The sequence below is a fragment of the Micromonospora andamanensis genome, from assembly GCF_016863495.1.
GTDB lineage: Bacteria > Actinomycetota > Actinomycetes > Mycobacteriales > Micromonosporaceae > Micromonospora > Micromonospora andamanensis.
Genome location: NZ_BOOZ01000055.1, coordinates 1 through 41,847 on the forward strand (window position 1 = coordinate 1; position 41,847 = coordinate 41,847).

A 41,847-nucleotide genomic window follows, 5' to 3' on the forward strand; every position below is an offset into this window, starting at 1 on the left:
AGGACGCACGCCCGCATAGCCCCGCTCACGCCGCTTCCACGCGATGCCGACCGAGGGTGCTATACCTTGCTCGCCTCTCCGCTGCCCTGCCGGCCATCCCGATGGAGATGGAGGATCCACGGTGACGACCACCGAACCACCGGCAACCCGTGACGTCGTACCCTTCGGCCAGGCCGTGAAGGCGTGGTTCACCATCTCCTTGCAGACCTTTGGCGGCCCGGCCGGGCAGATCGCCGTCATGCAGCGCCACCTGGTCGATGAACGCCGCTGGATCGGGCAGCGCCGGTTTCTGCACGCGCTGAACTACTGCATGCTCCTGCCCGGTCCCGAGGCCCAACAACTCGCGATCTACGTCGGATGGCTACTCAACGGCATCCGGGGTGGATTGGTCGCCGGGACCCTGTTTGTGCTTCCCGGGCTGGTCGCGCTGCTGGCCCTGTCGGCGGTCTACGTCGGCTACGGCGACACCCACGCCGTCACCGCCGTGTTCGCCGGCCTCGCCCCGGCCGTGGTCGTAATCGTCGCTCAGGCGGTGTGGCGGGTCGGCAGCCGAGCCCTCACCAACAAGGTTCTGGTGGGCTTCGCCGTCGTCGCGTTCGTCGCCCTCGCCGCGTTCGGCGTGCCGTTCCCGGTCGTCATCGCGTTCGCCGCGCTCGCCGGTTGGGCCGTGCACCGATGGCGACCGCACCTCGTCACCGCGGGTGGGCACGGCGGCAACGGCACCGACGGCCCGGCGCCGTTGATCCGGGACGACGCCCTGCACCACGACAGCCCGTCCGCCCGGCGGGCCGCCACGATCCTCGCCGTCGGGCTCGTCGCCTGGTTCGCCCCGGTCACGCTGGTCGCCGCCACCACCGGCATCGGCAGCGTCTACACCCAGCAGGGCCTGTTCTTTTCCGGCACGGCGGTGGTCACCTTCGGCGGTGCCTACGCCGTCCTGGCCTACGTAGCCCAACGGGCAGTCGAGGACTACGGCTGGCTCTCCGCCGGAGACATGGTTCGTGGTCTGGCGCTGGCCGAGAGTACCCCCGGACCGCTGATCATGGTGGTGCAGTTCGTCGCGTTCCTTGGCGCCTACCATCACCCGGGAAGCCTCGACCCGTGGGTCGCGGGAGTCGTGGGTTCGCTGCTGACCACCTGGGTCACGTTCGTGCCCTGCTTCCTGTTCATTATGCTCGGCGCCCCCTACGTCGAACGCCTGCGTACCAACCACAGCCTCTCCGCCGCGCTGACCGGCATCACCGCCGCCGTCGTGGGCGTGATCGCCAACCTCGGCCTGTACTTCACGGTCCATACCCTGTTCGTCGACAGCCGCACGGTCACCGGTGGGCCGCTGCGCCTGGAACTGCCGGAGATGGCCACGGTGCGGTGGATACCTCTGGGCATCGCTGTTATCGCCGGTGTGCTGATCTTCCGGTTCAAGTGGTCCGTGCTGCGCGTACTCGGAGTCAGCGCCCTTCTCGGCCTCGCCGCCGGACTGGCCGGCCTACCTATCACCTGACCAGCCACAGAACTGGCCGACCAGGACACCAGCGCGAACGTCGGTGCACACCACCTGGCCAGACCCTGGTCCACGAGCCGCGTCATTCGCGCGGATCGCCGAATGGATAGATCAACTAAAGCGCCAGCCTCGGCGAGGTTGTCCCACAGCTCCAGTGGTCCGCGACCTGCGGTCGTGGCGGCAACCCTGGGTCTTGTCGGTCAGGGCGCGGACCGTAGGTGTCGGTTCGCCCATTCCTCGAAGGTCGTGAGCGGGATGCCGAGTGCGCGAGCGTACTCGGGACGGGCCGGCTGTCCCACAGCCTCCGTGAGTTCGTGCCCGATGATTGCCCAGTCCGGCATGCCCGCGGCGACAGCCTCCTCGGCCGTCATGTCGGGCGCGGTCAGTTCGATGCCCAGGGCGCGGGAGAGGATCTCGGCGATCTCGCTCATCGCCAGGTAGTCGCTGGCCAGTTCCAACTCGACCCGGTCGAAACGCTTTGGTTCGGCGATCGTCGCGGCGGCGGCCCGGCCGATGTCCTCGACCGCGACGAGGGAGAGTCGGGTCTGCGGCTTCAGCACGGTCACCAGGCCGCCCTCGACGCCGCGCGGGAACAGGTACGCCGCCGCGGGCAGCAGGTTCTCCATGAAGAAGCCCGGCTTGAGGAGCGTCCAGTGTGTGAAACCGGCCTCGCGTACCCGGTCCTGGATTCCCGCCTTGGCGGTGTAGTAGGGCTCCATGGGTGCCCAGCGGCCTTCCGCCCAGCCGGGGAACTCGGTGTGCTGCCCGGCGGCGGAGACCGTGGTCTGCACGAACTGCGGTACGCCCGCGGCGATTGCGGCCTCGATCAGGTTCACGCCCTGGCGGTGCTCGCCGGGGAAGTCGAGTCCGCCGTCCTTCATCGGGGGCCTCTGGACCGAGAAGACCGCTCGGGCGCCCTGGGCCGCACTGGTCAGGGAGTCGCAGTCGTCCAGGTCACCGGCACGCAGTTCGGCGCCGAGCGCCTCGATGGTCTTGGCCCGTTCGGTGGCGGGGTCGCGGACCAGCGCCCGGACGGGTACGCCCGCGGCGAGCAGGGTGCGGGCTGTGGCTCCACCCTGCTGTCCGGTGGCACCGACGACCAGGACCGGTGCGGAATCGATGGACACATGGTCTCCTCGTGGCAGGTCAAGCTAAACGGCGGGGAACGCCGTTTACTCCTGGTACGATACGGCGGGCCCCGCCACTTAGCAATCGTGAGGTGCCTCATGCCCGGTCAGCGAGCGGACGCTCGGCGCAACTACGCGCTCCTACTCGCCGTTGCCGAAGAGGAGATTGCCCGGTACGGCGCTGAAGCGTCCATGGAGCAGATCGGCCGCAGGGCAGGGGTGGGATCTGGCACCGTACGTCGGCATTTCCCCAACCGGCATGCGCTGCTGGAGGCGGTCTTCCGCGCCCGGATCGAGACCCTCCGCGACCACGCCCGCGATCTCGCCGACTCGTCCGACGCCCGAACGGCGCTGCTCACCTGGCTGGGCGCCGTCACCGCTTCCACCGCGACCATCCGGGGACTGGCGGTCGCGCTGGCCCGCAGCTGCGCGACCGAACCCGGCGCGGCGCACGCGCACTGCGCCTCCGCGCAACTCACCGAGGCCGGTGACCCACTGGTACGGCGCGCCGCCCAGGACGGCGCGGTGGCGGCCGGCGTGACCATCACGGACCTGCTCACACTGGTCACCGGTCTCGCGCTGGCGACCGAACACCACCCGGACCCGGCCGCCGAGACGGACCGGCTGCTGAACCTGGCGATAGAAGGGATCAGCCCAACGCCCCAGACCCGTTGACAGGGTCGCTCGGGTCGATCCGACCATTGGCCCCTGCGACCGACCGGCCATTCGGGCACTCAGCCTTGATCCACCGACGCCTCCTCACCCGGTCGTGCTTTCCAGTCAGACCGCGTCGACGTACTCATCAACGAAGCCACGGCAGCGGTCAGCTGAGCCGTCCCGGGAGGTTGAGGCGGGGCTTGATCGCGCAGCGGACCTGCATGAGGGACTGTTGGTCGGTGGCAGCGGCCGGTAACACCGCGCGCCGAAGCGTGGGGTGACGGCGGTCATGGGAAGCGGAGTGCGCCTTCCTGTCCGTCGACGCCGAGAATGTCGTCCGGGTTGGGAGTAGGGCAGGACTTCAGCGAGCGCCGCCTCCGCCGTCAGCGCTGCCGACAACCTCCGACTGTTTGGACTCGGGCCGAGCCGGATCCGGCTGACCGGCGCTGAACTGGTGAAACGCTGCGAGGCGAACGTCCCTCCCATTTTTCCCATAGGTTCAGTAGACTTTGCGCATGCACAGGTCCCTATGGCGCCGCCGCGCGCTGGCCACGTTCGGAGCAATCTTGGTCGCTGCCGGGGCGCTCACCGCCTGCGGCGATGCGGAGGACAGTGGGGGCGGTGATGGACCGCTGCGAGTGGGTTACCAGCGCTACGGCAGCCTGAGCCTGCTCAAGGCCCGCAACGAGGCGCCTGGCGTGACCTGGTCGTTGTTCGAGAGCGGACCGGCCCTCACCGAGGCGCTCAAAGCTGGGTCGATCGACATCGGTGAGACCGGGGAGGCTCCGCCGATCTTCGCGGCCGCCGCAAAGATTCCCTTCAAGATCGTGGCGACCTCGGACGAGGTGCCGCAGGGCGAGGCCGTGCTGGTCAAGGAGAGCAGCGGGTTCCGGACGTTCGCCGATCTCAAGGGTAGGACCGTCGCGCTGAACAAGGGCTCCAACGTGCACTGGCTGCTCGTCAAGCTGCTCGAAGCCAACAACATGACCCTGCAGGACATCACGGTCCAGTACCTCAAACCCGCCGAAGGCCGGCCCGCCTTCGACGCCGGGCAGGTCGACGCCTGGATCATCTGGGATCCCTACTTCGCCCTCGCCGAGCAGCCCGGCGTCAAGGTGCTGGCCGACGCGACCGGGCTGGCGAGCAACCGGCAGTACATTCTGGCCGCGCCAGACGCCGTCGAGAAGAAAACAGACCAGGTACGCGACCTGCTGACCCAACTCAACACCACCACCCAGTGGGGCATCGACAACCCCGAGGAACGGGCTCGGGTGCTCGCGCCCGAACTCAAGATCCCCGAAGACGTGGCGAAACGCTCGCTGGACCGCAGCGCCAAGTCGCTGGCCCCAGTATCGCCGGCGATCGGCGACGAGTTGCAGGCGATCGCCGACGGCTTCGCCGAACTGAAGCTGATCCCCGAGCCCATCGACATCAAGGCCCGCGTCGACCCCCAGTTCGCCGGGGCCTTCACATGACGGAGCTGGCCACCCGACCACCGGACACCGTGCCGAAGACCGCGCGACCGGCCGCACGGCCCCACCGTAGGCGATGGCGGCGCCTGACCACCCCCGTCGTGCTCGTCGTGCTCTGGGAGACGTCGTCGCGGGTGGGCGTGCTACCGGAGGAGAAACTCCCCCCGATCAGCGAGGTGGTACGCGCCGGATGGCAGCTTGCCGAGGATGGCACGCTCGCCACCCATCTGCTCGACTCGCTGACCCGGGCCGGTGCCGGCCTGGCCATCGGCGTCGGTCTCGCGCTGGTGCTCGGATCGATCGCGGGTCTGCTGCGGCTCGGCGATGATCTGGTCGACCCGCCGGTGCAGATGGCCCGGATGCTGCCACACCTCGCGCTGGTGCCGCTGCTGATCATCTGGGTCGGTATCGGCGAGTCGCTGAAGGTCACATTGGTGGCCCTGGGCGTGTTCTATCCGATGTACTTCAACCTCTACGCCGGCATCCGTGACATCGACGAGCGGCTGGTCGAGGCGGCACGCACCTGCGGCCTCGGTGCCGTGGCCCGCATCCGACACGTCGTGCTGCCCGGCACACTGCCGTCACTGTTCCTCGGACTGCGCCTGGCGACCGGGGCCGCATGGCTGAGCCTGGTGGTGGGCGAGACGGTCGCCACCCAGAGCGGCATCGGCTTCCTGATGATGGAGGCCCGCGAGTTCAGCCAGACCAACGTCGTCCTCGTCGGCCTGTTCATCTACGCCCTGCTCGGGCTCCTGTCAGATCTGATCTTGCGGGCGGTCGAGAGGAGGACACTGACGTGGCGACGCGGCCTACAGGCGACGTAGTCACCGCCACCGGCGTACGACGTGTCTTCGGGGACACGGTGGTCCTCGACGGCATCGACCTGACGATCGGTTCCGGCGAGGTGGTCGCACTGCTCGGCGGCAGCGGGTCGGGCAAGACCACCCTGCTGCGGATACTCGCCGGCCTCGACCAGCACGCGACCGGCGACTGGCAGGTACGCGGCAACCTGGCGGTGGTCTTCCAGGAGCACCGGCTGCTGCCCTGGAAGCGGGTTGCCGACAACGTGGCGCTCGGTGTGCCCGGCCCCGATGTTCAGCGCCGCACGGCTGCGGCGTTGACCGAGGTCGGCCTGGCCGGCCGGGAGCGGGCCTGGCCTGCCGAGCTCTCAGGCGGCCAGTCCCAGCGTGTCGCGGTGGCCCGGGCCCTGGTCCGCGAGCCGGACCTGTTGCTGCTCGACGAACCGTTCGGTGCGCTGGACGCGCTGACCCGGCTGCGGATGCAGGCACTGTTCGGCCGGTTGCGCGCCGAGCACGGCTTCGCCGCGCTGCTGGTCACCCACGACGTCGAGGAAGCGCTGCTGCTCGCGGACCGCACTCTGGTCCTCGCCGGTGGTCGGGTCGTTGACGACACGCCGGTACCGCTGACTCATCCGCGTGCGCCGGATGACCCTGGTTTCGGCACGCTGCGCCGGCACCTGCTCGACCGCCTCGGCGTACCGGCCGCAGCCTGACGGCCGGTATCGGGTGGTCAGTCCGTGAAGGGCCGGCAGCGGTGGTGCCTGCCCGTTCTCCCGCAACCGCCACGCAGGGCGTGCGCCACCCTTCATCTCAGACGACCAAGGAGTGATCCATCCCTATGAGCGACCGCATCACGGTCACGAAGGACTGCCGGATCGTCGAGCACGGCACCAGCGAGGACGTCATCGCAGCCCCTCGGCATCAGTACCCGCAGTGGTTCTGCACCGCGGTGCCATGGGAGTCGGCATGACGAATGTTCCCGTCCTGTCCTCGGCGCAGGCGATCGCGCTCGCCGCCGAGTTCGCCGCCGACTTCTCCCGGGACGCGGCCGACCGCGACGCGCGACGCGTCCTGCCGCTGGCGGAGGTCGACAGACTCAGCGGGTCCGGGCTGCTGGCCATCACCGTCCCCGCCCGGCACGGCGGGGCCGACCTGCCGGTGGAGACGGTCGTGGAGGTGTTCCGGCTGCTGTCGGCCGGCGACCCCAACATCGGCCAGATCCCGCAGAGCCACTTCGTCTACGTCAATCAGTTGCGACTGCGGGGCACCGACGGCCAGCAGAAGCTCCTCTTCGGCGAGGTGTTGACCGGCGGCCGGTTCGGCAACGCGCAGTCGGAGGCCGACACCCGACACGTCCGCGACATCACCACCACGTTGACGGCTGAGGCCCCCGGGCGGTGGCGGCTCAACGGCCGCAAGTTCTACGCCACCGGCGCTCTGCTGGCGCACCGGATTCCCGTCCTCGCTCACCTCGGGCCGGACGGTCCGCTGCACGTCGCGTGGGTGAGCCGCCACGACGAGGGCGTCGAGGTGATCGACGACTGGAACGCGATGGGCCAGCGCACCACCGCCAGCGGGTCGGTGGTGCTGCGCGACGTGGCAGTACCCGACGACCTCGTCACGCCGTTCGCGCTCACCTTCGACAAGCCGCAGACCTACGGCGCGTTCGCGCAGGTGCTGCACGCGGCGATCGACGCCGGAATCGCCCGGGCGGCACTGCACGACGCGGCGTCGTTCGTGCGGGAGAAGAGCCGACCCTACCCGGACGCGCACGTCGACCGGGCGGCCGACGACCCCCTGGTGGTACGCGCCTTCGGGGAGGTGGAGCTGGCCGTGCGCGGCAGCGAGGCGCTGCTGGCCGAGGCGGCCCGGGCCATCGACCGGGCCAATGCCGACCTGACCGCGCGGTCCGCGACGGCCGCGTCTCTGGCTGTCGCTGCGGCCCGTGCGGCCACCACCCACGCGGCCCTGGAGGCGAGCAGCCGCCTGTTCGAGGTGGCCGGCACCCGGTCCGCCAGCGCCAGCCACAACCTTGACCGGCACTGGCGCAACGCGCGTACCCATACCTTGCACGATCCTGCGGCGTGGAAGCTCCAACACCTCGGTCGCTGGGCCGTCGACGGCACCCCACCCCCCAACCACGGACAGGTGTGAGCTCATGACCGATCTGAAGTTCCATTGGTTCCTACCGACGAACGGCGGCGACGGCCGGCAGATTGTCGGCGGCGGACACGGCACCCCGGCCGACGTGGGCGCCCGGGCAGCCTCTGTCGCCTACCTCGGGCAGATTGCCCGCTCGGCGGAGCAGTTGGGCTTCGAGGCCGCGCTGACCCCCACCGGCGCCTGGTGCGAGGACGCCTGGATCACCACCGCGATGCTGAGCAGCGTGTCGGCGCGGTTGAAGTTTCTCGTCGCGTTCCGGCCCGGCCTCACGTCGCCGTACCTCGCCGCGCAGATGGCCGGCACTTTCCAGAACCTCTCCGGCGGCCGACTGTTGCTCAACGTGGTCACCGGGGGCGAGAGCCACGAGCAGCGGATGTACGGCGACTTCCTCGACAAGGACGCCCGCTACCAGCGCACCGGAGAATTCCTGGAGATCGTCCGCGCGCTGTGGTCGGGCAAGCCCGTTGACGTCGAGGGCACCCACTTCCAGCTCGCCGACGCGGTCCTGACCCAGATTCCCGACCCGGTGCCACGCGTCTACTTCGGCGGCTCGTCACCGGCGGCTCTGGACGTGGCGGCCCGGCACGTCGATGTCTACCTGACCTGGGGTGAACCTCCGGCCGACGTGGCCAAGAAGGTGCGCCGGGTCCGCGAGCTCGCCGAGCGGCAGGGCCGGACCCTCGCCTTCGGTCTGCGGGTGCACACCATCGCCCGCGACACCGCCGAGGAGGCCTGGGCGGAGGCCGACCGGCTGCTGTCCGGCATCTCCGACGATCAGATCCGCCAGGTCCAGGCAGGCCTGCGCCGTAGCGAGTCCGAGGGCCAGCGCCGGATGCTCGCCCTCAACGGCGGCACCAAGGACGGGCTGGAGATCCATCCGAATCTGTGGGCCGGTGTCGGGCTGGTACGCGGCGGCGCCGGCACCGCGCTCGTCGGCGACCATCAGCAGGTCGCCGACCTCATCGAGCAGTACGTCGAGGCGGGGATCAGCGAGTTCGTGCTCTCCGGCTACCCGCATCTGGAGGAGGCGTACCAGTTCGGCGAGGGCGTGCTGCCCGAGCTGTCCCGCCGCGGTCACTGGCAGCACCCGGCGCCCGTCCGGCAGGCGGCACCGGCAGTACCCTTCGGCGCGGCACCGGTCGCGGAGAAGTCGGTGACGCGGTGAACGCCCGGGTCGCGGTCGTGGTCGGTAACCCTCGACCGGCCAGCCGTACCCTCGCCGCGGCGAGGTACGTCGCCCGGCAGCTCGCCGGCCGCGAGCCGGATCTGACCGTCGATCTCGCCACCCTGGGTCCGGCCCTGCTGGACTGGGACGATTCCGGCGTGGCCGCCCTGGTGGCCGAGGTTGGTGCGGCCGATCTCGTGGTGGTGGCGAGCCCGACGTACAAGGGCACCTACACGGGTCTGCTCAAGCTCTTCCTCGACCGGTTCGCTGGCGGGACCGGGCTGCGCGGGCTCGCCGTCCCGCTGCTGGTCGGCGCTGCCCCGCAGCATCACCTGGCCGCGGAGCTCACCCTGCGGCCGGTGCTCACCGAGATCGGCGCGACCGTCCCCGGGCGTGGACTGTTCGTCATCGACCGTGAGCACGACGAACCTGCGGCCTACGCTGACTGGCTGACGGTCACGCGCCCGGTCGTCGCGGCTTTCCTGCGGACCCGCCACCAGGCAACCAGATGACAGCTTGACGCGACGATGCACGCCGGCGACCCCGCTGCGGCTGCGTGCCGTCCGTAGCGGGCTGGTCGACATCCCGCCGCTGGTCGGGTCAGCGCAGCCGGTCCGACCGGCCACCGGCAATTAGACTACTCAATCTATCGGAATAGAAGATATTATCTCGCCTGTGACCAGCGGCCTCTTCAGTTTCCCCAACCCCGTGAACGAGGTGTCCGCCCGGCTCGTCGCCGGTGGGGTGGCCATCCTGTCCACGGTGACGATCGTGCTGGAGCAGCCCTGGCTGACCGTGCTGATCGCGTACGGGTTCGTCGCGAGGGTGCTCGCCGGTCCCAGGCTCAGTCCTCTCGGCCTGCTCGTCACACGGGTGATCACGCCGCGGGTACCGGTGCGGGCCAAGCTCGTCGCCGGACCGCCCAAGCGGTTCGCCCAAGGGATCGGCGCTGTGCTGACCCTGACCGCCGCTGTGCTGGCGCTCGGGTTCGGACAGCACCTCGCGGCATATCTCGTCCTCGGTGCGGTGATCGTGGCGGCGACACTCGAGTCCGTGTTCGCGTTCTGCGTGGGCTGCGCGATCTTCGCGGGGCTCATGCGGACCGGATGGATCCCCGAGGCGGTCTGCGCCGAGTGCAACGACATCTGGAGCCGCGTGCCGGCGGACGGAGCGACTGACGGATCGGAGCGCTCCACGACCACCTCAGCGGGCTGAGGGTCATGGGTCGGCCGCCTGTCCGGCCGGCGGCGCGCCGGGAATCCGTACCGCCCGGAAGCTCGTCGTCCGGCGGAGGGTGAAGCCGATGTGTTCGTAGAGTCGGATAGCGGCGAAGTTGTCGGCGGTGGTGTGTAGGAACGGGGTCTCGCCGCGGGCCCGGATGCCGGCGGCGACCGCGCGGACAAGCCGGGTGGCCAGGCCCTGGCCACGGTGGTTCGGGTCGGTGCAGACGGCGCTGATCTCCGTCCAGCCGGGCGGGTGGAGGCGTTCGCCCGCCATCGCCACCAGTTGCCCGTCGCGGTGGATGCCGAGGTAGGTGCCGAATTCGATGGTGCGCTTGCGGAACGGGCCGGGCGCCGTGCGGGCGACCAGGTCGAGCATCTCCGGTACGTCGGCCGGTCCGAGCGGCACCGCCTCGACGTCGCGCTCGGCGCGCAGCCCGGTGTCGACGAGTTGGACGCCGGGAATCGTGAAGATGACCTGCCAACCCGACGGCGGCGCCGAGGTGACGCCCGGCAGCGCCACCTCGGCGCCAGGGCCGGCCAGTTCGCCCAAGTCGGCCCAGGCGCGTCGGTCCGGCTCAGCACGCAGGGTGGCGAATCCGGCGATGTCCGGGTGGAACCGGGCGGCCCGTCCGCGCACTTCGCCCAGGTGTGCCTGTGGGCCGTTCAGCGCGGCCCACACCGGGTTGTCCAGCACGTGCGTCGTCGCCTTCGGGCCGTACCGTGTCGTCATCACCTGGTTCCTCACGTGCGGGGGAGACCGGGCGGGTTCACCTCGGACGTGGGAATCGCCTCGCTGGACAAGTTCCAGCGCCTGAGCACCTCGGCATACCGGCCATCCCGGATCACGGTGTTCAGTGCCTCGCTGAGGGCGGTCGCGAAGCCGTTGCCCTTCTTGGTCATCGCGGCGATCTGGGCGGGCACCTGTCCACCACCGGGAACGACACCGACCACCTTGGTCTCGCCGCTGACCGCCGCGTGGTAGACCACCGAGGGGTTCGGGCCGAAGTAGGCATCGATCTGGCCGGAGCGGAGCGCGAGCTGGTATTCGGTGGGACGCTGGTAGTACACGATCTTGGCGGCCGGGAGGCCGGCAGCCTTGTTTTGCGCGTCCCAGCGCAGCAGCACCTGCTCCTGGTTGGTGCCGGAACCGACGGAGACGGTCAGCCCGGCGATGTCCGCCGGCTTGTCGATCTTTTCGATAGCGCCGTCCTTCTTCACCTCCCAGCCCAGCGAGTCGACCCGGTAGGAGGCGAAGTCGTAGATGTCTTTGCGCTCCTCCGTGACGGTGATGTTGGAGAAGCCCACCTCGTCCTGACCGGACCGGATCACCAGGAAGAGGTTCTCCCACGAGGTGGGGCGCAGGTCGAGCTCCAGGCCCAGCACGTCGGCGACGAGTTGGGCGATGTCCGGCTCGACGCCGATAAGCGTGCGGTCGTCGTCGGCCCGGAAGGCCAGCGGCGGTGAACCTTCCCCGCTCACACCCACCGCGAGCCTGCCGTCGGCGCGGATCGCCTCGGGCACTTGGACGGCGATGGCGTCGACCTTCGCCGCCCGTATCCGCTTCTGGTCGGGACTTGTGTTGATCTTCTGGGTGGTGCCGTCGGGGGCGTCGACGGCCACCGCGTCGATGTCATCCGGTGTACCGCAGGCGGTCAGCGCGAGCAGGGCGACGAGTGCGGTGGCGGCGAGGCGTCTGGACATGACGGACTCCTTTGCGGGTCAGAGGACCTTGGCGAGGAAGGCCTTGGTGCGTTCGTGACGCGGATGGTCGAGTACCTGTGCTGGCGGGCCCTGCTCGACGATCAGCCCGTCGTCGACGAACACGACGGTGTCGGCCACTTCGCGGGCGAAACCGATCTCGTGGGTAACCACGATCATGGTGGTGCCGCGGAGGGCGAGATCGCGCATGACGTCGAGGACCTCGCCGACGAGTTCGGGATCGAGCGCCGAGGTGGGTTCGTCAAAGAGGACGACCTTCGGCTCCAGCGCCAGCGCCCGGGCGATCGCGACCCGCTGCTGCTGGCCGCCGGAGAGGCGGCGCGGATAGGCGTTGGCCTTATCGGACAGGCCGACCCGCTCCAGCAGCAGCAGCGCCTTTTCGGTCGCCTCCCGGCGTGGTTTTCGCTGGGCGGCGACGGGCGCCTCCACGACGTTCTCCAGCGCGGTCAGGTGCGGGAAGAGGTTGAAGTTCTGGAAGACGAAGCCGATGTGGGTGCGCTGGCGCAGCACCTCACGCTCCTTGAGCTCACGTAGCCGCCCACCGGAGCGCCGGTAACCGATCAACTCGCCGTCGATGCGTACGTAACCCCTGTTGAGCCTCTCCAGGTGGTTGATGCTGCGCAGCAGCGTCGACTTGCCCGAGCCTGACGGCCCGAGGATGACGACAACCTCACCGGCGCGGACCCGTAGGTCGACCCCGCGCAGCACGTCGACGGGCCCGAAGCTCTTGTGGATGCCCTTGATCTCCACCATCGCCGTCGTGGTCACGGGGCCTCTTTTCCGGTCAACTCGGCGTCGAGCCGCTGGCGGTCGGAGCGGCGCCGGCGGCGCTCCGCGTCGAGCTGGGCAGCGGCGGCGCGTACCCGCTGCCACGGCGTGGGCGGCAGCATCCGCACGGCGCCTCGGGCGTAGTAGCGCTCGACGTAGAACTGGGCGATGGAGAGCACGGTGGTGAGCAGCAGGTACCAGATCGCCGCCACGAGCAGCAGCGCGATCACCCGGCCGTTTCGCGCGTAGATGACCTGTACCTGGTAGAAGAGCTCGGGGATGGCCATGATGTAGACCACCGAGGTGCCCTTGACCAGCCCGATGATCTCGTTGCCGGCGGTCGGGATGATAGTTCGCATCGCCTGTGGCAGCAGGATCCGGCGAATCTGCCGGCGGCGAGGGATTCCGAGTGCCGCGGCCGCCTCCAGTTGGCCCTGGTCGACGGAGAGGAAGCCGGCGCGGACGATCTCCGCGCAGTAGGCCGCCTGATGCAACGCCAGGCCCAGCGCGGCAGCGGTCAGTGGCCCGACCAGGTCCTGCGTCCGGAACTCCCAGAACGAGGGCCCGAAGGGGATGCCGAGGGAAATGCGGTCGTACAGCAGGGCGAGGTTGAACCAGAAGAGCAACTGCAGGATCAGGGGTACGGAACGGAACAGCCACACGTACCCCCACGCGAACGCCTGCAGTAGCGGGCTGGGGGACAGCCGCATCAGCGCCAGCACGGTGCCGAGCGCGAATCCGATCAGGATGCCGAGCGCGGTCAGCTGCAGGGTGACGCCGACCGCGCGGAGGATGGTCTCGTAGAACAGGTACTGGCTGACGACATGCCACTCCCACGCCGGATTGGTGACCAACGCGTGCAGCGCCATCGCGAGCAGCACCACCGTGACGCCGCTGGCCACCCACCGCCAGGGATGACGGGCCGGCACCACCCGCAGGCTCGCGACCTCGGAGCCGGGCTCCGCGTCGGCTGTCCCGATCGGGGAGAACCCGCGGGTCGCCGGCTTGCCATCCACCGTCATGTACCTAGTGTTCCTACCGGATAACTAGGAAATCAAGACCCTGGCCGGATCTGGAGCATGATTCGGGGCTCTGGCCGACGGCGCTCGTCTCCCAGCTGCGGCGGAGTGACCGCTGGATGGGCTGCGCCCGATCACCTCACGTGCGGCGAGCGGGCTACGTGCCGGCGGTGTGCCGTCCCAGTGACTGAAATCCCTATTTAGTCCGTAGGTTTTAGGGGTTATCGTGAACGGCATGGTCAGCCAGCGCACCCCGCTCGACGGCACCGCGGTCGCGGTGTCGCGGGGATGCTGTCGTGGCTGGACCGGCGCGCGCGGCTGCTGCCGTTGAACGCGCAATCCTGATCCGCTCCAGCGCTGCACTGCCGGTTCGACGACGTCCGGCCACCTCTGCGCACACCTGCTCGCCCCCGCATCGCGTCGCGCTCACACCTGCCCGGCGCGGGCTCGTCGTACCTCAACAGGAGGACGCCATGACTGTCACTGTCGAACGGGACGTTCCGGTCGATCCCGAAACCTTCCGTGGCCTGCTGCGGCGACAGGCCGCATCGGTCACCGTCATCACCGTTGCGGGCAACCCGCCGGTGGGGTTCACCGCCACCTCGTTCACGTCGGTATCGCTGCGCCCACCGCTCGTGTCGTTCTGCCTGGCCCGATCGTCGTCGAGCTGGCCGACCGTCGCCACAGCGGAGCACGTGGCGGTGCACCTGCTCGGTCAGCACCAGCAGGATGTCGCGCGGACGTTCGCCACCAGCGGCATCGACCGGTTCGCCGCCCATTCCCAGTGGCAGTACGGCCCGCACGGGGTGCCGCTGCTGCACGAGCCGATCGCCTGGTTGTTGTGCCGGGTGCACCAGCGGGTGGTCGCCGGTGACCACGCGATCGTGTTGGCCCAGCCGGTGGCCGGAAGCCACGGCGAGGGCACCCCCCTGCTGTACCACGAGGGGCGGTACGCCGCCCTGAACCCCTCCACGAAGGAGTCGTAGGTGAAGCCGCCAATCATCCTGGACCGTCGGGCGTTGCTGTCCGCCGCCCTCGGCGCGGTCGCACTGGGCGTCACCGCTTGCGCCGGCGATGACACGCCCCAGGCGGCGCTCGCCCTGGGCGCACCGCTGCCCGATTCGGTGCCGAAGGGCACCAAGCTCGTCGTCGGCGACAAGGAACATCAGAAGGCGATCGAGTTCTCCGGCGAGGCGGAGAAGTTCTCGTTCGAGGTGGAGTGGGCCAACATCAGCGGCGGCCCGCAAACCCTGGAGGCGTTCCGGGCCAAGGCCCTCGACATCGGCTCGGTCGCCGACATCCCGCCGATCCACTCCCACTGGACGAACATCCCGACCAAGATCGTCGCTTCGAAGTTTCGGCAGGACCCACTGAACCACCCCATCTACCGTCTCGGCGTCGCACCCGGTGTCACGGTCACCACCATCGCTGACATCCGTGGCAAGAAGGTCGCGTACAGCCCGGGACAGGCACAGGGCGCGCTGGTGCTGCGGGTCCTGCACAAGGCCGGACTGGCCAAGGAGGATGTGAAACTGGTGGAACTGCCGAGCACCGGTGACGTCTACGCCACCGCCCTCGCCAGTCATCAGGTCGACGTCGCCCCGATCGGGGGCGTGCAGGTCAAACGCTACGAGACCAAGTACGGCCGGGACGGCGCCACCACCATCGCCCACGGTCTGCGGGACGATCCAGGTCACCTGTACGTGCCGGCCACCGTCCTCACCGATCCGGGGAAGGCGGCCGCGATCCGCGAGTACGTGCAGGCGTGGGCGCGGGCCTGGCGGTGGCGGGAGGCCAACCCGGACGAGTGGATCGAGCGCTACTACGTCAAGGACCAGGGACTGAGCGCCGAGGACGGCAAGTGGCTGGTCGAGAACGCCGGTGTGGCCGACATCCCGCCGAGCTGGACCGAGGCCATCGCCCGACACCAGGAAACCATCGACCTGCTAGCCAGAGAGACCGGGAACAAGAGGCTCGACGCCGCGGACCTGTACGACAGGCGGTATGAGTCGGTGGCCGCCGAGGCGCTCGCCACGGAGAACCTCAGGTGACGGCCTCGGTTCTCGCCCGCCCCCAGGGCACGACGACCCCGTCCGTCCGCAAACCGGGTCGCCGCCTGAAGCCGGGCCGTCCTATCCCGCTCGGAGCCGCGATCGGCCCGTTCCTGCTCCTGTCGGTGTGGGCGGCCGGCTCGGCGGCCGGCTGGATCGACCCCCGCACCCTGTCGGCACCCTGGACCGTGGTGACGACCACCGGCGACCTGATCGCCGACGGCCGGCTACAGGACAACCTGGCCATCTCGGCCCAGCGGGCCGGCCTGGGGCTCGTCATCGGCACCGTCATCGGCACCGTGCTCGCGGTGGTCGCCGGCCTCAGCCGGTGGGGTGAGGCATTGCTCGACGGCCCCATCCAGATCAAGCGGGCCATCCCGTCACTCGCGCTGCTACCGCTGCTCGTCCTCTGGTTCGGCATCGGCGAGCAGATGAAGGTCATCACCATCACGCTCGGCGTGTTCGTGCCGGTCTACATCCACACCCACAACGGGTTGCGCAGCATCGACAGCCGCTACGTCGAACTGGGCGAGTCGCTGCGGCTGCCGCGGGCGGTCTTCCTCCGCCGGATCGTGCTGCCCGGCGCGCTGCCCGGCTTCCTGCTCGGCATGCGGTTCGCGGTGGTGAACGCGTGGCTCGCTCTGGTGGTCGTCGAACAGATCAACTCGACAAGCGGGATCGGCTACATGATGCAACTGGCCCGTGAGTACGGCCAGACCGATGTGATCATCGTTGGGCTCGTGCTGTACGGCCTTCTCGGGCTGCTGTCCGACGGCGCCGTCCGGCTCGCGCAGAGGAGGGCGTTGTCGTGGCGACGAACCTTGGCGGACTGACGGCCACCGGGACGGTACGGGTCCACCGGCTGGTGCGCGGCTTCGGAAGCCGCGCTGTCCTGGACGGGTTCGACCTGGAGATCGGCGCAGGCGAGTTCGTCGCCCTGCTGGGCCGCAGCGGTTCGGGAAAGAGCACCCTGCTGCGTGCACTCGCCGGCCTGGACAGCGACGTCGACGGCTCAGGCGTGATCGAGGTGCCGGAGAAGTCCTCGGTCGTGTTCCAGGATGCCCGGCTGCTGCCCTGGCAGCGCGTGCTGGACAACGTCGTTCTCGGCCTACGCGGATCCAATGCCCACGAGCGCGGCCGGGCGGCCCTCGCCGAGGTCGGCCTCGCCGGGCGGGAGAATGCCTGGCCGAACGAGTTGTCCGGTGGCGAACAGCAGCGGGTGGCACTGGCCCGGGCCCTGGTGTCCGAGCCGGAACTGCTGCTGGCCGACGAGCCCTTCGGCGCGCTTGACGCGTTGACCCGGCTGCGCATGCACGATCTGCTGCGCGAACTGTACGCCCGGCACCGGCCCACGGTGCTGCTCGTCACGCACGACGTCGACGAGGCCGTCACGCTTGCCGACCGAGTGCTGCTGCTCGACAGCGGACGGATAGCCGTCGACCTCACCATCGATCTCCCGGCGCAGCGCTCGCACCGGCAGCCGCAGTTCCTCGCGTACCGCGAAACGCTGCTGCGAGCCCTCGGCGTCAACCACTCGGAAGGATGACCCATGCTGCACCTCAACGCCTTCCTGATGGGCGTCGGCCATCACGAGGCGGCCTGGCGGCTGCCGGAGAGCAACCCGTTCGCGCAGACCGAGGTCGAGCACTTCAAGCGTCTCGCCCGGATCGCCGAACGCGGCAAGCTCGACTCGCTCTTTCTTGCCGACAGCCCGGTGCTGTGGAACAGCATCGGCCGGCGGCCGGGCGGCACGCTCGAGCCGACAGTGCTCCTCGCCGCGCTCGCTGGCGTGACAAACCACATCGGCCTGATCGCCACCGCCTCGACGACGTACAACGAGCCGTTCAACCTGGCCCGTCGGTTCGCGTCGCTGGACCACATCAGCGGTGGCCGCGCCGGCTGGAACATCGTCACCACGGCGGGCGAGAAGGCGGCCCGCAATTTCAACCTGGACGAGTTGCCCGCCCACCGGGACCGGTATGAGCGGGCTGCGGAGTTCGTCGAGGTGTCGCTCAAGCTCTGGGACAGCTGGGACGATGCCGCGCCGCTCGGTGACAAGGACGCCGGCCGGTGGGGCGACGACGACCTGCTCTACCCACCGGAGCATGTCGGGCGACACTTCCGGGTGGCCGGTCCGCTCAACGTTCCCCGCTCGCCGCAGGGGTACCCGCTGCTGGTGCAGGCCGGGTCGTCGGAGGACGGCAAGGAACTGGCCGCCCGCTACGCCGAGGCCGTCTTCACCGCCCAGCAGACCCTGGGCGAGGCCCAGGAGTTCTACCGCGACCTGAAGCGGCGTACCGAGCAGGCCGGTCGCGACCCGGACACCCTCAAGATCCTGCCGGGCATTGTCCCGGCGATCGGCGCCACCGAGGCCGAGGCCCGCGCGCTGGAGGACGAACTCGACCGGCTGATCAAACCGGAGTACGCCCGCCAGCAACTCGCCACCACGCTGCGGGTCGACCCGGAAGACCTCGACCTGGACAAGGAACTCCCCGCCGACCTGCCCGGCGAGGACCAGATCGAGGGTGCCAAGAGCCGCTACACCCTCATCGTCACACTGGCCCGACGGGAACGGCTGACGGTACGCCAATTGATCGGTCGGCTCGGCGGCGGGCGCGGGCACCGCACCTTCGCCGGCACCCCTGAGCAGGTCGCCGATGCCATCGAGCAGTGGTACCGCAGCGGCGCTGCCGACGGCTTCAACATCATGCCACCGGTGCTGCCGTCCGGGCTGGAGGCCTTCGTCGACCACGTCGTGCCGATCCTGCAACGCCGCGGGCTGTTCCGCACCGAGTACACCGCAACGACCCTGCGCGAGCACTACGGGCTGCCCCGACCGGCCAACCAGTACAGCAAACAGCTCGCCGCCGTCTCGCGTTGAGCCGCAGAAAGGACAAGCTCATGGTTGACTATCGACCCTTCGGACGCACCGGCGTGCGGATCAGCACGCTGACGCTGGGCGCGATGAACTTCGGTCAACGGGGCAACCCGGACCACTCCGACGGCATCCGCATCATCCACCGGGCGCTCGACGAAGGCATCAACTCCATCGATACCGCTGACGTCTACTCGCACGGCGAATCCGAGGAGATCGTCGGCAAGGCCCTCGCCGGCGGACGTCGGGACGACGTTTTTCTCGCCACCAAGTTCCACGGCCAGGTCGGCGACAACCCGCACCACCGGGGCAACTCGCGCCGCTGGATCACCCGCGCCGTGGAGAACAGCCTGCGCAGGCTGAACACCGACTGGATCGACCTTTACCAGGTGCACCGACCGGAGCCCGACACCGACTTCGACGACACCCTCGGCGCGCTCAGCGACCTGGTGCGCCAGGGCAAGGTCCGCTACATCGGCACCTCCACCTTCGAGCCGTCGGCCATCGTGGAAGGCCAGTGGATCGCGCAGCGACGCAACCGCGAGCGGGTGGTCAGCGAGCAGCCGCCGTACTCGATCCTGGCGCGTGGGATCGAACGCGAGGTGCTGCCCGTGGCCCAGCGGTACGGGCTGGCGGTGATTCCGTGGAGTCCACTCGCCGGCGGTTGGCTGTCCGGGCGCTACCACGGTGGGCTGGACGCCCCGATCTCCCGTCGCGCCGACCGGTTCCCGGCCCGGTTCGACCCGACCCTGCCGGCAAACGCCGCCAAGCTGGCCGCCGTCGACCAGCTTGCGGCCCTCGCGGACGAGGCCGGGCTCTCACTCATCCACCTGGCCATCGCGTTCGTCCTGGAACATCCCGCGGTCACCTCGGCGATCATCGGACCGCGCACCCTGGCCCACCTGGAATCGCAGCTCGACGCCGCCAAGGTCACGCTGTCCCGCGACGTGCTGGACCGCATCGACGTCATCGTTCCTCCCGGCACCACCCTGAACCCCGCCGACGCCGGCTATCAGCCGCCGTCGCTGACCGATCCGGGGGTGCGCCGTCGCGGTCCCGGGTCGGCGGCCCTCGTTGGAGGAGCCCAGTGACCAGCCTTTCCCCCACTTCCCGAAGCAGTGAAAGAGTCATGACATTTCTGGCGGGAGGCGCCTGGCGCCGTGCTGTGGCCGGTATCGCAGCCGCCGTGCTTGTCACCGGTCTACCCGCCGCCGCACCGGCTGCCGCCGCCACCAAGAAGGTCGACACCGTTCTGGAGTGGTACGACGTCACTGCGGTCGCCGTCGCAACCGGTACCCGTCCGCAGGTCACGAACAGCCGGGCGTGGGCGATCGGCTGGCTCGCCGCCGCCCGCGCCGTACGCACCGTGCCCATCGGCACCGCACACCACTACCAGGACGCCGCGCTCGCGTCCGCGATCCACACCGCGCTGAGCAGTCTGATACCTGAGGCCGCCCCAACCCTCGACGCGGCCCTACAGGCCACGTTGAGCCGGATCCCCGACGGACGCGCCGAGGAGCGAGGCATCGCCGCCGGCCAGGCGCAAGCGCGGTCATTGCTCACCCAGCGGGCCGGTGACGGTCTCGACCCCGCCTCGGTCAACCCGGCGTACCCAGCGCCCGAACCGGCACCCGGAATCTGGCAACCCACCCCACCGAGCTTCGGAGCCGCCCAGCAGGCCGGAAACCGCTTCGCCACGCCGTTCCTGCTCGACCGGGTCGACCGCTACCGGCCTGCTCCACCGCCCGCGCTGGACTCGGAGCGTTACCGCACGGATCTTGCCGAGGTCCGCGCGTACGGTGCCGCCGACAGCGTGGTACGTACACCGCAACAGACCGACACGGCCACCTTCTGGCTCGGGTCGTCCCTGACTCTCTACACGGGGATCCTCCGCGCCGCACTCGCGCAGTCCACCCGGCCCGTCGCCTGGCGGGCAAGCCTCGTAGCCGTCTTCCACGTGGCGCTCGTCGACACCCAGCTCGCGACCTCCGATGCCAAGTACGCCTATCTACGCTGGCGACCTGTCACCGCCATCCGGGCCGGCGCCGACCCGGACTGGACGCCACTGCACACGACGCCCGCGCACCCGGACTACCCGAGCGGACACAACACCTACTCCGGTGCCGCCGAGCAGGTGCTCACCGCCCTGGTCGGGCCGCGAGCGCGGGAGCCGTACACGATCGGCAGCCCCAGCCAACCCGGCGCCACCCGGACCTACCGCGACTGGCGGCGTCCCACGTTGGAGAACGTCGACGCCCGCGTCTGGTCGGGGATTCACACGCGAACCGCGGACGAGGCCGGCGTCGAACTCGGCCGTGACGTCGCCGCGCACGCCGTCCGCAACGCATCACTGCTGTTCCGCTAGGGCGGTGTCGACGCCCGGGCGGGCGGCCAGCACCACGGGGATTGGTCCGGCGCGCTGTCGCAGCCGGACCAATCCCCGAACCGCCGGTCGTCGTCCGCGCGCGCAGGCCGGTGACGGCCTTCGACACAAGCCCCACAGCGACCGTCGACAGGGCAAGGAGATCCGCTGATGAGCGTCGAGTTCCTCTGGTACATCCCGAACCAGGTCGAGCCGGGGCACCGCGGCGACGACATCGTCGACAACCACAACAGCCTCGACACCCTCACCAAGCAGGCGCAGGCGGTTGAAGACCACGGGTGGGGCGGCGCGCTCATCGGGACCGGTTGGGGGCGGCCCGATACCCTCACGGTCGCCACCGCTTTGGCCGCCCGGACCACGACCTTTCAACCACTGATCGCGATCCGTCCCGGCTACTGGCGCCCGGCGAACTTCGCTTCCGCTGCGGCGACGCTCGACCAGCTCAGCGGTGGACGAGTGCTGATCAACATCGTGTCGGGCAAGGACAACCTGGCAGCGTACGGCGACAGCGACGGCGACCAGGCCGACCGTTACGCCCGTACCAAGGAGTTCATTCAGCTCGTGCGCAAGCTGTGGACCCAGGAGAACGTCACCTACCAGGGCCGGCACTTCAGCGTCGCGGACTCCACCGTGTTGCCCCGACCGGTCGTCCGCGGAAACCGCAAGCACCCGCGGATCTACTTCGGCGGTGCCTCGCCCGCCGCCGAGAAGGTCGCCGCCACCGAGGCCGACGTCCAGCTCTTCTGGGGTGAGCCGCTCGACGGAGTCGCCGAGCGGATCGAGCGGCTCACGCAACTCAGTGACAGCCTCGGGCGCGAGCACGCCCCGCTGGAGTTCGGGCTACGGATCACCACGCTGGTGCGGGACACCACCGAACAGGCATGGGCCGACGCTGAGGCGAAGGTCGCGCAGCTCGCCGACCGGGTGGGGAACATCCACGGCTCTCCGCGCTGGCGGGCTGCCGTGGGCCAGCAGCGGCTGCTCGCCCTCGCCGCCCGGGGCGAGGTGCTCGACAGCAACCTCTACACCACGCCCGGCAGGTTCGGCGGCGGCGGTGCGGGCAGCACCTGGCTGGTGGGCTCGGCCGAGGACGTGGCGGCGTCGCTGCGCAAGTACCAAGGGCTGGGCATCTCCCACTTCGTGCTCTCCGACACGCCCTACCTGCCGGAGATCAAACGCCAGGGTGACCAGCTTCTGCCGCTGCTGCGCGGATGACGAACCGCACGCCGCTTGTGGTTTCCGGCCACCAGCGGCGGCCTGCCCGCGAGTCCGGATCTCAGCCGGGTGCGCCTGGTGCCGGTGCGGTCAGGGCTCGGCGTGCGTAGGCGCGGACGTCGGCGTCGGTGTCCCCGTCGGCGGCGGCCCGGAGCAGCGCGGCGACCTCGGGTCGGGCCGTCCAGTTACCGAGGACCCGCACCGCGGCCCGCCGGACGTCGAGGTTGCCGTCATGCGCCGCGTCGAGCAGCGGCGGCACGGCGACCGAGGCGGGTGCCCCGGCGAGGCCGAGTGCCGCACCCTCGCGCACCTGCCACGTCGGGTCCGTGAGGCCGGCGACCGCCATGGCGGTCAGCGGCTCGGGGCAGCGCAGCGTGGCCGCCGCGCGTAGCGCCGCCGCCCGTACGAGCACCTCCGGGTCGGCGGCCAGCCGCACCACGGCGGGGATCGCGGCCGAATCTGCGAGGTCGCCAAGGGCGTGTGCGACGGCGATGCGTACCTCCCGGGACGGATCCGTGACGGCGGATGCGAGGCTCGCGGTGTCGCGGTGGCGGACCAGGCCACGAACGGCATGAGTGCGTACGCCAGCAGCCTGGTCGACAAGTGCGGCGGTGAAGTCGGCGCGCTGGCCAGCCCCGGTGACCCGCAGCAGTTCCACGACGAGAGTACGGACGGTGACGTCCGGGCTGGCGGTGTACGCGCGCAGCGACTGCCCGATGTCGGCGGGCAGGATGTCGGCGAGTTCCCGCAGGCCGGCAACGGCGGCGGCGCGTACCGCGGGATCGTCGTCGGCGAGCGCGGCAACGAGTGCCGGCGCGGTGCCCTCGGGTGCGGACTCGGTGAGGGTCAGCAACGCGGTGCGCCGTACGTCGGCGTCCGGGTCGCGTAGGTACGGCTCCAGCACTTCAAGGCTGGGCTGCTGCTCGGCGAGGCGGAGCACGGCCAGCACCGCGCCGTCGGAGGTGGGTACGGGAGCCGGCTCGCCGTGGGCAACCGTGTGCTGGTCGGAGCGTCCTGGCCGGTCCGGCTGAACCGCGATGACCTCCTCGACGCCGGCGGCCGGTGGGGTGAACCCTTCAACCGGCACCAGGTACGGCGCGACCTGCCGCTTGCGGAATCGCATGGTGCCCTGTGCGTCCCGGCTGAGGTTGAGGTGGCAGAACCAGTCGTCGTCGTTGCGGTGTGGCAGGTCGGCCCGGTCGTGGTAGAGACCCCATCTGCTCTCCGTCCGGACGAGCGAGGCACGGGCCGCCATCTCGGCACAGTCACGAATGAAGGTCACCTCTACGCAGCGCATCAGCTCGTGCGGCGTCCGCGCACCCAACGCGGCGATCTCGGCGCGCATCCGGTCGAAGGTCTCGACGGCGATGTCGAGCTTGGCCGCGGTCTTCGGCGGGGCCAGGTAGTCGTTGACCATCCGGCGCAACTTGTACTCGACCTGCGGCTGCGGTAGCCCGTCGGGGTTGGCGAGGGGACGGTAGACAAGCGCGTGGGCCTCGGCGACCTGATCGGCCGGGAGGCTGGCCGGCGTGACGAACGAGCCGGCGGCATGGGTTCCGGCCAGATCACCGAAGACGAATGCGCCGATCATGTAATTGTGTGGCACGCAGGCGAGATCGCCGGCGGCGTAGAGACCCGGGACGGTGGTGGCGCCGTGCTCGTCCACCCATACGCCGGAGGCAGAATGCCCGCCGCATAGTCCGATCTCGGAAATGTGCATCTCGACGTCGTGGCTGCGGTAGTCGTGGCCGCGGCCGGCGTGGAAGGTGCCCCGGGTGGGACGTTCGGTGCTGTGCAGGATGCCTTCGAGCGCGGAGATGGTCTCCTCGGGCAGGTGGGTGAGCTTCAGGTAGATGGGGCCACGTGCGGAGGCGATCTCACGGGCGACCTCGGCCATCATCTGCCCGGACCAGTAGTCACAGTCGACGAACCGTTCGCCACGGTTGTTGACCTGGTAGCCGCCGAAGGGGTTCGCCACGTATGCGCAGGCGGGTCCGTTGTAGTCCTTGATCAGAGGGTTGATCTGGAAGCATTCAATGCCGGACAGCTCGGCGCCGGCGTGGTAGGCCATGGCGTAGCCGTCACCGGCGTTTGTCGGGTTCTCGTAGGTGCCGTAGAGGTAGCCGCTCGCCGGCAGTCCCAGGCGGCCACACGCTCCGGTGGCCAGGACCACCGCGCCGGCGGTCACGGTGACGAATTCGCCAGTGCGGGTGTGCAGGCCGGCTACTCCGACAGCGCGGCCCGCGTCGGTGAGCACCCGCACCGGCATGACCCGGTTCTCGATGCGCACCCGCTGCCGCATGGAGCGTTCCCGCAGCACCCGGTAGAGGACCTTCTTGATGTCCCGGCCCTCGGGCATGGGCAGTACGTAGCTGCCGGAACGGTGCACCTGGCGGACCGCGTACTGGCCGTGGGCGTCCTTCTCGAACTTCACGCCGTAGCGTTCCAGCCGGCGGATCATGTCGTGGCCGCGACTGGCGGTCTGGTAGATGGTGCGCTGGTTGACGATGCCGTCGTTGGCGCGGGTGATCTCGGCGACGTACTCCTCGGGTGTGGCGCTGCCAGGGATCACCGCGTTGTTGACCCCGTCCATGCCCATGGCGAGCGCCCCGGAGTGGCGTACGTGAGCCTTCTCCAGGACCAGGACCCGTGCGCCGGCTTCGGCAGCGGAGATCGCGGCCATCGTGCCGGCCGTGCCGCCGCCCACGACGAGCACGTCACAGCTCAGTTCCAGGCGGTCGGTAACAGACGGAACCTGCATGGTTCTACCTCCCGGGCGGTGATTACGGCGATGGGTCCGTCACCTGAGCAGGTACGGCATGTTGACGGTCACCGCGGAGGTGGGACAGCGTGCGGCACAGGGTCCGCAGTACCAGCACTCGTCGACGTGCATGTACGCCTTGTTGGTGGCGGGATCGATGGCCAGTGAGTCCAGCGGGCAGATGTCGACGCACAATGTGCAGCCGTCGATGCACCGGCTGGCGTCGATCGTCACCGGAACATCGAGGCGTTGCGGGACCAGCGGCATGGCCTACTCCTCGGGTGGAATGGTTGGGGCGCGACGGATCGGGCCGTGCATGGTGATGCGGTCGCCGCGGAACCGGATCCACTCCAGGTCGACCGGACGACCGTCGGCGAGGTGAGTCAGGCGTTCGACCATCAGCAGCGCAGCCCGGTCGGCGACGTCGAGCAGGGCGGCTGTGTGCGGGTCGGCGTTCACCGCTTCGAACGAGAGGTCGGCGGTGCCCAGCGGTTCTCCGGTGAGCTGCTCGATGAGGCCGAAGATGTCGCGGTGGTTCAGGTCGGCGACCAGCAGCGGCTCGCCGATGTCCCGGGGCAGGTAGGTCAGATCCAGCGACAGGGGAGCGCCGGCGAGATGCCGGACACGCTCGATGTAGACGACCTGGTCTCCCTCGGGCAGCCGGAGCCGATGGGCGACCGCGGACGGTGCCTGGATGACGGCGACCGCACGTACCTCGTTGCGGATCTCGCCATGCTCGTGCAGGGTCTCGGCCAGACCCATGAGCCGGTGCAGCCCGTGGGGATACTTGCCGGTCACCACTGTGGTGCCGATGCCCGGGACCCGCTCCACAAGCCCTTCGGCGACCAGCAGGGCGAGCGCCTCGCGGACGGTGTTCCGCGAGACGGCGAACTCCCGGCAGAGTTGTTCCTCCCGGGGCAGCGCGGTGTTGCCGAATGAGCCGGTGAGTGCCTGGTGACGTAGGACATCGGCGACCTGTCTGGCCTGATCCGCCCGGCGTCGACGCACGTCGAGCAGGACGGGGCCCGGCGGTGACTGCGCGGCGTTCAAACGCCCCTCCTCGGCCGTGCGGTAACTGCTTCCAGAACCTACTAAGAAGATAGAAATAGACGGAAGATGTGACGGGTTCCGCCACCGGGGGGTTCCCGGCTGTGGTGGGTGAGCTGCGCCGACGGCCGCCCCGGGTGGGTGCTGCGCCACCACGGGGGTCCGCATGTCGGGACACGGGTGCCGGGCATGTGTCACCCCGGGGGTTCCACGCAGGATTCGAGAGGGCCAAAGGGCTCCTGACCGATGGGAAATATATGTGATACGGGCCACGGTGGTGCTGACCGGATGCCGCCCTGGCCTCTACTGTCGCCACATGAACCGGAGCACGCGCCTCATCCGGCGTCGCTTCGTCGACTTCCTCCGGGTGTGCACCTGCGCCTGTTGAGGTCGACGATGCCGTCCCCCGTCGCGGCACCGCCCCCGACAGCAGGCGTTCTTTGTGATCGTGTCGCCCGCTCGACTGGCCGTGGGGTGGCCATCGGCGGCAGCGTGTGCCGCGCCGAAGAAGTCGCCATTGTGCGCCGATGTGTCGCCTGACCGGCGATGTGTCGTGCCCGTGGGTGCCCGGCGTCGGCACCCCGATGCCGGGCACTCATGACCCTCAATGAAGCCTTGATCTCCTGTCGAGTAGATAGGAAAATCGATGAGTCGGGTCGGTCATGAGCAGTGAACCGTCGCGCACCCGGCCACACTCACGGCGGTGTGCCCAGCTGACGGTGCCCGTACCGGTCCACCTCGCCAGCTAGCCCAAGGAGCGCCCGATGACCGTCGACACCGATTCGTTCGTGCGGGAGTGGCAGGACTGGCACCGCCGCCACGAGGCGACGCTTGCGGATCCGCACGGCTTCCTCGCGGTGACCGGACTGCATTGGCTCGGCCCGGCACCTCAGCGATTCCGGGATGCCCCCGGAGCGTGGCATGTCGACGACGACGGTGGTGTGGTTGTCGTGCTCGTCCCAGGCGAGGAGATCATTGTCGACGGTCGGCGGGTGACCGGCCGGCACGCCTTCGAACCGATCGCGGAACGGGCCTCGGTCGTCGTCGGCGTCGACGGCGGCGTGGTGGAGGTCGCTCACCGTGGCGGGCATGAAATCCTCCGGCCCCGCTGGCCCGACCACTCGCTCCGTACCGCGTACCGGGGCACTCCGGCGTACCCGCCCACCCTCAGGTGGGTCCTCGCCGGCCGGTACGTGCCTTTCGACGTGCCCCGAGCCACCACGGTGGCCGCCGCCGTCGAAGGTCTTGAGCATATCTACGACGCGACAGGCCGGATTGACTTCGAGGTCGACGGGCTTCCGCTGAGCCTGACCGCGTTCACCGGCGCGACGCCGGGCGGGCTGTCGGTCCTGTTCACCGACACCACCGCCGGAGTGACCACCTACCCGGCGGTCCGCTGCCTCACCGTGGACGCGCCCGGCGACCGAGGTGAGGTGACGCTCGACTTCAACCGGGCCAGCAATCTGCCCTGCGCCTACACCGACTTCGCGACCTGTCCGCTACCGCCTGCCGAGAACCGGCTGCCGGTGGCTGTCGAGGCCGGCGAGAAGATCCCGTACGAGCGGCTCGCGACCTCCCGGTCGTAGCCTGCGCTCAGCTGCCCCCGCGGAGGAACGCCATGAACCAGCCCGCCGACAGCCCGGAACCGGTTGACGCCGATGTGGCGGCTCTGCGGACGTTGCTGCGCCATCAGGCCAGCACCGTCACCGTGGTCACCGCGCCCGGCGCTCCGGCGGTCGGTTTCACCGCCACGTCGTTCACCTCGGTGTCACTGGAGCCACCGATCGTCTCGTTCTGCCTGAACCTGCGGTCGTCGAGCTGGCCCACCGTCTCCCGCAGCCGGTACGTGGGGGTGCACCTGCTCGGCCGCCACCAGCAGGAGGTGGCCCGGACGTTTGCGACCAGCGGGGTCGACCGCTTCGCCGCGCCGACCCGCTGGCGGGTCGGCCCCGAGGGGGTGCCACTGATCGAGGGCACTCTCGCCTGGCTGCTGTGCCGCGTTGTCGACCGGGTGGCCGTCGGAGACCACGCCATCGTCCTCGCCGAGCCGGAATTGCTGCGGCACGGTGCCGGCTCACCGCTGCTCTACCACCGAGGCCGGTACGCGGGCCTGGCCGAACATGTCGAACCACCTACCTGCCGTGCGGCCTGACCAGTCGCGCCGTGGTCGCGGACAACTCTCCCGCGATCAGGACAGAGCGCTGGCGGCTCAGGCGACATGGTCGACGCCCGCGACCCGCAGGGCCAGATCCCTCACGGCGAGTCGTAGCCGCGCCACACCACCGGCGGTGATCATTCGCCGGACCAGTTCGCCGTCGTATCCGCCGAGGAGGGCGTGGGCCAGGAAGTCGGCGTCGCCGTCCGGGCGCAGTTCGCCGATGAGTGCGTGCAGGTGCCGGTGCCACCTCTGGTAGGTCGGGTCGCTGTACGGGTCGGCGGCGCAGGCGCGCTCGTGGGCGGCGATCAGGCGGATGTTCTCCGCCGCCAGGAGGGCCAGCTCGTCGACGAAGGCGAGGAGTCGCTGCCCGGGTGGCGCCCCGGGGCCCAGCGGTGGTGGTCCACTGTCCATGGCCGCGCCGAGGCGTGCCGCCCGTTCGGCGAGCAGTTCCCGGAACAACCCCGTGCGGCTGCCGAAGCGGCGAAAGACCGTTCCCTTGCCGACGCCTGCCGCGGCGGCGACCTGGTCGAGTGAGACGTGCCCCGGCGCGTGGTCGTTAAGCAGCGCGTCGGCGGCGCGCAGAAGCGCTTGCCGATTGCGGGCGGCGTCGGCACGTTCGGTCATGGCTCCCCTTTAAAACGGACCGTCAGTCCGGATAGTATCCGAAGTTAAGCGGACTGTCGGTCCGGATAGCCTGGAGGAGTTCATGCGCGCGATCATCGCCACCCCTGACGCCGACCCGGGATATCGGCCGGACGAGGTGCCCGAGCCTGTCGCCGGCCCCGATCAGGTCCTGATCGACGTCGAGCATGTGTCGGTCAATCACGGCGAGGTTCGTTACGCCAGAGCGTTTCCGTCGGGCGCAGTGCTCGGCCATGACGCCGTCGGGCGGGTGCTACGCGCCGCCGAGACGGGCGCTGGTCCGCGCGTCGGCGCGTGGGTGGTCGCCCTGGGCGCCGGGGCCTGGGCCAACCGGGTGGCCGTCGATGTCGACGCCGTTGCCGAGATCCCATCCGGTATGGACGTCGCCGAGTTGGCTGTGTTGCCGACCGTCGGGGTGACCGCCCTGCGCGCGCTGCGCTCCACCGGCCCACTTCACGGGCGGCGAGTGCTGGTGACCGGAGCGTCCGGGGGAGTGGGTCGTATTGCCGTGCAGTTGGCCCGCGGTGTGGGTGCTGAGGTGATCGCGGTGGTCGGGTCCGCCAGTCGGGCTGCCGGTCTGGCGTCGCTCGGCGCGAACGAGGTCGTGGTCGGCATCGACGCCATCGACGATGAGGTCGACGTGGTCGTTGAGACGGTGGGTGGAGTCGTCCTGCCGGCCGCCTGGCGGCTGTTGTCTCCGGGCGGCGTGTTGCACAGCATCGGGTGGGCCTCCGGTGAGCCCGCCACCTTTCCGGTGAACTCCACCTTCGCCTTCGGGGCTGCGCGGTCCCTGCGGTCCTTCGGCGATGTCACCTCGCCGGGCGAGGATCTGGCTCACCTGATGGACCTCGTGCGTAAGGGTGCGCTCCGGGCGCCGGTGGGCTGGCGTGGCTCCTGGCGGCGCCTCGACGAGGCCGCAGCGGCGCTGCTCGGTCGCCGGGTGGCCGGCAAGGTACTGCTCGACGTGGACTGACTGCGGTTCGAAAGTGTGAAAGGCGGGGCGGCTCAAGCGTGGGGATCATGAGCCGCCCGCCTGCCACAAGCCCATAAAGCCTATAGGTCTAATAGGTATTTGGTCAACGGATCGGCGGCCCGGGGTGCGAAAGACGACATCCACCGGCGCTTCCGTTGACATCCCCGTCGCCGAGCAGTGAACTCGACTCATGTCCAGTGAGCTGCGGTTGACCTCCCGCGGCCACATCGACTTCGGTCGAGTGTGGTCCAGCTCCTGTCTGCGCTGACCGGCACCCACACCCGCTGCGCCGCACCGGCCCACCGAGGTGGGGCTCACCGTCGAGCCGACCGCCCGCACCGCACCGTGACCCGCGCCACCGACGCGTGGGGCCTCGTCGTACCCGCTTCCGCCTGCCTGGACAGGAGACTTCCGCATGCCCGCGCCCCACCTTCGTACCCTGACCGCCGTCGCCCTCGTCGCTCTGCTCGCCGGGGTCACCGGCTGCTCGACGGACGCCGCCCCGGCTTCCGACGCCGCCAGCCAACCCCGCTCCGGCGGCACCCTCACCTGGGCCATCGAAACCGAGCCGATCACCCTCAACCCGCATCTGTACGCCCAGGCCAAGGCCCGCCTGCTGGTCTGGAACACTTTCGAGTCGCTGCTCAGCTACGACCAACAGGGCAAGCTGGTGCCCTGGTTGGCCACCGGCTGGCAAACGACGCCGGACGGTCGCTCCTACACCGTCACCCTCCGGGACAAGGTCACGTTCTCCGACGGCACCCCGTTCGACGCCACGGCCGTCAAGGCCAACATCGACAAGCTCCGGGAACCCGGGTACGCGCCGGCCGTCGCCGCCGTGCAGCTACGCAACCTCGACACCGTCGAGGTGGTGGACGCGCGCACGGTACGGCTCACCCTCACCAACCCGGACGTGCTCATCCTCGACTTCCTCGCCTCTCCGCAGGGCGCGCAGGTGTCCCCGAAATCGCTGCGCGAGGCGAAGAACCTCAAGGCCGGCGGCGTCGACCTCGCCGGCACCGGCCCGTTCGTCCTGGACCGTTACGTGCCCGGCCAGGAACTGCACTACAAGCGCAACCCCGGCTACGACTGGGCGCCGCCCAGCGCCACCCACACCGGCCCCGCGTACCTGGACGGCATCACCTACCGGTTCCTCAAGGAGTCCGCCGTCCGGATCGGCGCCCTCACCTCCGGCCAGGTCCAGCTCATCGAAGGTGTGCCTGCCACCGACCAACAGCTGATCACGGCCAACCCGAGGCTGCGCCTGATCCGGCAGCTCAACTCCGGATCTGCCTACTCGTACTACTTCAACACCTCCCGGACACCCTTCGACGACCTGCGGGTACGCCGGGCATTCCGGGAAGCCGTCGACGTCGACACCGTGCTCAAGGCGGTCTACCGCGACACCGCCGTCCGCGCCTGGAGCGTCATCAGCCCGTCCAGTCCGCTGTACGACAAGCGCCTCGACGGCAGCTACGGCGGCAACGCGACCACCGCCAACGCCCTGCTGGACCAGGCCGGCTGGACCCGGCGCGACGCGGACGGTTACCGGGTCAAGGACGGCAGGCGGCTGACGGTTCGGCTGGTACAGGCCGCCCCGTTCGTCAGAGACCGCCGCGACGTGCTGGCCCAGGCCATCCAGGCCGCTGTCAAGCAGAGCGCCGGCATCGACCTCAAGATATCCCTCGTCGACCAGGGCACCGCCCAGGAGGCCTTCGACACCAACCAGTACGAGGTGTTCGACAACTCCCGCGCCGACACGGACGCGGGGGCCGCGCTGAACCTACTCCTACACAGCCAGGGCGGCATCAACCGGACCAGGGTCAACGATCCCCGCATCGATCAGCTTCTCGACACCGGCCAGGCCACCGCCGACCCCGCCGGGCGCGCCTCGATCTACGCCGACCTGCAACAACGCGTCGTCGTCGACCAGGCCCTGCTGCTGCCCCTCTACGCGCCGGCCGACCAGATCGCCGCCAGCACCACAGTCGGCGGCGTCCGGTTCGAACCCACCGCCGGCGTACCCGCAAGCGCCTACGACCTGTGGATCGGCAACTGACATGCGCCAGCCCCGCCTGCGCGCCGTGACCCGTCGGCTCGGCACCGGACTCGTCGTCCTCTGGGCCGCGACCAGCGCCGCCTATCTGGCGCTGCTGGCCGCGCCCGGCGACACCGTTGACGCCATCGTCGGCGACGGCGCCGACACCCCGCAGATCCGGGCAGAGATCATCACCGAGTGGGCCCTGGACCGGCCGGCGGCCGTCCAGTACCTCGACTACCTGCGCCGCCTCGCCGAAGGCGACCTGGGCCGCTCCTACCTGCTGCAACGTCCCGTGGCGGAGGTGATCGGCGAGCAGCTCACCGCCACCCTCACCCTCGCGGTGACCGCTGCCGGGCTCGGCGTGCTGCTCGCCATCGCCCTCGCCACCGCGACCGCCGGCCATCGTCGGCCCTGGTTGCGGCGCGCCAGCTCCGGGCTCGAGCTGGTGCTGGTCTCCACCCCGACATTCCTCATCGGCATCGTGCTGCTCACCGTCTTCTCGTTCCGGCTGGGCCTCTTCCCGGTGGCCGGCGATCAGGGCGTCGCCGCCCTGGTGCTCCCCGCCGTCACCCTCGCCCTGCCCATCGCGGGCCTGCTCGCCCAGATCCTGCGTGACGCGCTCGACCGGGCGCTGGACGAACCGTTCGTCCTGACCGCCCGCTCCCGGGGAACGCGGGAGAGCGCGGTGTTGCTGCGTCACGCCCTGCGCCACGCGCTGCTGCCGACGATCACACTCGCCGGCTGGCTGTTCGGGACCCTGCTCGGCGGGGCCGTCATCGTCGAGCAGGTCTTCGGCCGTCCCGGACTCGGCCAGGTCACCCTCGCCGCGGTGACCGGCAAGGACATGCCCGTCGTCCTTGCCGTGGTGACCCTCTCCGCCGCGGTCTACGTGGTGGTCAACACCGCCGCCGACCTCGCATACCTGCTCGTCGACCCGCGCCTACGAAGGAGCTGACGATGACCGTGACGCTGGCCGGCGTGCCCGCCGAGTCCACCACAGCCCTGGACGGTGAATCTCTCCATCCGGTCGTGCGTCGGCGGCGGCCGCGCCCAGGCCCGCTGGTCGCCGGTGGGTTTCTGCTTCTGCTGCTCGTGGCCGTGGTCCGCCCGAGCCTGCTCGCCCCCGGCGACCCCCTCGCCGCCGATCCGCTCACGGTGCTCGCCCCACCCGGTGCGGCGCACTGGCTCGGCACCGACCACCTCGGCCGCGACGTGTGGACCCGGGTGGTGCACGGCGCCGGGCACTCGCTCACCATCGGCGTCGCCGCCACCGCCATGGCGGTCACCGCAGGAGTGCTGCTCGGCCTGCTCGCCGGACTCGCGCACCGGATCGCCGACGAAGGACTCAGCCGCTCCTTCGACGCGTTGTCCGCGTTCCCGATGCTGCTGCTGGCGTTGCTGCTCATCGCCGTCGTCGGTCCGGGCACCACAAGCCTCATCGTCGCCATCGGCATCGCGACCCTGCCCCACCACGCTCGGGTGGTCCGGGCGCAGACGCTGCTCGTGCGCCGCGCCGGATATGTCGAGCAGGCCGTGACCTTCGGCCTGTCCCCGACCCGGCTCGTCGCCCGCCATGTCCTACCCAACGTCCTCGGCCCGATCCCGGTGCTGGCCGTGATCGGACTCGGCGAGGCGGTTCTCGCCGCCTCCGGTCTGAGCTTTCTCGGCATGGGTCCGCAACCACCCTCTCCCGAGTGGGGCGCGATGCTCTCCGAGGGCCGTAACTACCTACAGGTGGGCTGGTGGATCACCATCCCACCGGGTGTCGCGATCACCCTCACCGTGGTGGCGCTGACAGTCCTCGGTCGGCATTGGCAGGCCCGGTTCGACGGACGGCAGAGCCGATGAGCCAACTGGTCGCCGTCAAGAACCTGCACGTCACCTTCGCCACGAAGGGCGGCGAGGTGCGGGCCGTACGGGGTGTGGACCTCACTGTCGAACGTGGTGAATTCGTCGCGATCGTCGGTGAGTCCGGCTCGGGCAAGAGCGTCACCGTCCGTACCCTCGTGGGGCTCCCCGGCCCAGGCGCCCGCGTCAAGGCCACCCGCCTCGAACTGGCCGGCCAGGACGTACGAGGTCACCGCCCCCGCGACTGGCGGCGCATCAGGGGCCGTCTCGCCGGCCTCGTACTCCAGGACGCGTTGGTTTCCCTGGACCCGCTGCGCACGGTGGGCGCGGAGATCGCCGAGGTGCTCGCCACCCATGACATCGTCAACCGTTGGGAACGGGCCGGCCGCACCATCCACCTGCTGGACCAGGTCCATGTGCCGGAACCGGAACGTCGGTCCCGCCAGTACCCCCACCAGCTCTCCGGCGGCCTGCGCCAGCGCGCCCTGATCGCCTCGGCCATCGCCGGGGAACCGGCCCTGCTGATCGCCGACGAGCCCACCACCGCTCTGGACGTCACCGTGCAGGCACAGATCCTGAGCCTGCTCGCCGAACGCCGGGCCGCTGGGCAGAGCCTCCTGCTGGTCAGCCACGACCTTGCCGTCGTCGGCCAGATCGCCGACCGGATCCTGGTCATGCGCGACGGTCAGGTCGTCGAACAGGGACCGGCTGACCGGCTGCTGCGCGCCCCGAACCACCCGTACACCCGGCAGCTCCTCGACGCGGTGCCGTCGGCCTCCTCACGCGGACGCCGGCTGAGCACACCCGCCCGTCGCGGTCCCGGCCGCACCGTTGTGGTGCGGGTCCAAGCGACACTGCCGGCCCGCCAACCGGTCCGAGCCGGAGACCCGGTGCTCAGCGTGGCCGGCCTGACCAAGCGGTACGGGGAACACACAGTCGTCCGGAACGTCTCGTTCACCATCGCCCGCGGCGAGACGCTCGGCCTGGTGGGGGAGTCCGGCTCCGGCAAGAGCACCCTCGCCCGGATCGTCGCCGGTCTCCTGCCCCCCGACGCCGGCGACGTCACATTCGAACGCACCCCATGGTCCGCCGCGGTGGAACGACGCCGCCGTCCACTACGACGCCGGCTCCAGGTGATCTCGCAGGATCCGATGAGCTCCTTCGACCCCCGCTACACCGTCGGGCAGCTGATCGCCGAGAACCTGGACCCTGGACTCACCCGCGCCGCACGCGTCGACGACGTTACGGCACTGCTGCGCCGCGTCGGCCTCGAACCGCACCTGCGCGACCGGCACCCCCGGTCGCTCTCCGGCGGCCAGCGCCAACGCGTCGCCATCGCCCGCGCTGTCGCCCCCCGACCCACCTTGATCGTCTGCGACGAACCGGTCTCCGCCCTCGACGTCTCCGTCCAGGCGCAGGTCCTCGACCTGCTGGCTGACCTGCGCGCCGCCGACGGCACCGCGCTGCTGTTCATCTCCCACGACCTGGGCGTCGTGCACCACCTCGCCGACCGGGTCCTCGTCATGAAGGACGGCGAGATTGTCGAAGACGGCCCGGTCGGAGACGTCTTCACCTACCCGCGCCACGACTACACCCGATCGCTGCTCGACGCGCTGCCAGACCTCGTCACCGACGGCCGACCGTAGGAGGAAGCACCGATGTCCGACTCCACTCTCCACCTGGCCGTGGCCCTCGACGGCCTCGGCTGGCACCCGGCTGCCTGGCGTATCTCACCCGCCGACCCCACCGCGCCGCTGTCCCCCCGTTGGTGGGCCACCCTGGCCGGCGAAGCCGAACGCGCTGCGCTCGACATGGTCACCCTCGAAGACAGCCTCGACCTGCAATCAGGCGCGGCCGACGGACCAGACGGGCACACCGACCAGGTACGCGGACGGTTGGACGCACTGCTCGTCGCCGCCCGGATCGCCCCCCTGACCCGGCACATCGGACTGCTACCGACCACAAGCGTCACGCACACCGAACCGTTCCACGTCTCCACCGCGGTGGCCACCCTCGACCATGTCAGCGGCGGGAGGGCCGGCTGGCGACCTCGCGTCTCCGCGCGCCGATCCGAGGCGCGCCACTTCGGCCGCCGCGACCTGCCCATCCTGGATCCGACCAGGCTCGACGACCCGGAGACGGTACGTCTCATCGGCGACCTGTTCGCCGAAGCGGGCGACGCCGTAGAGGTCGTCCGGCGGCTCTGGGACAGCTGGCAGGACGATGCCGAGATTCGGGATGTCGCCACCGGTCGCTTCGTCGACCGGGATCGGCTGCACTACATCAACTTCACCGGCAGGTGGTTCTCCGTGAAGGGGCCGTCCATCGTGCCCCGCCCACCACAGGGCCAGCCGGTGGTGGCCGCCCTCGCCCATTCATCGGTGCCGTACGCCTTCGCCGCCCGGCACGCCGACGTCGTCTTCGTCACCCCCGCCGACGCCGGCCACGCCGCCGCCATCGTTGCCGAGATCCGGGCCGCCGAGGAGGTCGTCGGCCGCACCGGGCCGCCGCTGCGCATCCTCGCCGACCTGCTGGTCCTGCTCGACGAGACACCAGCCCTGGCGCGCGGGCGTCGGGCCCGCCTCAACAACCTGGCCAGCACTGACCTGCACTCCGACGCGACCACGTTCACCGGCACCCCCGGACAGCTCGCCGACCTCATCCAGGAGTGGCAGCGCAGCGGCCTGGCCGGGTTCCGGCTGCGTCCCGCCGTGCTCCCCGACGATCTCACGGCGATCACCCGGGCGCTGGTCCCGGCCCTGCGCGACCGGAACCTGTTTCGCGCCGGCTACCCGGGTGGGACGCTGCGCGACCTGCTCGGCCTGCCCCGCCCGGCCAACCGGTACGCCGCCGAGTCAACCGCCTGATTACTGGAGTTCGCCGTGCCCAAACAGATCATCCTCGCCGCCCACTTTCCCGGCGTGAACAACACGACTGTGTGGAGCGATCCCGACTCCGGCAGCCAGATCGACTTCGCCTCCTTCGTCCACCTTGCCCGTACCGCCGAGCGCGGTCTGTTCGACTTCTTCTTCCTCGCCGAAGGACTGAGGCTGCGCGAGCAGCGTGGCCGCATCCACGACCTGGACGTGGTGGGCCGTCCTGACACGCTGACCGTGCTGGCCGCCCTGGCCGCCGTCACCACACACCTCGGCCTCGCCGGCACCCTCAATGCGACCTTCCGGGAGCCGTACGAGTTGGCCCGCCAACTCGCCACCCTGGATCACCTTTCCGGCGGGCGGGCCGCCTGGAACGTGGTCACCACCTCCGACGCCTTCACCGGGGAGAACTTCCGCCGTGGTGGCTTCCTGGACCGATCCCTGCGCTACGAGCGTGCGGCGGAGTTTGTCAGCGCCACCCGCCAGCTGTGGGAGTCCTGGCCGGCCGATGCCGTGGTCGGTGATCGCGCCAGTGGTCGTTACCTCAGCGCGGCCGACCCGGGGACCTTCGGTCACCACGGCGACCAGTTCGACATCGCGGGCCATTTCACGGTGCCGAGAAGCCCGCAGCTACACCCGGTGATCCTGCAGGCGGGCGACTCGCCCGACGGGCGGGAGTTCGCCGCCGCCAGCGCCGACGCGATCTTCTCCCGCCACGGTACGCTGGAGGCCGGGCAGGAGTTCTACCGCGACGTCAAGTCCCGGCTGGACCGCCACGGCCGCCAACCGGATGACCTGAAGATCATTCCCGGGGTGACTGTCGTCCTCGGCGACACCGACGCCGAAGCCCAGGAGAAGGCCCACCACATCCGCCGTCAACAGTTCAGCCCGCAGACGGCCCTGCTGCTGCTTGAGCAACTGTGGAACCGCGACCTGTCCGGACACGACCCGGACGGGCCGTTGCCGACAATCGATCCGGACGTCTCCGGCGAAGCGATCAGTCGTGGCCGCGCTGGGATGCACGCCGACCCGGTCGCCACCGCGCGCCAGTGGCGTACCCTCGCCGAGGAGAAGGGCCTCGGCATCCGTGATCTGATCATCGAGGTCGCTGGCCGGCAGTCCTTCGTCGGCACCCCGCAGCAGGTCGCCGAGCGCATGAACCACTTCGTGCAGTCCGATGCGGCAGACGGGTTCATCCTGGTGCCCCACCTGACCCCGGGCGGTCTTGACGAGTTCGTCGACCAGGTAGTGCCGCTGCTGCAGGAAAAGCGTGTCTTCCGCACCCGCTACACCGGCACCACCCTGCGCGAGCACCTCGGTCTGGGTGCTGCTCGTCCGGTCTCACCCACTGTGGCGTCGGCATGAAGGTCCTCCTCATCACCCTCATCACCCACCTGCCCGACCCGGTCACCGGGCGGCGCAGAAGCACCACCGAACGGTTCCGCCAGGTCGTCGACAACGCGGTACTCGCCGAGGAGTTGGGCTTCGACGGGTACGGCGTCGGTGAGCGCCACGAACGGCCCTTCATCTCCTCGTCGCCGCCGGTGGTGCTCAGCCACATCGCCGCGCGCACGTCCACCATCCGGCTGTTCACCGCGGTCACCACACTCAGCCTGCTGGACCCGGTGCGGGCCTACGAGGATTACGCCACCCTGGACCACCTGTCCGGTGGCCGACTGGACCTGATCATCGGTAAGGGCAACGGTGCCGCCCAGGCTCAGTTGTTCCACGTCACCGCGGAAGACCAGTGGGCGCGCAATCGGGAAGGCTACGAGCTGTTCCGGCGGCTGTGGCGGGAGGAGAAAGTCACCTGGTCCGGCCGGTTCCGGCCGCCGCTGGTGGACGCCGAGACCTGGCCCCGGCCCCTGCAACAGCCCATCCGCGTCTGGCACGGTAGTGCCACCAGTCGCGAGTCCGTGGACCTGGCAGCACGCTACGGCGACCCGATCTTTTCCGCCAACGTCACAAACCCCATCGAGCCGTACGCGGAGCTGATCCGTTACTACCGTGAGCGGTGGGTGCACTACGGTCACGACCCGGCCGATGCCCTGGTGGGCGCCGGCACCGCCGGCTTCTACGCGGCGCGAACCTCACAGGAGGCGGTCGAGACCTATCGGCCGATCTTCGACGCGCGGGTCGCGGCGTTCCGGAAGGTCGGCGTACGGCCGGTCTTCGAGAGCCTTGAGGACGCCATCGAACGCAGCTCGATCCTGGTCGGCAGCCCGCCTCAGATCATCGAGAAGGTGCTGCGGTACCACGAACGGTTCGGCCACGAGGTGATCCATCTGCAGGCCGATTCCGACGGCCTCACCGACAAGCAGCACCGGCAGACCCTCGAACTGTTCCAGACCGAGATCGCTCCCGCGCTGCGTCGAGCGATCCCCAGCCGCCCCCTGCACCGCGTCGTCCGCCACCAGCGCCTGAGCTGAATCGGGGAACACCATGCCATCGACTCCACTGTCCGTGCTCGACCTGTCCCCGGTGCCCGCAGGCGGCACCGTGGGCGAGGCCCTGCGCAACACCATCGACCTCGCCCGCCGCGCCGAGCAGTTCGGCTACCGTCGGTACTGGCTCGCCGAACACCACTTCGCCCCGGGAGTGGCCAGCGCCGCCCCGGCGGTGCTGATCGGGCAGGTCGCCGCCGCCACCCACCACATCCGGGTAGGCTCGGGAGCCGTACAACTCGGCCATCAGACCGCGCTGGCCTTGGTGGAGCAGTTCGGCACCCTCGACGCCCTGTACCCGGGCCGGATCGATCTCGGTCTCGGCCGTTCCGGTCAGCGGCGGGCCGAGGCGGTCCGGGAGCTCGCCGCCGACGCCCCGCCCACCGCTGCCGAGTCGCGGGTGGTCGACGGACTACTCATCCCGCCCCCGTTCTCGTTCGCGAAGATCCTGACCTCACCGCGTGCCGCGCTGCACTCGGCGCTGCTGCAGCAACCGGGTGCCCAGCCGCCGGCCTTCGCCGAGCAGGTCGGAGACCTGCTCGCCCTGCTGCGCGGCGACTACCGCGACGCTGACGGCCTCGACGCGCACGCAACACCCGGTGAGGATGCCGACGTACAGGTGTGGTTGCTGGGCAGCAGCGGGGGTGAGAGCGCCCAACTCGCCGGCACGCTCGGGCTGCCGTTCGCCGCCAACTACCACGTCAGCCCGGCCACCGTGCTCGACGCGGTGCAGGCGTACCGGGCGGCGTTCCGGCCCTCGGCGACGCTGACCGAGCCGTATGTCATCGTCTCCGCCGACGTTGTCGTCGCACCCGATGACGCCACCGCCCGCCACCTCGCCACGCCCTACGGCCTGTGGGTACGCAGCATCCGCCGAGGACGTGGGGCGATCCCGTTCCCCAGCCCCGAGCAGGCCGCAGCGCACACCTGGACCCAGGAGGATGCGGACCTCGTGGCGGATCGGGTTGACACCCAGTTCGCCGGCTCGCCCAGCACCGTCGCGCGCCACCTGCGGACGCTGCGCGACGTCACCTCTGCCGACGAACTGCTCATCACCACCATCACCCACTCACACGCTGACCGGGTCAACTCCTACGAGCTGCTGGCCAAGGAATGGCACGGGTGACGTTCCTGGTCCTCCGGGCCGTAGGGAATGTCGCCGCGCAGGGTGATGCGGTGCATGACCCGCCGGGCGGATCCGTAGTCGCGGTTGGCGTAGTGGGCGGTGCTGCGGTTGTCCCAGAGCGCTACGTCCCCTGCACACCAGCGGTGTCGCACGATGTGCTCCGGCTTGGTGAGGTGGGCGTAGAGCAGGTCCAGGATGGCCCGGCTCTCGACCTCGGACACGCCGACAATGTGCGAGGTGAAGCCCGGGTTCACGAAGACTCCTCGACGACCGGTCTCGGGATGGACCCGGACGACCGGGTGCTCGACCGGGTCCAGCCGGGACACCTGTTGGCCCTCCCACACGTTGCCCCCGCGCTGGGCCAGGTAGTAACCGAACTCGCGGGTGCCGTCGTGTACCGCCGTGAGTTGATCTACAAGCTGCCGTACCGGTGCGCTGAGCGACTCGTACGCCAGTTGCGCGTCGGCCCAGTTGGTGTCTCCGCCGGTCGGCGGAAGGATGACGGCGCGCAGGATCGAGCCGAGTGGTGGTCGCTTCATGAAGGTGACGTCGGTGTGCCAGACGTCGGCGAAGCCGTTGTCCGTGCTGTCGAGGGCGTAGATCTCGGGGTGTGCGTCATCGACGCCGCCGACCACGGGGTGGGATGCGGTCAGTTCTCCGATCCGGCGTCCCAGACGCACCTGACCATCGTCGTCGAGGCGCTGACCGCGCAGGAAGAGCACCTTGCGGTCGACGAGCGCTGCGCGCAGCGCCACGACCTCCTCGTCGGTGGCGATGGCCAGATCCAGACCGTGGACCAGAGCACCAAAGTGTGGTCCCAGCGGTTCGAGGTCGAGCTGGGTATGGACCATGGTCACGCGGATGCTCCTTCGCTTCGGACGGCGTGTCCGATCTCGGCACGCAGGGCGGCGTAATCGGGCAGGCCTCGCAGATCGTCCGGGGTGATGCCGGTGCGAGGTAGGTGGACGGGCAGGTCCAGGACGATCCGGCCGGGACGAGGGCTGAGCACCACGACCCGGCTGCCGAGAAAGACTGCCTCGTCCACACTGTGTGTAACGAAGATCGAGGTGCGCCCGGTCGCGGTGCTGACCGAGCGAAGGTCTTCCTGGAGGCGCTCGCGGGTGAGCGCGTCGAGCGCCGCGAACGGTTCATCGAGCAGCAGCAGTGGGCGGTCGGCGGCGAGGGCCCGAGCGATGGAGACTCGCTGCTGCTGGCCGCCGGAGATCTGCCAGGTGCGGCGCTTTGCCACGTCGTGCAGCCCGACCCGGTTGAGGAGCGCGTCGATGCCGTCGGTGGGCTGCCCGGCGTACCGCAGGGCCAACTCGATGTTGCCGCCGACGGTTCTCCACGGAAAGAGCCGGGGCTGCTGAAAAACCAGGCCGGCGCCGCGCCCCGGGATCGGTGGTACGCCGCCGGTCAGGACCGTGCCGGTGGTGGGCCGCTCGAAGCCGGCGATCAGCCGCAGCAGTGTGCTCTTGCCGCACCCGGACGCGCCGACCAGGACGAGGAACTCGCCCGGCGGCACCGTCAAATCGATGGGGCCGAGGGCGACGACATCGCCGTACCTGTGCTCGACGTCGGTGACGGTGATCGCCGCGGTGTCACCGGATTCAGCCGAGGGCATCGGGTAGTCCTTCGGTGTAGATCGCTGCCTGCACGGTCGCCAGGTCCGGCACAGCGTCGATCTTCTGCTGATCTTTGAGGAACTGCGCCGCGCTGACGAGATTGTCAGCGAGCCTGCCCTTGGCTGCGGAGGTGCCGAGCCAGTCGGGGCTGGCCAGATCCTCGGGCTT

The 41,847-nt window shown here is 69.9% G+C and carries 40 protein-coding genes and 1 pseudogene; 29 read left to right on the plus strand and 12 right to left on the minus strand.

The genetic code is table 11. The features are described from left to right. Window positions 1–121 precede the first annotated feature (121 nt). On the plus strand, window positions 122–1,501 hold the full coding sequence (gene chrA, locus Van01_RS28655) for a chromate efflux transporter (protein WP_204014141.1): 1,380 nt from the start codon (window positions 122–124) through the stop codon (window positions 1,499–1,501). A gap of 200 nt (window positions 1,502–1,701) precedes the next feature. On the opposite strand, the gene Van01_RS28660 is transcribed toward chrA, so the two are convergent. Then, window positions 1,702–2,628, minus strand: a complete 927-nt coding sequence (locus Van01_RS28660; RefSeq protein ID WP_204014143.1) for an NmrA/HSCARG family protein — start codon at window positions 2,626–2,628, stop codon at window positions 1,702–1,704. Window positions 2,629–2,727: 99 nt separating this feature from the next. Here Van01_RS28660 and Van01_RS28665 point away from each other — a divergent pair, with 99 nt between their 5' ends. The 9 genes from Van01_RS28665 to Van01_RS28695 all read left to right on the plus strand — a co-directional run bounded on the left by Van01_RS28665 (window position 2,728) and on the right by Van01_RS28695 (window position 10,100). After that, window positions 2,728–3,303 carry a TetR/AcrR family transcriptional regulator gene (locus Van01_RS28665; protein WP_204014146.1) on the plus strand — a complete coding sequence of 192 codons (576 nt, stop codon included), beginning with the start codon at window positions 2,728–2,730 and terminating at the stop codon, window positions 3,301–3,303. A gap of 497 nt (window positions 3,304–3,800) precedes the next feature. Continuing rightward, a complete protein-coding gene (locus Van01_RS28670) occupies window positions 3,801–4,760 on the plus strand; it encodes an aliphatic sulfonate ABC transporter substrate-binding protein (RefSeq protein ID WP_204014148.1) in 960 nt (319 codons plus the stop codon). Then, window positions 4,757–5,581: an ABC transporter permease gene (locus tag Van01_RS33330; protein WP_239099364.1), complete on the plus strand. Its 825-nt coding sequence runs from the start codon at window positions 4,757–4,759 to the stop codon at window positions 5,579–5,581. Before Van01_RS28670 ends, Van01_RS33330 begins: the two co-directional genes overlap by 4 nt. Then, the gene (locus tag Van01_RS28675) at window positions 5,554–6,270 is read left to right on the plus strand and encodes an ABC transporter ATP-binding protein (RefSeq protein WP_239093668.1); all 717 of its coding nucleotides are present in this window, start codon (window positions 5,554–5,556) and stop codon (window positions 6,268–6,270) included. Before Van01_RS33330 ends, Van01_RS28675 begins: the two co-directional genes overlap by 28 nt. Window positions 6,271–6,395: 125 nt before the next feature. After that, window positions 6,396–6,527 carry a hypothetical protein gene (locus Van01_RS33590; RefSeq protein WP_272491670.1) on the plus strand — a complete coding sequence of 44 codons (132 nt, stop codon included), beginning with the start codon at window positions 6,396–6,398 and terminating at the stop codon, window positions 6,525–6,527. Then, window positions 6,524–7,711, plus strand: coding sequence for an SfnB family sulfur acquisition oxidoreductase (locus Van01_RS28680; protein ID WP_204014152.1), 1,188 nt, complete (start codon window positions 6,524–6,526; stop codon window positions 7,709–7,711). Before Van01_RS33590 ends, Van01_RS28680 begins: the two co-directional genes overlap by 4 nt. A gap of 4 nt (window positions 7,712–7,715) precedes the next feature. Continuing rightward, window positions 7,716–8,885 (plus strand): LLM class flavin-dependent oxidoreductase, encoded by a 1,170-nt coding sequence (locus tag Van01_RS28685; RefSeq protein ID WP_204014154.1) that lies wholly within the window; start codon window positions 7,716–7,718, stop codon window positions 8,883–8,885. Beyond that, window positions 8,882–9,397, plus strand: coding sequence for an NADPH-dependent FMN reductase (locus tag Van01_RS28690; RefSeq protein ID WP_204014156.1), 516 nt, complete (start codon window positions 8,882–8,884; stop codon window positions 9,395–9,397). Before Van01_RS28685 ends, Van01_RS28690 begins: the two co-directional genes overlap by 4 nt. Window positions 9,398–9,560: 163 nt before the next feature. Beyond that, window positions 9,561–10,100, plus strand: coding sequence for a DUF4395 domain-containing protein (locus tag Van01_RS28695; RefSeq protein ID WP_204014158.1), 540 nt, complete (start codon window positions 9,561–9,563; stop codon window positions 10,098–10,100). A 3-nt stretch (window positions 10,101–10,103) separates the two neighbouring features. On the opposite strand, the gene Van01_RS28700 is transcribed toward Van01_RS28695, so the two are convergent. Genes Van01_RS28700 through Van01_RS28715 form a run of 4 tightly spaced genes read right to left on the minus strand, consistent with a single transcriptional unit; the run spans window position 10,104 to window position 13,617 of the window. Further along, window positions 10,104–10,838 (minus strand): GNAT family N-acetyltransferase, encoded by a 735-nt coding sequence (locus Van01_RS28700; protein WP_204014161.1) that lies wholly within the window; start codon window positions 10,836–10,838, stop codon window positions 10,104–10,106. 11 nt (window positions 10,839–10,849) lie between these two features. Continuing rightward, window positions 10,850–11,809, minus strand: coding sequence for a transporter substrate-binding domain-containing protein (locus tag Van01_RS28705; RefSeq protein ID WP_204014164.1), 960 nt, complete (start codon window positions 11,807–11,809; stop codon window positions 10,850–10,852). Between the two features lie 18 nt (window positions 11,810–11,827). After that, the gene (locus Van01_RS28710; RefSeq protein WP_204014227.1) at window positions 11,828–12,580 is read right to left on the minus strand and encodes an amino acid ABC transporter ATP-binding protein; all 753 of its coding nucleotides are present in this window, start codon (window positions 12,578–12,580) and stop codon (window positions 11,828–11,830) included. A gap of 11 nt (window positions 12,581–12,591) precedes the next feature. Continuing rightward, a complete protein-coding gene (locus Van01_RS28715) occupies window positions 12,592–13,617 on the minus strand; it encodes an amino acid ABC transporter permease (RefSeq protein ID WP_204014166.1) in 1,026 nt (341 codons plus the stop codon). A 470-nt stretch (window positions 13,618–14,087) separates the two neighbouring features. Between Van01_RS28715 and Van01_RS28720 the strand changes: the two genes are divergently transcribed. The 8 genes from Van01_RS28720 (at window position 14,088) to Van01_RS28755 (ending at window position 22,138) form a co-directional block, all read left to right on the plus strand. Then, window positions 14,088–14,600 (plus strand): flavin reductase family protein, encoded by a 513-nt coding sequence (locus Van01_RS28720; RefSeq protein WP_204014169.1) that lies wholly within the window; start codon window positions 14,088–14,090, stop codon window positions 14,598–14,600. Next, complete coding sequence (locus Van01_RS28725) at window positions 14,601–15,665, plus strand: ABC transporter substrate-binding protein (protein WP_239093670.1); 1,065 nt, start codon at window positions 14,601–14,603, stop codon at window positions 15,663–15,665. Further along, window positions 15,662–16,498: an ABC transporter permease gene (locus Van01_RS28730; protein WP_204014171.1), complete on the plus strand. Its 837-nt coding sequence runs from the start codon at window positions 15,662–15,664 to the stop codon at window positions 16,496–16,498. The genes Van01_RS28725 and Van01_RS28730 overlap by 4 nt, the downstream gene beginning before the upstream one ends. Further along, window positions 16,474–17,211 carry an ABC transporter ATP-binding protein gene (locus Van01_RS28735; RefSeq protein WP_204014173.1) on the plus strand — a complete coding sequence of 246 codons (738 nt, stop codon included), beginning with the start codon at window positions 16,474–16,476 and terminating at the stop codon, window positions 17,209–17,211. Before Van01_RS28730 ends, Van01_RS28735 begins: the two co-directional genes overlap by 25 nt. A gap of 3 nt (window positions 17,212–17,214) precedes the next feature. Continuing rightward, the gene (locus tag Van01_RS28740) at window positions 17,215–18,546 is read left to right on the plus strand and encodes an LLM class flavin-dependent oxidoreductase (protein ID WP_204014175.1); all 1,332 of its coding nucleotides are present in this window, start codon (window positions 17,215–17,217) and stop codon (window positions 18,544–18,546) included. 20 nt (window positions 18,547–18,566) lie between these two features. After that, window positions 18,567–19,631, plus strand: coding sequence for an aldo/keto reductase (locus Van01_RS28745; RefSeq protein WP_204014177.1), 1,065 nt, complete (start codon window positions 18,567–18,569; stop codon window positions 19,629–19,631). Window positions 19,632–19,669: 38 nt separating this feature from the next. Continuing rightward, complete coding sequence (locus tag Van01_RS28750) at window positions 19,670–20,905, plus strand: vanadium-dependent haloperoxidase (RefSeq protein WP_204014179.1); 1,236 nt, start codon at window positions 19,670–19,672, stop codon at window positions 20,903–20,905. Window positions 20,906–21,073: 168 nt separating this feature from the next. Continuing rightward, the gene (locus Van01_RS28755) at window positions 21,074–22,138 is read left to right on the plus strand and encodes an LLM class flavin-dependent oxidoreductase (RefSeq protein WP_204014181.1); all 1,065 of its coding nucleotides are present in this window, start codon (window positions 21,074–21,076) and stop codon (window positions 22,136–22,138) included. 61 nt (window positions 22,139–22,199) lie between these two features. On the opposite strand, the gene Van01_RS28760 is transcribed toward Van01_RS28755, so the two are convergent. Genes Van01_RS28760 through Van01_RS28770 form a run of 3 tightly spaced genes read right to left on the minus strand, consistent with a single transcriptional unit; the run spans window position 22,200 to window position 25,949 of the window. Beyond that, complete coding sequence (locus tag Van01_RS28760) at window positions 22,200–24,899, minus strand: fumarate reductase/succinate dehydrogenase flavoprotein subunit (RefSeq protein WP_204014183.1); 2,700 nt, start codon at window positions 24,897–24,899, stop codon at window positions 22,200–22,202. Between the two features lie 39 nt (window positions 24,900–24,938). Further along, on the minus strand, window positions 24,939–25,166 hold the full coding sequence (locus Van01_RS28765; RefSeq protein WP_204014186.1) for a 4Fe-4S dicluster domain-containing protein: 228 nt from the start codon (window positions 25,164–25,166) through the stop codon (window positions 24,939–24,941). Between the two features lie 3 nt (window positions 25,167–25,169). Beyond that, the gene (locus Van01_RS28770) at window positions 25,170–25,949 is read right to left on the minus strand and encodes a GntR family transcriptional regulator (protein WP_239093673.1); all 780 of its coding nucleotides are present in this window, start codon (window positions 25,947–25,949) and stop codon (window positions 25,170–25,172) included. A 761-nt stretch (window positions 25,950–26,710) separates the two neighbouring features. Between Van01_RS28770 and Van01_RS28775 the strand changes: the two genes are divergently transcribed. Together Van01_RS28775 and Van01_RS28780 are read left to right on the plus strand one after the other, a co-directional pair. Beyond that, window positions 26,711–27,532, plus strand: coding sequence for a DUF1684 domain-containing protein (locus tag Van01_RS28775; RefSeq protein ID WP_204014190.1), 822 nt, complete (start codon window positions 26,711–26,713; stop codon window positions 27,530–27,532). Between the two features lie 32 nt (window positions 27,533–27,564). Next, window positions 27,565–28,098 (plus strand): flavin reductase family protein, encoded by a 534-nt coding sequence (locus tag Van01_RS28780; protein ID WP_204014192.1) that lies wholly within the window; start codon window positions 27,565–27,567, stop codon window positions 28,096–28,098. Window positions 28,099–28,155: 57 nt separating this feature from the next. On the opposite strand, the gene Van01_RS28785 is transcribed toward Van01_RS28780, so the two are convergent. Further along, complete coding sequence (locus Van01_RS28785) at window positions 28,156–28,728, minus strand: TetR/AcrR family transcriptional regulator (RefSeq protein WP_204014194.1); 573 nt, start codon at window positions 28,726–28,728, stop codon at window positions 28,156–28,158. 82 nt (window positions 28,729–28,810) lie between these two features. Here Van01_RS28785 and Van01_RS28790 point away from each other — a divergent pair, with 82 nt between their 5' ends. The 9 genes from Van01_RS28790 (at window position 28,811) to Van01_RS28830 (ending at window position 40,054) form a co-directional block, all read left to right on the plus strand. Further along, window positions 28,811–29,719 carry a zinc-binding dehydrogenase gene (locus Van01_RS28790; RefSeq protein WP_204014196.1) on the plus strand — a complete coding sequence of 303 codons (909 nt, stop codon included), beginning with the start codon at window positions 28,811–28,813 and terminating at the stop codon, window positions 29,717–29,719. 415 nt (window positions 29,720–30,134) lie between these two features. Next, a complete protein-coding gene (locus tag Van01_RS28795; protein ID WP_204014198.1) occupies window positions 30,135–31,778 on the plus strand; it encodes an ABC transporter substrate-binding protein in 1,644 nt (547 codons plus the stop codon). Between the two features lies 1 nt (window position 31,779). Continuing rightward, window positions 31,780–32,715 (plus strand): ABC transporter permease, encoded by a 936-nt coding sequence (locus Van01_RS28800; RefSeq protein WP_204014200.1) that lies wholly within the window; start codon window positions 31,780–31,782, stop codon window positions 32,713–32,715. Between the two features lie 2 nt (window positions 32,716–32,717). Next, complete coding sequence (locus tag Van01_RS28805; protein ID WP_204014203.1) at window positions 32,718–33,608, plus strand: ABC transporter permease; 891 nt, start codon at window positions 32,718–32,720, stop codon at window positions 33,606–33,608. Further along, entirely contained in the window at window positions 33,605–35,254 is a 1,650-nt protein-coding gene (locus Van01_RS28810; protein WP_204014207.1) for a dipeptide ABC transporter ATP-binding protein, read from the plus strand. Before Van01_RS28805 ends, Van01_RS28810 begins: the two co-directional genes overlap by 4 nt. 12 nt (window positions 35,255–35,266) lie before the next feature. Further along, on the plus strand, window positions 35,267–36,475 hold the full coding sequence (locus tag Van01_RS28815; RefSeq protein WP_204014210.1) for an LLM class flavin-dependent oxidoreductase: 1,209 nt from the start codon (window positions 35,267–35,269) through the stop codon (window positions 36,473–36,475). Window positions 36,476–36,490: 15 nt separating this feature from the next. Next, a complete protein-coding gene (locus Van01_RS28820) occupies window positions 36,491–37,849 on the plus strand; it encodes an NtaA/DmoA family FMN-dependent monooxygenase (RefSeq protein ID WP_204014213.1) in 1,359 nt (452 codons plus the stop codon). Further along, complete coding sequence (locus Van01_RS28825) at window positions 37,846–38,913, plus strand: LLM class flavin-dependent oxidoreductase (RefSeq protein ID WP_204014218.1); 1,068 nt, start codon at window positions 37,846–37,848, stop codon at window positions 38,911–38,913. The genes Van01_RS28820 and Van01_RS28825 overlap by 4 nt, the downstream gene beginning before the upstream one ends. Window positions 38,914–38,926: 13 nt before the next feature. Then, on the plus strand, window positions 38,927–40,054 hold the full coding sequence (locus Van01_RS28830; protein ID WP_204014221.1) for an LLM class flavin-dependent oxidoreductase: 1,128 nt from the start codon (window positions 38,927–38,929) through the stop codon (window positions 40,052–40,054). Here the strand turns inward: Van01_RS28830 and Van01_RS28835 are convergent. From Van01_RS28835 to Van01_RS28845, 3 genes and pseudogenes are all read right to left on the minus strand, one after another. Next, entirely contained in the window at window positions 40,021–40,905 is an 885-nt protein-coding gene (locus Van01_RS28835) for a TauD/TfdA dioxygenase family protein (RefSeq protein ID WP_204014233.1), read from the minus strand. The two genes, Van01_RS28830 and Van01_RS28835, sit on opposite strands and share 34 nt — an antisense overlap. 2 nt (window positions 40,906–40,907) lie before the next feature. Beyond that, entirely contained in the window at window positions 40,908–41,678 is a 771-nt protein-coding gene (locus Van01_RS28840) for an ABC transporter ATP-binding protein (protein WP_204014224.1), read from the minus strand. Beyond that, window positions 41,665–41,847 (minus strand): annotated as a pseudogene (locus tag Van01_RS28845) (glycine/betaine ABC transporter substrate-binding protein); the annotation flags it as partial. The pseudogene Van01_RS28845 and the gene Van01_RS28840, both read right to left, overlap by 14 nt.

What these genes read in the sequence shown, in the direction of transcription:
- Van01_RS28720 (WP_204014169.1), top strand. Translation starts at nt 14,088, where the DNA reads ATGACTGTCACTGTCGAACGGGACGTTCCGGTCGATCCCGAAACCTTC.
- Van01_RS28760 (WP_204014183.1), bottom strand. Translation starts at nt 24,899, where the DNA reads ATGCAGGTTCCGTCTGTTACCGACCGCCTGGAACTGAGCTGTGACGTG.
- Van01_RS28765 (WP_204014186.1), bottom strand. Translation starts at nt 25,166, where the DNA reads ATGCCGCTGGTCCCGCAACGCCTCGATGTTCCGGTGACGATCGACGCC.
- Van01_RS28685 (WP_204014154.1), top strand. Translation starts at nt 7,716, where the DNA reads ATGACCGATCTGAAGTTCCATTGGTTCCTACCGACGAACGGCGGCGAC.
- Van01_RS28750 (WP_204014179.1), top strand. Translation starts at nt 19,670, where the DNA reads ATGACATTTCTGGCGGGAGGCGCCTGGCGCCGTGCTGTGGCCGGTATC.
- Van01_RS28740 (WP_204014175.1), top strand. Translation starts at nt 17,215, where the DNA reads ATGCTGCACCTCAACGCCTTCCTGATGGGCGTCGGCCATCACGAGGCG.
- Van01_RS28680 (WP_204014152.1), top strand. Translation starts at nt 6,524, where the DNA reads ATGACGAATGTTCCCGTCCTGTCCTCGGCGCAGGCGATCGCGCTCGCC.
- Van01_RS33330 (WP_239099364.1), top strand. Translation starts at nt 4,757, where the DNA reads ATGACGGAGCTGGCCACCCGACCACCGGACACCGTGCCGAAGACCGCG.
- Van01_RS28775 (WP_204014190.1), top strand. Translation starts at nt 26,711, where the DNA reads ATGACCGTCGACACCGATTCGTTCGTGCGGGAGTGGCAGGACTGGCAC.
- Van01_RS28670 (WP_204014148.1), top strand. Translation starts at nt 3,801, where the DNA reads ATGCACAGGTCCCTATGGCGCCGCCGCGCGCTGGCCACGTTCGGAGCA.
- Van01_RS28810 (WP_204014207.1), top strand. Translation starts at nt 33,605, where the DNA reads ATGAGCCAACTGGTCGCCGTCAAGAACCTGCACGTCACCTTCGCCACG.
- Van01_RS28815 (WP_204014210.1), top strand. Translation starts at nt 35,267, where the DNA reads ATGTCCGACTCCACTCTCCACCTGGCCGTGGCCCTCGACGGCCTCGGC.
- Van01_RS28805 (WP_204014203.1), top strand. Translation starts at nt 32,718, where the DNA reads ATGACCGTGACGCTGGCCGGCGTGCCCGCCGAGTCCACCACAGCCCTG.
- Van01_RS28825 (WP_204014218.1), top strand. Translation starts at nt 37,846, where the DNA reads ATGAAGGTCCTCCTCATCACCCTCATCACCCACCTGCCCGACCCGGTC.
- Van01_RS28705 (WP_204014164.1), bottom strand. Translation starts at nt 11,809, where the DNA reads ATGTCCAGACGCCTCGCCGCCACCGCACTCGTCGCCCTGCTCGCGCTG.
- Van01_RS33590 (WP_272491670.1), top strand. Translation starts at nt 6,396, where the DNA reads ATGAGCGACCGCATCACGGTCACGAAGGACTGCCGGATCGTCGAGCAC.
- Van01_RS28785 (WP_204014194.1), bottom strand. Translation starts at nt 28,728, where the DNA reads ATGACCGAACGTGCCGACGCCGCCCGCAATCGGCAAGCGCTTCTGCGC.
- Van01_RS28800 (WP_204014200.1), top strand. Translation starts at nt 31,780, where the DNA reads ATGCGCCAGCCCCGCCTGCGCGCCGTGACCCGTCGGCTCGGCACCGGA.
- Van01_RS28795 (WP_204014198.1), top strand. Translation starts at nt 30,135, where the DNA reads ATGCCCGCGCCCCACCTTCGTACCCTGACCGCCGTCGCCCTCGTCGCT.
- Van01_RS28700 (WP_204014161.1), bottom strand. Translation starts at nt 10,838, where the DNA reads ATGACGACACGGTACGGCCCGAAGGCGACGACGCACGTGCTGGACAAC.
- Van01_RS28830 (WP_204014221.1), top strand. Translation starts at nt 38,927, where the DNA reads ATGCCATCGACTCCACTGTCCGTGCTCGACCTGTCCCCGGTGCCCGCA.
- Van01_RS28715 (WP_204014166.1), bottom strand. Translation starts at nt 13,617, where the DNA reads ATGACGGTGGATGGCAAGCCGGCGACCCGCGGGTTCTCCCCGATCGGG.
- Van01_RS28665 (WP_204014146.1), top strand. Translation starts at nt 2,728, where the DNA reads ATGCCCGGTCAGCGAGCGGACGCTCGGCGCAACTACGCGCTCCTACTC.
- Van01_RS28835 (WP_204014233.1), bottom strand. Translation starts at nt 40,905, where the DNA reads ATGGTCCATACCCAGCTCGACCTCGAACCGCTGGGACCACACTTTGGT.
- Van01_RS28755 (WP_204014181.1), top strand. Translation starts at nt 21,074, where the DNA reads ATGAGCGTCGAGTTCCTCTGGTACATCCCGAACCAGGTCGAGCCGGGG.
- Van01_RS28710 (WP_204014227.1), bottom strand. Translation starts at nt 12,580, where the DNA reads ATGGTGGAGATCAAGGGCATCCACAAGAGCTTCGGGCCCGTCGACGTG.
- Van01_RS28780 (WP_204014192.1), top strand. Translation starts at nt 27,565, where the DNA reads ATGAACCAGCCCGCCGACAGCCCGGAACCGGTTGACGCCGATGTGGCG.
- Van01_RS28745 (WP_204014177.1), top strand. Translation starts at nt 18,567, where the DNA reads ATGGTTGACTATCGACCCTTCGGACGCACCGGCGTGCGGATCAGCACG.
- Van01_RS28840 (WP_204014224.1), bottom strand. Translation starts at nt 41,678, where the DNA reads ATGCCCTCGGCTGAATCCGGTGACACCGCGGCGATCACCGTCACCGAC.
- Van01_RS28790 (WP_204014196.1), top strand. Translation starts at nt 28,811, where the DNA reads ATGCGCGCGATCATCGCCACCCCTGACGCCGACCCGGGATATCGGCCG.